The 57671-nt window shown below is 66.6% G+C and carries 40 protein-coding genes and 1 other RNA gene (1 of these 41 cut by a window edge); 12 read left to right on the top strand and 29 right to left on the bottom strand.

The genetic code is table 11. The features are described 5' to 3' along the window. Positions 1 to 240: 240 nt before the first annotated feature. Genes A7D17_RS04310 through egtB form a run of 3 tightly spaced genes read right to left on the bottom strand, consistent with a single transcriptional unit; the run spans position 241 to position 2792 of the window. Entirely contained in the window at positions 241 to 519 is a 279-nt protein-coding gene (locus A7D17_RS04310; RefSeq protein WP_275655077.1) for a DUF3253 domain-containing protein, read from the bottom strand. A 6-nt stretch (positions 520 to 525) separates the two neighbouring features. After that, on the bottom strand, positions 526 to 1512 hold the full coding sequence (gene egtD / locus A7D17_RS04315; protein ID WP_064507976.1) for an L-histidine N(alpha)-methyltransferase: 987 nt from the start codon (positions 1510 to 1512) through the stop codon (positions 526 to 528). Continuing rightward, on the bottom strand, positions 1509 to 2792 hold the full coding sequence (egtB, locus tag A7D17_RS04320; protein WP_064507977.1) for an ergothioneine biosynthesis protein EgtB: 1284 nt from the start codon (positions 2790 to 2792) through the stop codon (positions 1509 to 1511). Before egtB ends, egtD begins: the two co-directional genes overlap by 4 nt. A gap of 71 nt (positions 2793 to 2863) precedes the next feature. Here egtB and A7D17_RS04325 point away from each other — a divergent pair, with 71 nt between their 5' ends. Then, positions 2864 to 4048, top strand: coding sequence for an aminotransferase class V-fold PLP-dependent enzyme (locus tag A7D17_RS04325; protein ID WP_064507978.1), 1185 nt, complete (start codon positions 2864 to 2866; stop codon positions 4046 to 4048). 425 nt (positions 4049 to 4473) lie between these two features. Here the strand turns inward: A7D17_RS04325 and A7D17_RS04330 are convergent, their stop codons facing one another. The 4 genes from A7D17_RS04330 to A7D17_RS04345 all read right to left on the bottom strand — a co-directional run bounded on the left by A7D17_RS04330 (position 4474) and on the right by A7D17_RS04345 (position 8316). Then, positions 4474 to 5946 (bottom strand): ABC transporter permease/substrate-binding protein, encoded by a 1473-nt coding sequence (locus tag A7D17_RS04330; RefSeq protein WP_064507979.1) that lies wholly within the window; start codon positions 5944 to 5946, stop codon positions 4474 to 4476. Then, positions 5943 to 6680, bottom strand: coding sequence for an ATP-binding cassette domain-containing protein (locus A7D17_RS04335; protein WP_064507980.1), 738 nt, complete (start codon positions 6678 to 6680; stop codon positions 5943 to 5945). The genes A7D17_RS04330 and A7D17_RS04335 overlap by 4 nt, the downstream gene beginning before the upstream one ends. 48 nt (positions 6681 to 6728) lie before the next feature. Beyond that, positions 6729 to 7049: an EF-hand domain-containing protein gene (locus A7D17_RS04340; RefSeq protein WP_082861738.1), complete on the bottom strand. Its 321-nt coding sequence runs from the start codon at positions 7047 to 7049 to the stop codon at positions 6729 to 6731. 61 nt (positions 7050 to 7110) lie between these two features. Beyond that, entirely contained in the window at positions 7111 to 8316 is a 1206-nt protein-coding gene (locus tag A7D17_RS04345; protein WP_064507981.1) for a DesA family fatty acid desaturase, read from the bottom strand. Between the two features lie 145 nt (positions 8317 to 8461). On the opposite strand from A7D17_RS04345, the gene A7D17_RS04350 reads away from it, so the two are divergent. The 4 genes from A7D17_RS04350 (at position 8462) to A7D17_RS04365 (ending at position 12418) form a co-directional block, all read left to right on the top strand. Beyond that, complete coding sequence (locus tag A7D17_RS04350) at positions 8462 to 9301, top strand: ABC transporter ATP-binding protein (RefSeq protein ID WP_064507982.1); 840 nt, start codon at positions 8462 to 8464, stop codon at positions 9299 to 9301. 457 nt (positions 9302 to 9758) lie between these two features. Next, a non-coding RNA gene (locus A7D17_RS04355) (sX9 sRNA) lies at positions 9759 to 9830 on the top strand. Positions 9831 to 9875: 45 nt separating this feature from the next. Beyond that, the gene (locus tag A7D17_RS04360; protein WP_064507983.1) at positions 9876 to 10886 is read left to right on the top strand and encodes a TIGR00266 family protein; all 1011 of its coding nucleotides are present in this window, start codon (positions 9876 to 9878) and stop codon (positions 10884 to 10886) included. Positions 10887 to 11380: 494 nt separating this feature from the next. After that, positions 11381 to 12418, top strand: coding sequence for a patatin-like phospholipase family protein (locus A7D17_RS04365; RefSeq protein ID WP_064507984.1), 1038 nt, complete (start codon positions 11381 to 11383; stop codon positions 12416 to 12418). A gap of 214 nt (positions 12419 to 12632) precedes the next feature. On the opposite strand, the gene A7D17_RS04370 is transcribed toward A7D17_RS04365, so the two are convergent. Then, the gene (locus A7D17_RS04370) at positions 12633 to 14834 is read right to left on the bottom strand and encodes a TonB-dependent siderophore receptor (RefSeq protein ID WP_064507985.1); all 2202 of its coding nucleotides are present in this window, start codon (positions 14832 to 14834) and stop codon (positions 12633 to 12635) included. A gap of 246 nt (positions 14835 to 15080) precedes the next feature. After that, complete coding sequence (locus tag A7D17_RS04375) at positions 15081 to 15563, bottom strand: Lrp/AsnC family transcriptional regulator (protein WP_064507986.1); 483 nt, start codon at positions 15561 to 15563, stop codon at positions 15081 to 15083. Positions 15564 to 15692: 129 nt separating this feature from the next. Here A7D17_RS04375 and phhA point away from each other — a divergent pair, with 129 nt between their 5' ends. Beyond that, complete coding sequence (gene phhA, locus A7D17_RS04380) at positions 15693 to 16583, top strand: phenylalanine 4-monooxygenase (protein WP_064507987.1); 891 nt, start codon at positions 15693 to 15695, stop codon at positions 16581 to 16583. 325 nt (positions 16584 to 16908) lie between these two features. Then, positions 16909 to 17553 (top strand): DMP19 family protein, encoded by a 645-nt coding sequence (locus tag A7D17_RS04385; RefSeq protein ID WP_064507988.1) that lies wholly within the window; start codon positions 16909 to 16911, stop codon positions 17551 to 17553. 507 nt (positions 17554 to 18060) lie between these two features. Here the strand turns inward: A7D17_RS04385 and A7D17_RS04390 are convergent. The 10 genes from A7D17_RS04390 to A7D17_RS04435 form a co-directional block, all read right to left on the bottom strand. Next, positions 18061 to 19182, bottom strand: a complete 1122-nt coding sequence (locus A7D17_RS04390) for a GDSL-type esterase/lipase family protein (protein WP_064507989.1) — start codon at positions 19180 to 19182, stop codon at positions 18061 to 18063. A 307-nt stretch (positions 19183 to 19489) separates the two neighbouring features. After that, positions 19490 to 20149, bottom strand: coding sequence for an RpiB/LacA/LacB family sugar-phosphate isomerase (locus A7D17_RS04395; RefSeq protein WP_064507990.1), 660 nt, complete (start codon positions 20147 to 20149; stop codon positions 19490 to 19492). A 296-nt stretch (positions 20150 to 20445) separates the two neighbouring features. Next, a complete protein-coding gene (gene kduD / locus A7D17_RS04400; protein WP_064507991.1) occupies positions 20446 to 21201 on the bottom strand; it encodes a 2-dehydro-3-deoxy-D-gluconate 5-dehydrogenase KduD in 756 nt (251 codons plus the stop codon). A gap of 178 nt (positions 21202 to 21379) precedes the next feature. Continuing rightward, a complete protein-coding gene (gene kduI / locus A7D17_RS04405; RefSeq protein ID WP_064507992.1) occupies positions 21380 to 22234 on the bottom strand; it encodes a 5-dehydro-4-deoxy-D-glucuronate isomerase in 855 nt (284 codons plus the stop codon). 1080 nt (positions 22235 to 23314) lie between these two features. Continuing rightward, positions 23315 to 24373, bottom strand: a complete 1059-nt coding sequence (locus tag A7D17_RS04410) for a LacI family DNA-binding transcriptional regulator (protein WP_064507993.1) — start codon at positions 24371 to 24373, stop codon at positions 23315 to 23317. Positions 24374 to 24514: 141 nt separating this feature from the next. Continuing rightward, positions 24515 to 26098, bottom strand: a complete 1584-nt coding sequence (locus A7D17_RS04415) for a family 43 glycosylhydrolase (RefSeq protein WP_064507994.1) — start codon at positions 26096 to 26098, stop codon at positions 24515 to 24517. A 215-nt stretch (positions 26099 to 26313) separates the two neighbouring features. Then, a complete protein-coding gene (locus A7D17_RS04420; protein ID WP_064507995.1) occupies positions 26314 to 27597 on the bottom strand; it encodes a TRAP transporter large permease in 1284 nt (427 codons plus the stop codon). Further along, on the bottom strand, positions 27597 to 28118 hold the full coding sequence (locus A7D17_RS04425) for a TRAP transporter small permease (protein ID WP_064507996.1): 522 nt from the start codon (positions 28116 to 28118) through the stop codon (positions 27597 to 27599). Before A7D17_RS04425 ends, A7D17_RS04420 begins: the two co-directional genes overlap by 1 nt. A 10-nt stretch (positions 28119 to 28128) precedes the next feature. Next, positions 28129 to 29127 carry a TRAP transporter substrate-binding protein gene (locus A7D17_RS04430; protein ID WP_064507997.1) on the bottom strand — a complete coding sequence of 333 codons (999 nt, stop codon included), beginning with the start codon at positions 29125 to 29127 and terminating at the stop codon, positions 28129 to 28131. Positions 29128 to 29164: 37 nt separating this feature from the next. Next, complete coding sequence (locus tag A7D17_RS04435; RefSeq protein WP_064507998.1) at positions 29165 to 29986, bottom strand: 2-keto-4-pentenoate hydratase; 822 nt, start codon at positions 29984 to 29986, stop codon at positions 29165 to 29167. Between the two features lie 138 nt (positions 29987 to 30124). Between A7D17_RS04435 and A7D17_RS04440 the strand changes: the two genes are divergently transcribed. From A7D17_RS04440 to A7D17_RS04450, 3 genes are all read left to right on the top strand, one after another. Continuing rightward, on the top strand, positions 30125 to 31180 hold the full coding sequence (locus tag A7D17_RS04440) for an alpha/beta hydrolase (RefSeq protein WP_064507999.1): 1056 nt from the start codon (positions 30125 to 30127) through the stop codon (positions 31178 to 31180). After that, positions 31177 to 32808, top strand: a complete 1632-nt coding sequence (locus tag A7D17_RS04445) for a carboxylesterase/lipase family protein (RefSeq protein WP_064508000.1) — start codon at positions 31177 to 31179, stop codon at positions 32806 to 32808. Before A7D17_RS04440 ends, A7D17_RS04445 begins: the two co-directional genes overlap by 4 nt. 187 nt (positions 32809 to 32995) lie before the next feature. Continuing rightward, positions 32996 to 33973, top strand: a complete 978-nt coding sequence (locus A7D17_RS04450; RefSeq protein WP_095522567.1) for a GDSL-type esterase/lipase family protein — start codon at positions 32996 to 32998, stop codon at positions 33971 to 33973. Between the two features lie 298 nt (positions 33974 to 34271). Here the strand turns inward: A7D17_RS04450 and A7D17_RS04455 are convergent, their stop codons facing one another. The 10 genes from A7D17_RS04455 to A7D17_RS04500 form a co-directional block, all read right to left on the bottom strand. Further along, positions 34272 to 35420 (bottom strand): aldo/keto reductase, encoded by a 1149-nt coding sequence (locus A7D17_RS04455; protein ID WP_064508001.1) that lies wholly within the window; start codon positions 35418 to 35420, stop codon positions 34272 to 34274. A 68-nt stretch (positions 35421 to 35488) separates the two neighbouring features. Beyond that, on the bottom strand, positions 35489 to 35953 hold the full coding sequence (locus A7D17_RS04460) for a YfcE family phosphodiesterase (protein ID WP_082861742.1): 465 nt from the start codon (positions 35951 to 35953) through the stop codon (positions 35489 to 35491). 73 nt (positions 35954 to 36026) lie between these two features. Further along, a complete protein-coding gene (locus tag A7D17_RS04465) occupies positions 36027 to 36518 on the bottom strand; it encodes a DUF3916 domain-containing protein (protein ID WP_161946523.1) in 492 nt (163 codons plus the stop codon). 139 nt (positions 36519 to 36657) lie between these two features. Further along, on the bottom strand, positions 36658 to 38211 hold the full coding sequence (locus A7D17_RS04470; RefSeq protein ID WP_064508003.1) for a PepSY-associated TM helix domain-containing protein: 1554 nt from the start codon (positions 38209 to 38211) through the stop codon (positions 36658 to 36660). Further along, positions 38208 to 38480 carry a hypothetical protein gene (locus A7D17_RS04475; RefSeq protein ID WP_064508004.1) on the bottom strand — a complete coding sequence of 91 codons (273 nt, stop codon included), beginning with the start codon at positions 38478 to 38480 and terminating at the stop codon, positions 38208 to 38210. The genes A7D17_RS04470 and A7D17_RS04475 overlap by 4 nt, the downstream gene beginning before the upstream one ends. Next, positions 38470 to 38763 carry a hypothetical protein gene (locus A7D17_RS04480; RefSeq protein ID WP_064508005.1) on the bottom strand — a complete coding sequence of 98 codons (294 nt, stop codon included), beginning with the start codon at positions 38761 to 38763 and terminating at the stop codon, positions 38470 to 38472. Before A7D17_RS04480 ends, A7D17_RS04475 begins: the two co-directional genes overlap by 11 nt. A gap of 512 nt (positions 38764 to 39275) precedes the next feature. Then, entirely contained in the window at positions 39276 to 41450 is a 2175-nt protein-coding gene (gene glgB, locus A7D17_RS04485) for a 1,4-alpha-glucan branching protein GlgB (RefSeq protein WP_193395311.1), read from the bottom strand. Positions 41451 to 41470: 20 nt separating this feature from the next. After that, the gene (gene treS / locus A7D17_RS04490; RefSeq protein WP_064508007.1) at positions 41471 to 44821 is read right to left on the bottom strand and encodes a maltose alpha-D-glucosyltransferase; all 3351 of its coding nucleotides are present in this window, start codon (positions 44819 to 44821) and stop codon (positions 41471 to 41473) included. Continuing rightward, on the bottom strand, positions 44818 to 47934 hold the full coding sequence (locus A7D17_RS04495; protein WP_064508008.1) for a maltotransferase domain-containing protein: 3117 nt from the start codon (positions 47932 to 47934) through the stop codon (positions 44818 to 44820). The genes treS and A7D17_RS04495 overlap by 4 nt, the downstream gene beginning before the upstream one ends. A gap of 379 nt (positions 47935 to 48313) precedes the next feature. Next, positions 48314 to 48844: a hypothetical protein gene (locus A7D17_RS04500; protein ID WP_161946524.1), complete on the bottom strand. Its 531-nt coding sequence runs from the start codon at positions 48842 to 48844 to the stop codon at positions 48314 to 48316. 453 nt (positions 48845 to 49297) lie between these two features. On the opposite strand from A7D17_RS04500, the gene A7D17_RS04505 reads away from it, so the two are divergent. Together A7D17_RS04505 and A7D17_RS04510 are read left to right on the top strand one after the other, a co-directional pair. After that, positions 49298 to 51040, top strand: coding sequence for a ShlB/FhaC/HecB family hemolysin secretion/activation protein (locus A7D17_RS04505; protein WP_064508010.1), 1743 nt, complete (start codon positions 49298 to 49300; stop codon positions 51038 to 51040). A 22-nt stretch (positions 51041 to 51062) separates the two neighbouring features. Further along, on the top strand, positions 51063 to 57671 hold the 5' portion of the coding sequence (locus A7D17_RS04510; protein ID WP_082861733.1) for a hemagglutinin repeat-containing protein. Its footprint extends 4827 nt past the window's final position; the window shows 6609 of its 11436 coding nt (coding positions 1-6609); it begins with the start codon at positions 51063 to 51065; its stop codon lies off the right edge, out of view.

The following is a 57671-nucleotide window of genomic DNA, read 5'->3' on the forward strand; positions in this document are numbered from 1 at the left end:
GCCCGGGCGCTGCTCAGGTTCGGCGTGCCTTGCATGGATGCATGGGGCCGCCAGCGACCTGCCCGACCGAGCGCAGGAACTGCTTACCGAGCTTTCGCGGGAAGGCCTTGCGCACCCGGTCCTGAATGCCTTGGTGGGAGAAATCGCAGGCGCATGCAGCCGTCTGCGCAAGTTGTTGCCGTCGGCTTGATCAGTTCGATACCGCCATACATGGCCGATGGCGTAGCCAATTGACGGGCATCAGTCGAAACGCGGCCCACGCATCAGGCGAATCGGTCCGCGTGCGGTGGCACCGTCCACGGTTCGGCCCTGTTGGGTGATGCGCACCAGGCCCTTGCCTGCGGCATCGGCGGCAACCGCGCGCACCTGCGGCATCAAGGCCCGCCACACCGCCGCGTCATCACTCAGCGCGCGCGCAACCTCCGAAGGACAGATGGAATGCTGCGGCAGCCGCTGTGCAAGCAGCTGCCGCATGACCGCGAATATCTGCGCATCGGCCGGCCGCTGCGCGCTGACCACCCGCGCTTACAGCGGACGCAGCAGACGCAGCCCGAACCAGTCCTTGGCATCGTTCCAGCCATGGGTGACCTTGAGCCCGGCCGCAGCGGCCAGTTCGGCGAAGCGCGCGTCGGTGTACTTGTAGCTGTATTCGACCTGCATCGCTTCGCCTTCGGCGAAGGCAATGTCCTGGCCACCCACCTGCACGCACTGGTCGCGCTGGCTGATCAGGAAGGTCTCGATGCGGCCGCGTTCGCGCGCATACACCGCATGGTGACGGAAGCCGTCGAGATCGAAGTCGCTGCCGATCTCGCGGTTGAGCCGCGCCAGCAGGTTCAAGGTGAACTCGGCGGTGACGCCGGCAGCATCGTTGTAGGCCGCCTCGATCAACCTGGTGTCCTTGTCCAGATCGATGCCGATCAACGCGCAGCCGTCGCTGCCCATGGTCTGGCGCATCGCATCCATCAGCGCGATGGCTGCGGTGTCGGTGAAATTGCCCAGCGTCGAGCCGGGGAAGAACACCAGATGGCGACGCGCCGGGCGCTGCGCATCGGGTAGCCGCAGCGGCTTAGTGAAGTCGGTGCAGACCGGCAGCATCTGGATCTGCGGAAACTGCTGGGCCAGCCGTGCGGTGCTTTCCAGCAGCGCGGTGCGCGAGATTTCCAGCGGCGTATACGCCACCACATCACGCAGGCCCTGCAGCAGCAGCTCGGTCTTGCGGCCACTGCCGCTGCCGTACTCCACCACGTGCACGCCGGCACCGATGGCCTGGGCAATCGAAGCCATGCTGGCTTCCAGCAAGCCTAGTTCGGTGCCGGTGAGGTAATACTCCGGCTGCCGGGTGATGGCCTCGAACAACTGCGAACCGCGCGCGTCGTAGAAATACTTGGATGGCAGTGTCTTGGGCGTCTGCGACAGCCCGGCCAGCGCGTCGGCGGTGATGTCGTCCGGCTGTGGACGCAGGTCGGTCAGCGCGGCATGGGCGCGTTGCATGGCATGGGCGGCAGCGTTCACGGCAGATCCTTGGCAAGGCGCACACCGGCAAACTGCCAGCGCGCGTCGGAGGGGAAAAAGTTGCGGTAACTGGCGCGCATGTGGCTGGCCGGCGTGGCACAGCTGCCGCCGCGGAGCACCCATTGCGCGTTCATGAATTTGCCGTTGTATTCGCCCAGCGACCCTGGCCACGGCGCGAAGCCCGGATACGGCAGATAGGCGCTGCCGGTCCACTCCCAGACATCGCCGAATAACTGCTGTACGCCGGTATCCACCGCCTGCGCGCCGCGCGGTTGCAAGGCATCGCTGTCGACAAAGTTGCCCTGCACCGGCACGCCGGTAGCGGCCAGTTCCCACTCGGCTTCGGTCGGCAGGCGCGCGCCGGCCCAGCGCGCGAAGGCGTCGGCCTCGAACAGGCTCAGATGGCAGACCGGCGCATGCGGATCGCGCGCGCGCCATCCGTCCAGGGTGAACTCGCGCCCTTGCGCATCCCAGTACAGCGGATGCTGCCAGCCCTGCGCCTGCACCATCGACCAGCCGTCGCTGAGCCAGGCGCCGGCATTGCGGTAGCCGCCGTCGTCGATGAACTGCTGGAATTCGGCATTGCTGACCACACGGCTGGCCAGCGCATGCGCACCGACCAGTACCCGGTGACGTGGCGATTCGTTGTCATAGGCGAAGCGCTCGCTGTGCGGCCAGGCGGGCGCGCCGATCTGTGCAATCTGCTCGTCGCGCGCATGCCAGCGCACCGCACTGGCAACGGCCAGCGGCGTTGCAGGCGCCTGGCGATACGCCGGCTGCAACGGGTTGCTCCACAGTGCGTGCTTGATATCGGTCAGCAGCAACTCCTGATGTTGCTGCTCGTGCTGGATGCCCAGTTGCACGATGGTGCAAGCCTGCGCATCCAGCGTGCCCTCGCGCAGACGTTGCTGCATGTGCGTATCCACCGCCGCGCGGTAGTCGTGCACCTGCTGCAGCGACGGTCGCGACAACACGCCGCGACGCGCGCGTGCATGCATCGGGCCGACGCTCTGGTAGTAGCTGTTGAACAGGAAGTCCCAGGCCGGATCGAACACGCGGTAGGCCGGATCGGTCTGCAGCACGAACCGTTCGAAGAACCAGGTGGTATGCGCCAGATGCCATTTGCTGGGGCTGGCATCGGGCATGCTCTGCACCATGGCGTCTTCGGCGCTCAGGGGTGCGGCGAGGCGATCGCTGAGCGCGCGAGTCTGCGCGTAGCGTTCCAACAGGCTGGGCTGCTGGTGCTGGTGGTCGGCCAGCAAGGGTGAGAGTGCAGACATCGCCGTATGCTTGGGCAGCGCCCGTGAACGCGCCGTGTCGGCGCGATGGCAGGTAGCGGTAAGCTGTGAACATGTCATCGTTCTTGTTGTCCAGCCCGCTCCCCGCCCCGCTGGGTTGGGCACAACGCCAGCAGGCATTTGCGCTGCCCGGCGAAGTCGTTTATCTGGACGCCGCTTCGCGCGGACCACTGTTGCGTGCGGTGCATCAGGTGGCGCACCAGGCCGTGGATGCGCTGGCCGCGCCCTGGCAACTGTCTTTCGATGCGTGGCTGCAACAGATCGAACACCTGCGCGCACTTGCGGCTGGCCTGTTCGACCACGACGCCGATGCGTTGGCCTTGCTGCCATCGGCCGCACACGGCCTGGCCACCGCCGCGCGCAACCTGCCGCTGCAACGCGGCGATGCCGTGCTGGTCCTGGAGGGGCAATTTCCGTCCAACCTGCTGATCTGGCAGCGCCGCTGTGCGGAGGTGGGTGGACAGGTGTTGGCAGTTCCCACCAGTCCCGGCACGGTGTTGACCGATGCCGTGTTGCAGGCGATCGCCCAGACCCCGGCGCTGCGTATCGCCAGCCTGCCGCAGGCGTACTGGCTGGATGGGCGGCAACTGGATCTGGACCGCATCAGCGCCGCGCTGCAGGCACGCGGAGTGGCGCTGGTGCTGGACCTGAGCCAGAGCCTGGGCGTGTTGCCCACCGATTTGCCGCGCTGGAAGCCGGAGTTCGTGGTCAGCGTTGGCCACAAGTGGCTGCTGGGGCCGATGGGGCTAGCCTGGCTGTGGGCGGCGCCGCACTGGCGCGCACAGGGTGTGCCGATCGAAGAACACTGGATCGGCCGCGATGCCGGCAGCAGCTGGGAATTTCCGGTTGCGCACGCACCGCACTATCGAAACGGTGCGCGTCGGTTCGATGCCGGTGGGGTGGCCGACCCATTGCGCATTGCCATGGCGACGGCCGCGCTGCAGCAGGTCAGCGCATGGCAGCCGGTGCGCATCGCACAGGCGCTGGGCAGCCTGACCTCGCGGTGGGACGCCGCATTGCACGCACGTGGCCTGGGCGACTGGTGCACGCCTGGACATGCACCGCATCTCACCGCGCTGCAGCCGCCCGCCGCAGCGCTGGATGCGGTGGCAACAACGCTTGGCGCGCTCGGAGTGATCTGCACGCGACGGCACGGGCGCTTGAGGATGGCGCCGCATTTGAATGTCACCGAACACGCGCTGGACCGCGTGATCGCAGCGCTTCCGGTTGAACGCTGAGGCTGAGGGACGCGCCCCGTCACCACTCCGCCCCAGCGCGTTGGAGCGGACCTGGCCGCAACCGGGCATTACCCGAAGGCTTCGCGCTGAGCGAGGGGGACAGGGGCTGCGCCAGGGCCCCTCATCCGCCCTTCGGGCACCTTCTCCCGCAGGCGGGAGAAGGAGGTGACTGACGCTAGTGGAAAAAGACGTGATCGGTGCTGGCGGGAGGAGGAAGTAACTGACGCTGGTGGAAAAAGACGTGATCGGTGCTGGCGGGAGGAAGAAGTGACTGACGCTGGTGGAAAAAGACGTGATGGGTGTTGACGGGAGAAAGAAGTGACTGACTTTCGCGGAAAAAGGAGGTGATCGGTGTTGGCGATGGCCGGGCGGATGCAGCTGCGACAACGCTCGATGATGGCGAGCCCACGCCCGCAGGCTGCGTCTCAGCGCCGCTGGCCGAGTCGCAAACCGCGCGGCGTCACCCAGCGCTCCAGGCCTTCGAATACCGCCTGTACCAACAATGCGAGTAGCGCGGCAGGCACCGCCCCTTCCAGGATCAGGCCGATATCGTCCAGGCGGATACCGGTGAGGATGGGCTGGCCGTAACCGCCTGCACCGATCAGTGCGCCCAGTGTCGCGGTGCCCACGTTGATCACGGCGGCGGTCTGGATGCCGGCCACGATCGTGCGGCGTGCCAGTGGCAGTTCGATGCGCCACAACCGCGTCCATGCCGGCAGGCCGATCGCCTCGGCGGTCTGGCGCAACTCGCGTGGGATCGAGGTCAGCCCGGCATGCGTGTTGCGCACGATCGGCAGCAGGCTATACAGAAACAGCGCCGCAATCGCCGGCTTGGCACCGATGCCGAACAGCGGAATCATGAAGACGAACACCGCCAGTGACGGCAAGGTCTGCAGGACGCCGGTCAGCGCCAGCACCACCTGGCCCAGCCGTGGCCGTCGTGCCGCCAGCACGCCCAATGGCAGGGCGATCAGCAATGCCAATCCCAACGAGCTGCCGACCAGTGCCAGATGCTCGCCGGTGTAACGCCATAAGCGGCCGATGCGCGAGGCGGTGTCCGAGACAGGCTTCACGCCCAGCCATTGCGCGGCCACTGCAGATTCGCTCTTGCGCTCCAGCTTCACCTGCGCATTGAGTTGCTGCATGGCCGCTTCGTCGATGCGTCCCTGCAGGCCTTGCAAGGTCTGCAGCATCTTCGGCGCACGCTGTGCCAGATCCTTGCGGTACAGGAACACGGCCTGGTACTCGGGGAAGTAATGGCGGTCGTCGCGCAGCACCTGCAGTGTGTAATACGGAATCTCCGCATCGGTGCTGTACAGATCGGTGACCTCGATGGCGCCGCTGCGCAGCGCGCGATAGGCCAAATCGTGATCCAGGCCAGTGGCGGCCTGCGGCAGGGCATAGGCGGCGCGCACGCCCGGCCAGCCGTCAGCGCGCTGCATGAATTCGTTGCTCAGCCCGATCTTCAAACCCGGGTGGCGCGCCAGTTCGGACAACGTGGTGATGCCCAACGCCTGCGCGCGCTCGCGCCGCATGCCGAACGCATAGGTGTTCTGAAAGCCGAGCGACTGCGTCATCGCCAGCCCGCGCGCGTCCAGTGCGGCGCGCAGCTCGGCGTGACTGGCCTTGGGCAGCTGCAGCAGTTCCTGCGCCAGGGTGCCGGTGTATTCGGCGTAGGCATCGATCTGACCGGTTTCCAGCGCGCGCCACAGGATGCGCGTGCCGCCGAGCTGGGCGCGATGCTGCACATCCACTCCGTCCCGCTTGCCGGCGGCAGTGGCGATTTCGCCCAGGATCACTGCTTCGGTGAAGTTCTTCGAGCCCACGGTGACCTGCGCAGCGTGTGCGCCCAGGCTGCACAGCAACAGCAGCACCGCCGCCACCACACGCGCGCTCATGCGGCGTCGCCGATGCTGCGCTGGGCAGTGAGAAACCGCTGCACGAACGGGTCGGCCGGGTGCTCAAGCAGCGCGCGCGCACTGCCCTGCTGCACCACGCGGCCGGCGCGCATCAGCACCAGGGTGTCGGCCAGATACGCCGCCTCGGCGACATCGTGGGTGACCAGCACCACGGTCTTGCCGAGCTGGGCAAACAGCGCGCGCATCTGTGACTGCAGGTCGTAGCGCACGATGGGATCCAGCGCGCCCAGCGGTTCGTCCAGCAACAGCGCCGGCGGGTCGAGCATCAACGCGCGGATCAGGCCAACGCGCTGGCGCTGCCCACCCGACAGCTCGGCCGGGTAGCGCGCCAGCAACTCCGGCGGCAGCTGGCACAGCGCGCACAACGTCTCCAGGCGCGCATCGATGCGTTCGCGCGTCCAGCCCAGCGTCTGCGCCAGCAACACCACATTGCTGCGCGCATCCAGATGCGGAAACAGACCGCCCTCCTGGATCACATAGCCGATGCGCTGACGCTGCGCCTGCAGCTGCTCGCGTTGCAGTGGCGTACCGTCGAAGGCGACCGTGCCGCTGTTAGGCCATTCCAGCCCCACCAGCAGGCGCAACACGGTGGACTTGCCGGCGCCGCTGGGCCCGATCACCGCGGTGGTGACGCCGCTGGCGAACGCCAGGCTGACGTTGTCGAGCGCGAGGGACTGGCCGTAGCGCCGGCTGACCTGATCGAGTGTGAACATGCGCTCGAGCTTGCCGAAGGCGACGTCAGCCGAGCGCGAAGGCGCGCATCAACGCGGCGGCGCCAGCAATTCGCTTGCGCTCAGGTAGCCGTCGCCGTTGGCATCCTGGCGCGCGAAGCGTTCGATCAAGGTGGCGCGATGCGCGGCGCGGGTGATCGGCTTGCCGCGCCGGCCGGGCAACTCCTCGCCTTGCAGCACGCCGTCGTGATCGGTATCGCGCTGATCGAAGGCGTAGCTCATCCAGGCCAGATACTCGTCGCGGCTGACCCGGCCATCGCCATCGGTGTCCATGCGCTTGAGATACTCCTGGCTGTCCTGCACCTGGGCATGCGCACCGCCTGCGGCGCATGCCACGCAGAGCACCAGCAGAAGGCGTCCGCTCGATCGGCTCGGCGCACTGACCCACTTGGCCGCCAACGCGCCGCTGCGCTTACGCACCACTCAGCGCATACCCCTTGAGCCGCGCCGCATAGGCCTGCAGCGCGGCATTGCCGCTGGCTTCGGCTTCATGGCACCACTGCTGCAATTGCTTGAGCCGCTCGGAGGCGTCATGACTGCGCGCTTCCAGCACCGCAGTCAGACGCGCGCGATACTCCACCAACGTGCGCATGCGCGGGCGTTGCGCCACCCAGGCCTGCAACTGCGCGCGTGCATCCGGCTTCAGCCAGCGGCCATCGTCGACCAGGCCCTTGCGCAGGCGGCGCGGCAACAATTCGCGCAACTTGGCGCCTGTGGCAGCGGCTTCTTCGCGTAGTGCCGGCTTGAGCACGTTGCGCTGGTAGTCGGTCATGGCCTGGAAGCGATGCGACAGCAAGGCCTTGAGCGTGTCCGCATCGGGCACGGCGATGTTGGGGCGAATATCCAGCGACGGCGCCACCCGCAACACCTTGGCAAGACCCATCGCCTGCAGGCCGACAATGGCGATCCAGCCGATATCCAGCTCCCAACGCCGCATCGAGAAACGTGCCGAACTGGGGAAGGCATGGTGGTTGTTATGCAGTTCTTCGCCACCGATCCACAGCGCCCACGGCGTGAGGTTGGTAGAGGTGTCGGCCGATTCGAAATTGCGATAGCCCCACCAGTGGCCCAGCCCGTTGACCACGCCGGCGGCCCAGAACGGAATCCACGCCATCTGGATCGCCCACAGCGCGATGCCGGGCAACCCGAACAGCACCGTGTTGATCACGCCCAGCGCGATCGGGCCGGCATTGGCATGCGGCGTATACAGATGCCGTTCGATCCAGTCCGACGGCGCGCCCTTGCCGTATTGCTCGATGTCGGCACGCTCGGCACGTGCCTGCCGATACAACTCCACGCCGCGCCAGAACACCTGGCTGATGCCCTTGGTCTGCGGGCTGTGCGGATCTTCGTCGGTTTCGACCTTGGCGTGGTGCTTGCGATGGATCGCCACCCATTCGCGGGTGATCATCGAGGTGGTGAGCCAGGTCCAGAACCGGAAGAAGTGCGCCAGCACCGGGTGGAAATCCACACCGCGGTGCGCCTGGCTGCGATGCAGGTACAAGGTCACTGCAAAGATGGTGAGCTGGGTGAACACCAGCAGCACGGCAAGCATGCCCCAGACACCCAGGCCAGCCACGCCGGACGTCAGGAAGTCGATGATCGGGTCGGGCAGCATCGGCAAGTCCACAGCGGCGGCATCTCGTTGGTTGGTGCAGACATGATGGGGGCGATCGCGGCAAACTTCACCCTTCGCTTGCGTAGGGTGCGCCCTACATTCCTAAAGCGGTTCACACGTTTCCCCCCACGACCCGACGTTGCGTATGACTGTTGCTGTTTCTTCTCCTGCTGCTGCCGATACAAACGCCACCGCGTTGATCGAACTCGACCAGGCGAGTGTGATGCGCGGCCAGGTTCGCGTGCTGCACAGCCTGTCCTTGCGCATCGCGCTGGGGCAGCACACCGCCATCCTCGGACCCAATGGCTGCGGCAAGTCGTCCTTCATCAAGCTCATCACCCGCGAGCTGTATCCGCTGGCGCGCGGCGATGGCCAGGCGTCAGTGAAGGTACTGGGGCAGACGCGCTGGCAGGTGGACCGGTTGCGCTCGCAGCTGGGCATCGTCACCGGCGATCTGAGCGTCAACCTGGCCGACATGCCGGGGCTGGATGTGGAAAGCGCGGTGCTGTCCGGCTTCTTTGCCAGCTACGTGGTGCCGCCGCACCGCGAGATCAGCGACGACATGCGTGCCCGAGCGCGCGAAGCGCTGACCTTGGCGCGCGCCTTGCCGCTGCTGGACCGCCCGTTCGCCGAGTTGTCGGCCGGCGAAACACGCCGCGTGCTGATCGCCCGCGCGTTGGTCAACCGCCCGCAGGCGCTGTTGCTGGACGAGCCCTCCACCGGCCTGGATCTGGTCGCGCGCCAGCACCTGCTCGACACCATGCGCCACCTTGCCCAGCAAGGCATCACGCTAGTGCTGGTGACCCATCACATCGAAGAGATCGTGCCGGAGATTGCGCGGGTGATCCTGCTGCGCGCCGGCAAGGTGGTGGCCGATGGCAGCCGCGACGCGGTGCTGACCGATGCCAGCCTGTCGGCGGTCTTCGATGGCCCGGTGCGGGTCCAGCGCGATGGCGAGCGTTACTGGGCCACGGTCGGCGCGTAAACCGGCCGCACGCGCCTGGACGCGCTGCACCGTGTGCCGCCCGTTGCGGCCGCGATGGCGATGGCCTCGTCGATGCGCAGGCCGTTGGCCAGCGTCAACCGCAGGCGGGCGTCGTCCAGTTCCCGAGCGCCAGATCCGCAGATGCGTCAGGTCCATAAGCCGGCCGCAGCCAGCCGCACGCGCCTGGATGCGCTGCACCGTGTGCCGCCCGTTGCGGCCGCGATGGCGATGGCCTCGTCGATGCGCAGGCCGTTGGCCAGCGTGAACCGCAGGCGGGCATTGTCCAGTTCCCGAGCGCCGGCTCCGCAGATGCGTCGGGTTCAGTGGCGAAGGCGATATGGGTAAGCCGCCTGACCGCTGCGGGAGCGCATGACCCTGGACACGGGACGCAGCTAAGAGCAGCTACCAAACCTACTGTGCTCACCGCCAGGCGGGTGCGGCCGGTGCCCGGTGCGGCATAGACCACTCGTACACTCCAGCTCCCCGCGTCCGCACTCACCTGACGACCGCTCGCCACGTTTTGGTAGCCGCTCTAAGGCTAGACTCCGCACACACACAGACAGGAGTCGTCCCGATGGCCCAGTGGTATTTCCATGTTCCCGGACAGGCCGACCGCATCGGTCCGCTCGACGATGCCAATGCGCGCGCGCACGCCCAGCGCCAACCTGATGCCCTGGCCTGGCGCGACGGACTCGATGGCTGGACCCCGGCCCGGCAACTGGCCGAGCTGCAGAGCGGCGGCAGCGCCCCGCCGCCGCTGACCGGCGCGGCCGGCAATGCCGACGAGATCGATTACCGCATCGTCGGCAATGACATGCAGTTCGTCGAAGTGGAGCTGGATCCCGGCGAAAGCGCGATCGCCGAGGCCGGCGCCCTGATGTACAAGGATTCGGCCGTGCAGATGGACACCGTGTTCGGCGACGGCTCGCATGCCGGCCAGAGCGGCGGCGGCGGCTTGATGGGCAAACTGCTCTCGGCCGGCAAGCGCGTGGTCACCGGCGAAAGCCTGTTCACCACCGTGTTCACCCATGCCGGCAGCGGCAAGGCCAAGGTGGCATTTGCCGCACCCTACCCGGGCACGGTGCTGGCGCTGCGCCTGTCCGAACACGGTGGTCGGCTGATCTGCCAGAAAGACAGCTTCCTGGCCGGCGCCCGCGGGGTGTCGCTGGGCATCGCCTTCCAGAAGAAGATCCTCACCGGCCTGTTCGGTGGCGAGGGCTTCATCATGCAGAAGCTCGAGGGCGACGGCTGGGTATTCGTGCACGCCGGCGGCACCGTGATGGAGCGCGAGCTGGGCCCGGGCGAACGCATCGATGTCGATACCGGCTGCGTGGTTGCCTATCACGCTGGCGTGGACATGGACGTGCGCCGCGTGGCCGGCCTGAAGAGCATGTTCTTCGGTGGCGAAGGCGTGTTCCTGGCCACCCTCACCGGCCCCGGCAAGGTCTGGCTGCAGTCGCTGCCGTTCTCGCGCATGGCCGGCCGCATGCTGCAGGCCGCGCCGCAGGGCGGCGGCCAGCAACGCGGCGAAGGCTCGATGCTGGGCGGTCTGGGGCGGTTGCTGGATGGCGACAACCGGCTCTGACTGGGTGACGCGGCAGCTGGGTGCGCCGGTGATTTTGCAGTTGCACGTTGGTCCAAGCACGCGTGGTGCGGGCCGAGCGGTTGTGCAAGACCCCGGTGTCGTCCTGTCAAAGCCTCTCTCCCCAAGGGGGCGAAAAGGCGGGGCCAGCGCGCCATTGGCGCGCCTGCCTCTGAGCGCCCACGCTGCAAGGCGTGGGCCGGGGCGCGGAGCGAGGGGTTGGGGTGAGCGTACGGGGCGAAGCCTCGCTCGGAATGAGATACACGTGGCTTCGCCCGTACCCTCATCCGGCGCTGCGCGCCCCCTTCTCCCCCATGAAGCGGACAATGTCCCGAGGGGGGAGAAGGGAGGCGGACCAGGTTGTCCGCGCGATGACGGTCGCCTTGCAATGCCTTCAGCCTGTTCCGTTCTGCATCACTTCAACCCACGCAGACCACCGCAGCAGCAGTGATAGTACGCGTGTATTCTCCCTCGCCTTTCCCATCGACGTTTTCGCCATGACCGCGCTCCGCCGCCCCCGCTCGCTTGCCCTGTTATCCATGCTCGGTCTGCTCTCGGCCTGCGGTGGACAGCCGCGCCCGGCAACACCTGCGCCGGTGGTGCAAGCGCCTTCGGCCGCTGCACCCAAGCCGGTGAAGATCGGCATCGCGCTCGGTGGCGGCGCGGCCAAGGGCTTTGCGCATATCGGCGTAATCAAGATGCTGGAGGCCAACGGGTTTGCACCGGTGGTGGTGTCGGGCACCAGCGCCGGCAGCGTGGTCGGCGCGCTGTATGCCAGCGGCATGGATGCGTTCCAGATGCAGGAAAAGGCCGTTGCGCTCGACCAGACCAGCATCCGCGACGTGCGGCTGTTGTCCGGCGGCCTGGTGCAGGGGCAGAAGCTGCAGGACTACGTCAATGCGCAACTCGGCGGCAAGCCGATCGAGAAGTTGCGCAAGCCGTTCGCGGCCGTGTCCACGCGCCTGGAAGACGGCGAACGGATCGTGTTCGTGCGCGGCAATGCCGGCCAGGCAGTACGCGCGTCCAGCAGTATTCCCGGCGTGTTCGAGCCGGTAACCATCGGCAACTATCACTTCGTCGACGGCGGCGTGGTCAGCCCGGTGCCGGTGGATGCGGCACGCCAGCTTGGCGCCGAGTTCGTGGTGGCGGTGGACATTTCCAGCAAGGCCAGCGGCAAGAACCCGGGCGATCTGCTGGGAACGGTGAATCAATCGATCTCGATCATGGGCCAGCGCCTGGGCGAAGCCGAACTCAAGCGCGCCGACGTGGTGATTCGCCCCAAGGTCAGCGATATCGGCTCGGCCGATTTCAACCAGCGCGGCACCGCGATCCTGGAAGGCGAGCGCGCAGCGATGGCGGCGATGCCGCAGATCCGCGCCAAGATCGCGCAGTTGCAGGCCGCACGCAGCAGCGCGGTGCGCAATGCGGCCGAACAGGCGGCCGCCGCAAAACAACAGGCCTACCAGCGTTGCCTGGAACAGCGCACACGCTGGGACAAGCTGCGCGGCAAGGACGAGGACTGCGTGGCGCCGTAACGCGGCTGCAGGTCCGATAAGGGAGCTGGCGACCGGACTGCGCAATGGCGCGGCTGCCGCGCAGCGCTCGTTTGCGTGATCGGTACGGCGTCGCGGCCAGGGCCGCTCCTACACGAGCAGATGCATTTTTTCTGCGTGCACCTGCAACCGCCGCAAACCGCTCCGTGCAGGAGCGGCCCCGGCCGTGCAGCTCCACCGATCTCTCCGCAGGTGCTCAGTACCGCCAGCGCAGCGACATGCTGATGAAGCGCGGTTCGCCGTAGTTCTGGTAGTCCAGGTTTGCCCAATAGGTCTTGTCGAACGCATTGCGCACCGCCAGCGTGGCGGTCCATTGGTCGCTGATGCGGTAGTTGGCATTGAAGTGCACCAGCGCGTACGGATTCTGCACCACGGTGACCGGGAGGGTGGCGCCGCTGCCATCGCCGGTGGGGCGCGCGATATTGAAGCCGCGCACCGCGCTCTGCCAGCTCACGCCGCCACCGATGCTCAGCCGGTCCCACGCGCCTGGCAGGCGCCATTGGGTGGAGAGCTGCAGATAGTCTTCGGGCAGGTTGGCGTAGATTGCATCGGTGGGCGCGCGGGTGACCTTGACGTGGGTATAGCCGGCATTGACGGTCCAGCCGGGCCGTATTTCGCCGTTGAAATCCACTTCCCAGCCGCGGCTCTTGGTGCCGTCCACGCCGAGATAGGCCGAGGTGCCATCCGGCAGCGAGGCTTCCGGCTGGGTCATGTCGCGCATTGCGTAATTGTCCTGCTTGGCCTCGAACACCGCCGCGGTGGCCATCGCGCGACCACCGGGCAACTGCGCCTTGATGCCGGCCTCCAGGTTGGAGCCTTCCACCGGCGCGAGCAGGTTGTTGTCCTTGTCGCGGTAGTTCTGCGGGTTGAAGATTTCGGTGTAGCTGGCATACACCGATACATCCGGCACGATGTCGTAGACCAGGCCCACGTACGGGGTGACTTCATCGCTCACTTCGTAGCGGCCGCTGGTGCCGGTGTAGGCACCGGCCGCGTTGAAGGCCTGGGTGCGGGTCTCCCACGAGCTCAGGCGGGCGCCGGCGATCAACGACAGCGGATCGGCCAGGCGCAGGCGCGTGGAGGCATACACGCCGCGCTGGGTGGTGCGCGCCTCATTGCGCCGGCCGGTGCGTGCGTAGGTGACTTCGGAAATGTCGCCATCCCAGTTGCGGATGTTCGGGATGAAATAGCAGCGCTCGCGCACGCCGGTGGGGCTGACGCAGGTGGCCCAGTCGGCGGGATAGGTCTGTGCAGTGGGATAGGCGGTGGACTGCAGGTCCTGCCAACTGCCGCCGATGACCACGTCGTGCTGGCGGCCGAACAGCGAGAAGCCACCGGATAGATACACGTCCACGCCGTCGCGGGCATCTTCGGTTTCGCCGGCCGCGGTGCGCAGGAATACGCCGCTGCCATCGGCCGCCGGATAACCGGTGCCGTAGACGCGCATGTTCTGCACCTGGCCCTTGGTGTGCGCGTAGTTGACGCGCAGCAACCAGTCCTCGCCGAAGCGTTGTTCGAGGTTGGCGAACGCGGTGCTGGTCTCGCGCTGCCAGCGCGTCCAGGCCGGCGCCATGTTGGTGGAACGCGCCAGGTTGGCAAATGTGCCGTCGGCGGCGAAGAACGGCACCGTGCCCCAGGTCGACCCGACCGGGGTGTTGTCCTGGCGCTGGTAGCCGACGGTGAGCGTGGTGCTGTCGGTCAGGTCGCCTTCCAGTACCGCCATGCCGGACATTTTGCTGTCGTGGTAGCGGTCGTAGTAGTAATCGCGGTCCTGCCAGGCGGCCACAACGCGGCTACGAAAACGCCCGTCGCTGGTCAGCGGCGCATTGACATCGGCCTGCATGCGGCGGAAATCCCAGGTGCCGGCACTCACTGCGAACGAGGCATCGAACTCCTTGCCGGGGCGCTTGCGCAGCAGGTTCACCGTGGCCGAGGGAATGCCCGCACCGGTCAGCAGGCCATTGGCGCCGCGGATCACTTCGATGCGGTCATAGAAGACCGTGTCGTATTCCTGGTTGGTGGCGCCGCTGTAGGTGGGCAGGCCGTCGACCTGGAAGTCGGTGATCTGGAACCCGCGCGCGAAATACAGCGGGCGCTGGGTGTCGTAGAACGAGACGTTGACGCCAGTGACGTTGCGCATCACATCGTCGATGCTGAACAGCGATTGTTCTTCCAGGCGCTGCAGGCCGATCACGCTCACCGACTGCGGGGTTTCCTGCAGGGTCAGCGGCAGCCGCGTGGTGGTGGCCGGCTGCGCGCGGCTCACCGTCCCGTTGACGTTGACCTGGTCCAGGGTGGTGGCGTCGGCCAGGTCGGCGGCGTGGACGGCGGGCGCCAGGGTCAGGGCGCACAGCAGTGCGACAGACAGCGGGGTCGGTGCAGGGGTGATTGCAGGCATCGGTTTCTCGTCGAACGGGCGCGCACGCCAGGCGTGGGCGACACAAGGGGTCGGGTCGGCGTCGTGCTCAGGCGATGGACTGGCTGGCCTGGCAAGGCTGGCGGATCGACGAGAAGGACGTGGCCGGAGCGGCCAGACGTTACGCAAATGTAAATCGTTATCGTTTGCGAGGCAAGGCATGCGTGGCTCGCCCGTGTCGGCTGGCCGCCATTTCCACACTTGGAAGCGCCCTGCTGACGGCTGCCCTCACGCCAGATGCGACAGCGGCAGGCCTTCAGGCGCCTTGACCGTGCGCAGCACGAAGCTGGAATTGACGTCGGACACGCCGGTGGCGTTGAGCAGGCGGTCGAGCAGGAAGCGCGAGAAGTGCTCCAGGTCGCGTACCTGCACCTGCAACAGGTAGTCCATGTCGCCGGTCAGTGCCCAGCACGCCACTACTTCATCCCAGCCACGCACGCCATCGGCGAACAACTCGATGTCGGCCTGGCCGTGCTGTTCCAGCTGTACCCGCACGAAGGCCTGCAGCCCCAGCCCCAGCGCACGCGCGTCCAGCCGCGCGCCATAGCCGGCGATGATGCCGGCCGCCTCCAGCCGCTGGGTGCGGCGCAGGCAGGCCGAGGCGGAAAGATTCACCTGCACGGCGAGTTCGGCGTTGCTGCTGCGCCCCTGCGTCTGCAACAGGGCGAGCAACCGCAGATCGGTGCGGTCCAGGGCGATGGGTTGATCCATATGTTGCGCAGCAGCAGACTAAGACGCACGAATCTTGCGCGCTAGTTGGCTTGTTGCGCAAGATTCGCAATCCTGTTGCGCAGCGATCCGGCTAAGGTGACCTCCTGCCGCCACGGACCTCCTGCCCACATGAATACCGCCCCGCGCCGCGTCGAAAACCAGCTCACTGACAAGGGCTATGTGCCGGTCTACACCACGGCGGTAGTCAGCCAGCCGTGGGACGGCTACAGCGCCGACGACCACGCCACCTGGGGCACCTTGTACCGGCGCCAGCGCGAGTTGCTGGTCGGCCGCGCCTGCGATGAATTCCTGCAGGCGCAGGACGCCATGGGCATGGACGACACGCAGATCCCCCGCTTCGACGCACTCAACGCGGTGCTGCAGGCGGCCACCGGCTGGACCCTGGTGGGCGTGGAAGGTCTGCTGCCGGAGCTGGACTTCTTCGATCACCTGGCCAACCAGCGTTTCCCGGTGACCTGGTGGATCCGCCGCCCGGACCAGATCGACTACATCGCCGAACCGGACCTGTTCCACGACCTGTTCGGGCATGTGCCGCTGCTGATGAACCCGGTGTTTGCCGACTTCATGCAGGCCTACGGCCGCGGTGGGGTCAAGGCGCACGGCATCGGTGCGGATGCGCTGCAGAACCTGACGCGCTTGTACTGGTACACGGTGGAGTTCGGCCTGATCAACACCGCGCAGGGGTTGCGCATCTATGGCGCAGGCATCGTGTCGTCCAAGGGCGAATCGCTGTATTCGCTGGAATCGGACGCGCCCAACCGCATCGGGTTCGACCTGCAGCGCATCATGCGCACGCGCTACCGCATCGACACCTACCAGAAAACCTATTTCGTCATCGACAGCTTCGCGCAATTGATGGACGCCACCAGCCCGGACTTCACGCCCATCTATGCCGCGCTTGCGCAGCAGGCGCAGCTGCCTGCCGGCGATGTGCTGGACAGCGATCGGGTGTTCCAGCGCGGCAGCGGCGAAGGCTGGAGCCGCGACGGCGACGTGTGAGGGCATGAGGCGCCACTGGTGTCTGGCGCGGCGGCACACACTACTGGAGCTCGCGCGCCCGCAGTTGTCGGGCAAGCTGTCGCCAGCCAGGCGCATGACACCCTGCCGGCAGCATCGCCCGCGCGTTGAGGATTGCGCTCCCGGGGCAGGTCTCGGCGCTTGCGCGTTGCGGACGCCGTGCGCGGTGAGACATGCAGATTCGATCGTTTGCAGACACCGGCCCTGCCGTGTTCCAGGGGAAACTGGGCAGCGCGTGCAGGCGCAGCGGCTCGACAGCATCGCCACTGCGCACTAAGGTCGGGGTTCCCCACATCGCCTTCGCTCAATGGACCTGACGCATCTGCGGATCCGGCGCTTGGAGCTGGACGACACCCGCCTGCTGTTCACCCTGGCCAATGGCATGCGCATCGATGAGCCCATCCAGGCCCACCGCCTCTTGCAGCGGGCCGCGCCGCCCCAGCGGGCGCAATGGCAACTGACCGACGATAGCTTCGGCGTGAACTGGCCGGCGATCGCACCGCCCACGGCCGACGGCCTGCTCAACATGCCCGAGTTGCTGTGGCGCCGCCGCGCCGCGCGCGCCCAGGCCAGGCTCACCGCGCAGCGCGGACGCATGGATGCGCTGTCGCCCGGCGAGCGCGAACTCATCGCACTGGCACGGCTGGATGCGGACATGAGCGAGAGCGGCTACGCCCGCTATTTCGACCGCTGGGACGCCACCACCCGCAGCGATGCGTTGCGCGGCCTGGCGGCCATGGGCGCGGCGCAGACGCGGCAGGCCATCGAGGGCCTGGGCGCGGTGTTCGAACGCCTGGAAGAAGACCCGGACCTGCTCAGCATCGAAGACATCCTCGACGCGATGAACGAGGCCGACCGCCAGCGCGTGCAAGGCTGGGAAGAGGTGTATTACCGCTGCCTTGGCGACCTGGCGCGGCTGGGATTGGCGCACTACGGGGTGGACAAGGCTTGAGCGGCGCAGGCGCTGCGGGCAACCCAGCGTGCTTGCTCGCGTGCCTGGATCATCCGGGACAGCTTGCGCAGCGTAGGCAGACAGCGCATGACGCTGCTGGTGCAAGCGCCGGCGTGATCGCACAGACACCCGCTCCGCTTGCATGCCAACTGCCGGAAGGCACGTTCCTTGGCAGCGGCGGATACGTCGTACGCGAGGCATCGGCGGTGCGCAGCGCCACGCATTCCAACCAGCAGCGTCGTACGCATCACGCATCCTGCACGACGAACATGCTGAAGGCAGACAGCGCATGACGCCCCTGGTGCAAGCGCCACGTGTGATCGCACGCAGCCATCCGCTTCGCTGCACCAACAGTGGGTACGCTCGATGGCGGCGATGGCGGTGATGGCGGTGATGGCGGCGGCGGATACGGCCGAAGGCAAAGCATCGGCAGTGCGCAACGCCATGCACACCAACCGGCAGCGTCGTGCGCATCACGCATCCTGCGCGACCAACACCGTGCAGGGCTCAGCCCGCTGGCTTGAGCGTGTATGCCAGCAGCACGATCAGGTCCTCGTCGCCGGTCTGCTGCAGCGCATGCGTGCTTCCCGGCCGCGTGAGCAACGCATCGCCGGCAGCGACTTCGTATTGCTTGCCATCCAGCGCATACAGGCCACGGCCGCTGACGATGTAGTAGATCTCGTCCTTGTCGTGCAGGTGCAGGCCGATGCCGGCGCCCTTGTGCAGTACGCGCTTGCGCAGGACGAACTTCAGCCCGGGGGCATCGGCGAAGAACGGATACGCCGTGGTGGAGCCGGCACCGCCGTGCGGGCCCGGTTGTTCGCGGGCGAGGTCGCGCTCGTGCACCACTAACGAAGGATGTGCCTGTGCGGCGCGTTGCGCGGCAGTGTCGGCCGCGGCACCGCAATCGGCATCGCGGCGCAACTGCGGTTTGAGTGCTGGTTGCAACTGCACCCATCCATGCACCACCAGGCAGGCGACGGCGGTGGCGCCGGCGCGGCTGAAGTGAGTGCCATCGGCAAGGTTCTTTTCGGGCACGAACAGGAAATACGGTGCGGCGGCCTGCTCGCCGAGCGCGCGGATCCAGTCGCTGGAGCTCGCATTGAGATCGATCAGGCCCACGTGTTCTTCGGCAGCCAGTTGCTGCATGGCCAGGGTGTAGCGGCCGTGCGTATCGAGCAGCGCCCCGAAGTCGTAGAGCAGGCGTGCGGCCGGAGTGATCAGGATCGGGGTGGCGCCGGTGGCGCGCGCAGCGGCAATAAAGCGGCGCAGGAACTGCACATAGTCGGTGTTCGGATCGGTGTAGCGGCTGGGATCTTCGCGCTTGGCGTCGTTGTGGCCGAACTGGATCAGCAGGATGTCGCCGCGTTGCAGTTGCTTGGCGATGGCATCCAGTCGCCCTTCGGCGATGAAGCTGCGGGTGCTGCGGCCGCCCTTGGCATGGTTGTGCACCTGCCACTGCCCAGGGTCGAACCAGCCTTGCAGCATCTGTCCCCAGCCGGCCTGTGGCGCGCGCTCGGCGCCATACTCGGCAGCGGTGGAATCGCCGGCGATGAAGATGCGTTGGGGCGCCGCGTGGGCGAGGTTTGCGAAGAGCAGTAGCAACGATGCGAAGAGCAGCAGACGCATGGTGGGCTCCGGGGAAATGCTGAGTACATGACGCCGTTCCTCCTCCCATCGGGACCTTGGGTCCCCTTCATGGGGCGAAGGTGCCCGGAGGGCGGATCAGGGTGCGACTGCAGTGGACCTAGTGGACAGTGCTGCCGTTGTCCAAGCCTTCTCCGATTGGAGTGCTGTCTGCCGCCGTACCCTCACCCCAACCCCGCTCCGCACCCCTGCCCGCGCTAGCAGCGCGGGCGCTCCAAGGTACGCGCGCCAATGGCGCGCAAGCGGTCCCTTCTCGCCCCGGAGGGAGAGGGGCGTTAGCGAGTAGCGATTACGCGGCAGCAGCGGCTTCGGGCTTGCCCAGTACACCGGCGACGAAGGCGCGGATCTCGGCGTCCTGGGCATTGTCGAAGAAGCACTGCTGGAAGCGCTCGCCGCCGATGGCCTGCTTGATCAGTTCCGGATCGATGGCGCGCAGGCCGTCCAGGTACGACTTGGCGGTGGCCTGCTTGACCTGGGTCAGGATGCCGGCATTGGCGGCCTGCGATTCGCGACGCTCGGCCGGGTAGCCCAGGCCACGCTCGCCGCTGAAGGCCTTTTCGAAGATGTAACGCACGTTGATTTCCGCGCCCCAGCCGTAGCCCTTGGCAAATGCCAGCGACAGCGCGTTACCGTTGTTGACCTGGGCGAACAGGTAGGCGTCGGTCGGCTCGATGCAGTAGCCGCAGAACACGCCCGGATGCGCGTTGAGCGACATCATGGCGCCCTGGCCGGTGCCGCAGCCGGCAACCACGAAGTCCACCGCCTTGGAGTTCAGCAGCAGGCTGGCGACGATGCCCAGGTGGATGTAGGTCAGGCGGTGGTCGTTGTCGCCGTCCATGCCGACATTGAACACGTGATGGCCCTGCTCGCTGGCGACGTCATTGAGCTGCTGCAGGATCACCGGGTTCTTGGCGGCCTGGCTAAACTCGTTCATGAGTGCAATTTTCATGGGAATGCTCCGATTGGGTTGGGGAAGAGTGGTTCGGAAAAAGATGGAGGCGATGGTGCTGCCGCGAGGCAGTTTCGGTTGCGCTGCTGTCCGGGGCGTAGGCGCTGGAGTGACCAAGACGCTGCGCGCCGTTGATGGCGGTTCCGGGCGGGAGGCTGCCCTCATCCGCCCTGCGGGCACCTTCTCCCGCAGGCGGGAGAAGGACACCACATCACAGCAACGCCGCACATCGCAGCAACACCACGCACGGCGGCGGCGCGCGTTGGACGCTGCGCGCCATCGCCGTGCGATCTGGATCAGCGTGCCAGCCAGCCACCGTCGACCGGGATGATGGCACCGTTGACGTAGTCCGATGCGCTGCTGGCCAGGAACACCGCAGTGCCGCCGAGGTCGGCCGGCACACCCCAGCGCGCGGCCGGGATGCGGTCCAGGATCGATTTGTTGCGGTCCTCGTCGGCACGCAGCTGCGCGGTGTTGTCGGTGGCCATGTAGCCCGGTGCGATGGCGTTGGTGGTCACGCCCTTGCTGGCCCATTCGTTGGCCAGCAGACGGGTGATGCCGGCGATGCCGGACTTGCTGGCGGTGTAGGACGGCACACGGATGCCGCCCTGGAACGACAGCATCGAGGCGATGTTGATGATCTTGCCACGGCCCTGGCCGATGAAATGGCGGCCCGCGGCCTGCGCCATGAAGAATGCCGACTTCAGGTTGACGTTGAGCACGTCGTCCCAATCCTGCTCGCTGAAATCGACCGCATCGGTGCGGCGGATCAGGCCGGCATTGTTGACCAGGATATCCAGCCCGCCCAGGCCGGCGATGGTGGCGTCGACGATGCGCTGCACCGGCTCGATGCTGATCAGGTTGGCTTCGATGGCGAGGAAGCGACGGCCCAGCGCCTTGACCTTTTCTTCGGTCTCGGTGGGTGCCTGGATGCCGGCGGCGGCGATGTCGGCGCCGGCCTGCGCCAATGCCAATGCGATGCCCTGGCCCAGGCCGGTGTTGGCACCGGTGACCAGTGCGACCTTGCCTTCGAGACTGAACGGATTGCTCATTACCTTATCGCTCCTGCTGGGTGTATCACGGTGTGAGGGGTGAACCGCGCAGCGCGCGGCAGAGTGCGTTGATGTCGTTTGGACTGCTGCGCCAACGCCTCAGGTGGAGCGCGCCGACGCTACCGGTGCCGGCCTGGATCGCAGGCGTCACCGAAGCGAACGATGGTGCGAAACCGGGTTACTTGAGCTGGCAGATGTCCAGCACGTGCATGTCGGTGTAATCGAGGTTTTCGCCGCCCATCGCCCAGATGAAGGCGTAGTTGCTGGTGCCGGCGCCCATGTGGATGGACCACGGCGGCGACACCACCGCTTCGTTGTTCTGGATCACGATGTGGCGCTGCGCGTCGGGCTCGCCCATGAAGTGATAGACGCGGTCGTTGGCACCCAGGTCGAAATAGAAATACACCTCGCTGCGGCGGTCGTGCAGATGCGGCGGCATGGTGTTCCAGACACTGCCCGGCTTGAGCACGGTCAGGCCCAGCAGCAGCTGCGAGGACTGGCAGGTGGCCGGCACGATGTACTGGTAGATGGTGCGCTCGTTGCTGGTTTCCAGCGCGCCACGGTCCAGCGCCACCGCGTCCTTGATCGACAGCTGTTTGGTTTCAAAGCGCGCATGCGCCGGCGTGGACGCCAGGTAGAACTGCGCCGGGTTGGCGGCATCAGCCGAGGCGAAGCTGACATCGGTGCTGCCCATTGCCACGTACAGCCCGTCCTTCGGCCCCAGCGTGTAGGCGGTGCCATCCACGGTGACCGTGCCGGCGCCGGCACCCACGTTGATGACGCCTAGTTCGCGCCGCTCCAGGAACGGGTGGCCCGCTGCGGACGCGGGTTCAGTCTGCCTCGGCAGCTCCAGCGTCCTGCCGACCGGCGCGGCGCCACCGAGCACGAAGCGCTCGTAGTGGGTGTATTTGAGGGTCACCGCATCGTCCACGAACAGGCCGTCGAGCAGATAGAGCTCGCGCAGGTCGTCGTTGCTGGCGCCCTTGATGGCGTCTGGATGGGTGGCGTAATGGGTTTTGCAGTACAGGGACATGCGCCTCTCCGGTGACAAGCGGGTGGGGTCGTGGGCTTGCACCGGGCTAGTCTACCGGCTCTGGTTAACCGGTGTCATTGCGCAGTGCACGATAGTTGCGTGGCAGCGTGCCAGCGTGGGAATTCCTTCTCCCCTCGGGAGAAGCTGGCGCGTAGCGTCGGATGAGGGCACGAGGCTGCGCGCGGTGTTGGGTGCGGGGCTTGATTGGTTGGGTAGAGGCTTATGTGAGCGCCTACCTCAGCGCACGGCTGAGCTTTCAGATGGCTGTTTGCCGTCGTGCCCTCACCCCAACTCCTGCTCCGCGCCCCGGCCCACGCTTGCGGCGCGGGCGCTCCAAGGCACGCGCGCCCGTGGCACGCAAGCCGTGCCTCCTCGCCCCGCGCGCGGGACAGGGGCTTCACGGCAGCACTCGGCGGACTGGCCTTTCTCCGCGTGCGACTGTCTTCCTCCGCCTGCCACTGCCTTCCTTCGCCTGCCACTGCCTTCCCCCGCCTGCCACTGCCTTCCCCCGCCTGCGGGGGAAGGTGCCCGAAGGGCGGATGGGGGCCAGCGGTTGGCCGATCGAGCCAGCTGTTCTCACCTGACCGGCACAACGCCCTGCGGGTGAAGCGGAGTGTCGGGTGCGCAGCTTGCGCGGTGAGGCGTGTCCTGGCGCGTTTCCAGCGCATGCCTACGTGGTGCTCAGGTGGCTGTCTGCCGCCGTGCCCTCACCCCAACCCCCGCTCTGCGCCCCGGCCCACGCTTGCGGCGCGGGCGCTCCAAGGAACGCGCCCGTGGCGCGCAAGCCGTGCCTTCTCGCCCCGCGCGCGGGAGAGAGGCTTCACGGCAGCACTCGGTGGACTGGCCTTTCTCCGCTTGCGACTGTCTTCCTCCGCCTGCCACTGCCTTCCTTCGCCTGCCACTGCCTTCCCCCGCCTGCGGGGGAAGGTGCCCGAAGGGCGGATGGGGGCCAGCTGTTGGCCGATCGAGCCAGCTGTTCTCACCCTGTTGGGCACAACGCCCTGCAAGGTGGAGCGGAAGGCCGGAACCGTGGGGCGCGGCGCGCGGCCCTCAATCTTCCGGCGCGGCACGGCGTAGTACTCAATCTTCCGGCGGTTGGCAGGAGTCGCGCACGATCAGGTGCGGGCGCACGCTGGCAGTGGGGAGTTGCGGGGCGTTGTCGGGCTGGATCAGCATCGCCGCGGCAGTACGCCCGGTGTCACGGGTGTGGCGGCGCACCGAGGTCAGCGGTGGCCACAACCGTGAGGCCAGCGAGCTGTCGTCGTAGCCGATCACCGACAGCTGGCGCGGAATGCTGATACCTGCGCGCAGCGCCACCTTGTAGATACCGGCGGCCATTTCGTCGTTACCGGTGAAGATGGCGGTGGGGCGCTTCTTGCCCAGCAGCAGCTTTTCGGCCGCGGCCACGCCCGATTCGAAGGTGTAGCCGGCTTCGACGATGCGTTCGGGCGGCAGTTCGATGCCGCGCCGGGTCAGCGCGTCGGCAAAGCCGGAGGTGCGCTCGATCGAGGAGCGGTAGGCGCTGGGGCCGGTGACCAGGGCGATATCGCGGTGGCCGAGCGAGAGCAGGTAGTCGGCCGCTTCCGCTGCGCCGTCGCGGTCGTGGGTGATGACCGTCTGCGAGGTGGTGTCCAGCGCGATCGAGGCGATGCGGGTGTAGCGGCAGCCGATCTCGGCCAGCATGTCGGCCAGCGCCTGGTCCTCGGAGGCGCGCGGCACCAGGATCACCCCGTGCAGCTTCTGCGCCTGCGCAAACCGGCGCACGCCTTCGATGTAGCCGGGGCTGCGGCTGTCGCAAGGGTGCACCACCAGCTCGAAACTGGAGCCGCGCAGCGCGTCCAGCGCGCCGTACTGCATGTCCACGATGTACTGCGCAGTGGGGTTGTCGTAGACCATGCCGATCAGGAACGAGCGCCGGAACGCCAGCCCGCGCGCCAGCGGGTCGGGCGCGTAGCCGACCTCGCGCATCAGCGCTTCGACCTTCTCGCGGGTGTCCTGGCGCACCAGCGGCGAGTTGTTGATGATCCGCGACACGGTCTTCTTGGACACGCCCGACATCCGTGCGATGTCGTTGATCGTGGCGACCTTGCCCTTCGGCAGGCCGGGCATTCCCTCTTCAGGCATCTTGCGGGCGGGCATAGCGGTCAACCAGTGAAGTTGATTGGATTCTACCGGCCAGACGGCCGGCAGACCTGAGCGAAGCCTGCCGCCACCCCGGACCCGCCGCGCAAGGCACCCCGCCGCAGGTATCGCGGCAGCATGCCCGGCGATGCAGAACGGTCAGTCCAGGGCGCGGTAGCGGAAGTTGCGGAACTCCACCTGGCCATCGCCTGCGGCATACAGCGCAGGCTTCAGGGCCAGGAACTTGCCGGCCACGTTGTGGTGGTAGCCGGACACTTCCATCTGCACCGGGTACTTGGTCCACGCCTTGCCGTCGGTGCTGCTGTGGATGGTGACGATGTGGCGGTTGTTGGTGACCCGCAGCCACAGGGTGCCACCGGTGGCACTGGGGGCCAGCGTGCCGGGGCGTTCCTCGCCGTAGCGGTGCATGACGAAATTCTCGCCATTGCTGCCCACGCCGGCGTAGAGCTTGTCGCTGTAGAACAGCAGCGCCCCGCCCTGCCCACCCGGTGCCACGGTCATCTGCACCTCGAACTGGTAGGCCTGGTCGGTGGCGATCACCGTCAGCGGCGAGGCATTGCGCGGGGCGCTGCCCTTGCCCTGCAGGCGCAACACGCCATCGCCCACCTGCAGGCGCTTGGCCTCGTCGGCGGCGGGGTTGAAGAACGCCCACTGCGGGCCCAGCGTGCTGGCGCGGAAGTCGTCCGACAACGCCAGGCCGTGTTGCAGGGCCTGGCCGCTGGGCTTTTTCAGCGGTTTGCCCAGATCCCCACCCTTGGCGACGAACCAGCCGTCCGGGGTCCATTCGATCGGGTCCAGCAAGGCCTGCCGGCCCAGCGTCCAGTAGCCGTGCTCGTAGCCGTGGTAGAGCATCCACCAGCGTTTGTCGGTGCCTTCCACCAGCGTGGCGTGGCCACGCGACCACCACGGCTCGTCGGCACTCTTGGTGCGGGTGATCGGGTTGTTGGGCGCGTTCTGCCAGGGGCCGTGGATCGAACGCGAACGCGCGGTGATCACCATGTGCCCGGTCGGCGGGCCGGCGGTGCCGCCCACGGCGGTGGTCATGTAGTACCAGCCGTTGTGGCGGGTGATCTTGGGGCCTTCCTGCGCGTAGCCTTCCACGTCCCAGCTTTCCGGGTACTTCCAGCCGTCGTAGACGTGCCTGGGCGTGCCGACCACGGTCAGGCCGTCGTCGGACAGCTGCACGTAATCGCCGCCGCTCAGGAACAGGTAGCGCTTGCCGTCTTCGCCCACGGCATGGCCGGGGTCGATGTACTTGCCCAGACCGATGTCGATCGGCTTGCTCCATGGGCCCTTGATGTCATCGGCCCACACCACGTAGTTGCTGCGCTCGCCCTGGTCGCCGCGGCGGGCCGGGAAGTAGATGTAGTAGCGCGTGCCGTGCTTGATCAGGTCCGGCGCCCAGATCGCGCCGACGTTCTGGGTGATGGCGTGGCCCAGCGGCTGCCAGTTGACCACATCGCGCGAATGCCAGATCGGCAGGCCGGGATACGCGTCGAACGAGGACAGCGTGAGGTAGTAATCGTCGCCGTCCTTGAGCACCGACGGGTCGGGGTGGTCGCCGGCCAGCACCGGATTGAGGAAGGTGCCGTCGCCCTGATCGGCAATGCGCTGATGTTCGATGCCGCGCTTCCAGTCGGCCGCGCCACTCAGGCCGGCGCACAGCAACAATCCGGCGGCAACCAGCCAACGCAGCCGAGGTGGGGTGATACGCACACGCATGCTGTCTCCTAGTCCCCAACGGGTGGGGCGATGCGGTCACCGGCAGGCAATGCCACCGGTTAACCGAATGAGGCGGAAGTCTGCCGCCAGCAGCAACGTCCTGCACGCTAGGCAAGGCGTCGCACGTGCCGGGCAGGCGGGGGATCGAGCGGCATCACCTGCCGCATCGATCACGCCCGTCCACCAGGCACCCGATCGCTCAGCGCGTCATGGCCTCAGGCGCGCAGCGCGCGTGGCAGCCACAACGACAGCTCCGGGAAGAACGCCACGATCAACAGCACGCACAGTGCGGCCAGCCAGAACGGCCAGATGGTGCGCATGCTCTGGGCAACGGTGATCTGCCCGATGGAGGTGCCGATGAACAACACCGAGCCGATCGGCGGGGTGATCAAGCCGATACCGCCGGCCAGCACCATCACCAGGCCGAAGTGGATCGGGTCGATGCCATAGGCCTTGACCACCGGCAGGAAGATCGGCGTGCAGATCAGGATCTTCGGTGCCAGGTCCATGAACATGCCCAGCAACAGCAGCATCACCACGATCATCAGCAGCACGGTGTTCTTGCTGTCGGCGATGGCCTGCAGGAACTTCACCGCCGCGGCCGGCACCTGCAGGTACGCCAGCAACCAGCCGAATACCGCAGCGGTGGCGATCACGAACAGGATCACGCCGGTGGTGCGCGCAGCATGCGTCACGGCGGCGAAGAACTCGGCCCAGCGCAACTGGCGATACAGCAGCGCGGTAACGATCAAGGCGTACACCACCGCAATCGCCGCGCTCTCCACCGCAGTGAAAATACCCGCACGAATACCGATGAAGATCAACGCCACCAGGCCCAGCCCCGGCAACGCACCGAACAGGCGCAAGGCCACCGCACGCCAGCCCGGGAAGGGCTCGGTGCCGTAACCGCGGTGGCGCGCCACCGCATAGCCGGTGACCATCATCGCGGCGGTCATCAGCAGCGCCGGCACGATGCCGGCCGCGAACAGATCGGCAATCGACAGGCCGCCACCGGCCGCTGCAGAGAACAGGATCAGGTTGTGCGAGGGTGGTACCAGCAACGCCACCAGCGCAGCGGTCATGCTCACGTTCACCGCGTAGTCGCGGTCGTAGCCGCGCTTGATCATCTGCGGAATCATGGTGCCGCCGACTGCCGAGACGTCGGCAATCGCCGAGCCGGACACGCCACCGAAGAACAACGACGACAGCACGCTGACCTGACCCAGGCCGCCGCGCACGCGCCCCACCAGCGACGACGCCAGCGCGATCAAACGTTCGGAAATGCCACCGCGCAACATCAGCTCGCCGGCAAAGATAAACAGCGGAATCGCAATCAGCGACGCCGAGCCGCTACCGGCGGAAATCTGCTGCACCAGCACCACCGTGGGCAGGTCCAGATACAGCAAGGTGGCCAGTGCGGCCGCGCCCAAGGCGTAGGCCACCGGCACGCCGATCAGCAGCAGCACCACGAAGGTTCCCAACAACATCGCGATGCCCATCAGCGCACTCCTCCGGCTTGGATCGGGCGCAGCACACGCCACAACTTGTACAAGGCAAACAGCACCATCAGCGCACCGCCGATGGACAACGGCAGGTAGTTGATGCTCTGCGGCATCTGCGCGCCGGCCATCTTGATGTCCAGGCCATCGATCAGCAGCGCCGCGCTCCACCGCGCCAACACCGCGCCGATGGCGATGATCATCAGCGGGCGAATCAGTTCGAACAGCTTGCGCACCAATGGCGGCACGTGTTCGCCCAGCAGATAGAAACCGAAGTGGCGGTTGGTGTGCACACCGGCGGCGGCGCCCAGGCTCAGCGCGGTGCTCAGCAGCAGCAGCGTCACCGGTTCGGTCCAGCTGGGCGAGTCGTTGAGCACGTAGCGGGTGAACACCTGCCAGCCCTGCACGACCACCAGGCCCAGCAGCGCCAGCGATGCAACGCCAATGGCAATATCGGAAACGCGGTCCAGCGCGCGCTGCATCGGCGCGACCGGGACGGCGACGGTCTCGGGTTCGGTCATCGGGATACCTCTATGCGAAATCGCGGATGCGGCGGTACAGCGCTTCGATCTCCGGCTGCTGGCGGTACTCGGCCAGCAGCGGGGCGGCGGCGGCGCGGAACGCCGGCATGTCGACCTGGTTGAGCTTCACGCCGTAGTCAATCACCTGCTTGCGCGCGACCGTTTCCGACGCATCCCACAACTGGCGCATCACCGGCACCGACGCACGCGCCAGTTCCACCACCAGGCCACGATCGGCCGGGCTCAGCGATTCGAAGCTCTTGCGCGACATCACCAGAATATCCGGCGCGTAGGAATGCTCGCTCTGCGACCAGTAGTGCGCGGCCTCGAAATGACGGCTGGACTGGAAGCTGCGCATATTGTTTTCCGCACCGTCGATCATGTGCGTTTCCATCGCCGAGAACGTCTCGCCCAGCGACATCGGCGTGGGATTGGCGCCCAGCATGCGCATCAGCTTGAGAAAGATGTCCGACGAGGCCACGCGCAATTTCAGGCCCTTGAGATCTTCCGGGCGGTGCAGCGGGTGCTTGGTGTTGTAGAAGCAGCGCGCGCCCGAATCGTAGATCGCCAGGCCCACCAGATCGCGCTGTTCGAAGCTGCGCAGGATGCTGTCGCCGACATGCCCGTCGATGACGCGGCGCAGATGCGGCACCGAGTCGAACACGTACGGCAGGCACAGCGCCTGGGTGAGCGGAAAGGTGTTGTTCAACGCACCCGAATACACGCGGGTGATGTCGATGGCGCCGAAGCGCGCCATGTCGATCGCCTCCGACTCGCGACCCAGCTGGCCGGAGTGGTACTGGCGCAGTTTGAGCCGGCCGTTGGTGCGCGCTTCGAGCTGTTTGCCGAACCACCGCACCGCCTCCACGGTGGGGTAGTCGCCGACGTGCACATCGGTGGCGGTGAGCAACTGCCCGCCGGGGATCGGCGTGGTGGCGCCGGCATCCAACCAGGGGCCGGCGGCGGCGGCGCCGAGCCCGGCACCGAGGAAATGTCTGCGTGTGATCATTGGCGCCCTCCCAAGCGTCTGGTCACCGAGTCCGCGCTTAGCTGGCGGACACGGCCGTACAGGAAATGTCGCCGATGCCGGCGAAGCGAATCAGGGCATGCTGTCCCACTTCGATGTCATGGATACCGGTGGCATTGCCCGTGGCAATGAGATCACCGCGCTTGAGTGGACGCCCGCGCTGAGCCGAACGGCTGAGTGCAAATGCGTAGGCCGCACGCAATCCGCCCGGCAGCGTGGTGGCGCCACCGGTGCCCACCACCTGGTCGTCGATCAGCGTTTCGGCGGTCAGCGCGGTTTCCTCGCGGCCCAGCCAATCGGTGACTTCCGGCCCCAGGATCAGCCCGTTGTTGTTGCCGAAATCCGAAATCACCACCCGTGGACCCAGTTTGTTGATGGTGGCCAGCGGGCTGCTGGCGATCTCCACGCCAATGAACAGCGTTGCCGGCAGCGCAGCGGCCTCGTCCGGGGTGTAGTGGGTCTTGTCGGTGGGGGCATCGGCCTCCAGGCGCAGCACGTACTCGGCTTCCACCGCACCGAAGCCGCCGACATAGATCGGAAATTCGGTTGTTCCACCGGTAGCATTCCAGAGCTTCTGAGAGAAGATCGGGCCGAGCAGACGTTCGTCGCCAGAGGCATCGCGGCGCTCGGCGGCGATGTAGCCCACCTTCCAGCCGACCACCTGGTCGTGCCACTGGCTGATGGCGATGTCCTGCACCTGGTAGGCGGTCACCAGATCGGCGGGAATTTGCCCGGGAAAATCGGGTAGCGAAGCCCCGGCACGGCGTGCCTCCACAAAGCGCTGGGCGATGTCGGACAGCGCGGATGTGGACGTTGGCGGGGTGGCGGCGTCGTTGCTCAAGGGTGTCTCCCTGATAGGTGTTTTGTTGCACTGCCAATCGACAGCGGCACGGTGTGCTGTATATGGTAAACCGGTGTCATTGGCAATGTGCAGTGCGACATTGTGACCGCGATACCGAAGTGGCCCTGGGAGGGGTAGATGCAGCAGACACGCCAGAAACACCTTGGAAACCAGGCAGTGCGGGCCCTGCGCCGCTGCCTGGGCGCGACCCTGGCGGTGCTGGCAATGGCCAGCGTGCCGGCCTGGTCGGCAGAGCGCGCCAGCGCCGATACCGCCGCCGAGCAGGCCAGCCGGATCGCGCTGTGGCCGCGGGCGATGGCACCGGGGGACACCCCATTGCCGCAGCCGCAGCGCATCGTGGACCGCAGCAGCGATGACGCCCTGCCCGACCGCTACATCCAGAACATCAGCCAACCCTACCTGGTGGTCTACCGCCCCAGGCGGCCCAACGGCACCGCGTTGCTGGTCACGCCCGGCGGCGGCTACCAGCGCATCGTGCTGGACAACGAAGGCAGCGCCCTGATGCCGGGCTTCGTCGGCCAGGCCGGCATCACCTTGTTCGTGCTGCGCTACCGGCTACCCGGCGAAGGCCACCCGAACGGCGCCGACGTGCCGCTGGCCGATGCGCAGCGCGCGCTGCGGCTGATCCGCGCCAATGCGGCGCGTTATGGCATCGATGCGCACCGGGTCGGGGTGATGGGGTTTTCGGCCGGTGGTCATGTCGCCGCCAGCCTGGCCACGCGCTATGCCGCGCAGGTGTATCCGGCACAGGATGCCGCCGATACGCTGAGCGCCCGGCCGGACTTCGCGCTGTTGATCTACCCGGTGATCGACATGGACAGCGCCAACGCGCATCCGGGCTCGCGCGAGCGCCTGCTCGGTAACACGCCCAGCGCAGCGCAGGTGAGTGCGTATTCGCCGCAACTGCATGTGGATGCGCGCACCCCGCCCACGTTTTTGCTGCACGCCCAGGACGACACCGTGGTGCCGGTACGCAACAGCCTGCTGATGCACGACGCACTGCTGCGTGCCGGTGTGCCCAGCGAGCTGCATGTGTTTCCGCAGGGCGGCCATGGCTTCGGCACCGACCGCATCGCCGGGCTGACCCTGGCCGCCTGGCCGCAACTGGCGCAGGCCTGGATTGCCCATCTCACCACGCCACCGGCATCGGCGAAGAAGGATGCCGGGCGATGAGCGCACCCCGCGCGCCCGACCCGCGCCGCCGCACGCTGCTGCAGGGTGGCCTGCTTGCGACCGCCGTGGCTGCCTTGCCCGGCGTTGCCGCAGCCGCCACAGCGCCAATACCAGCGCCGCCACGCGACGACAGCGCACCGCTGGCACACCTGCGCAGCGGCACCGTGCGCGGCCTGCGCGATGCAGGCGTCTGCGTGTTCAAGGGCATCCCGTACGGCAGCGACACCGGCGCGCGGCGCTTCCAGGCCCCGCTGCCGGAAGCGCCCTGGCAGGGCGTGCGCGATGCCAGTGGATTCGGCGCCGCCGCCCCGCAACCCAAGGCCAGCGAACCGACCAGCGAAGACTGCCTGTTCCTCAATGTGTGGACCCCGGCCCTGCGCGATGGCGGCAGGCGGCCGATCCTGTTCTACATCCACGGTGGCGGCTACACCACCGGCTCCGGCAGCGACCCGCTCTACGACGGCGTGCGCCTGTGCAAACGCGGCGACGTGGTGGTGATCACCGTCAATCACCGGCTCAACCTGTTCGGTTACCTGTCACTGGCGCAACTGGGCGACGCCAGCTTTGCCGATTCGGGCAATGCCGGCCAGCTGGACCTGATCCAGGCGCTGCACTGGGTGCGCCGGCATGCGGCTGAATTCGGTGGCGACGCCGGCAATGTCACCGTATTCGGCCAGTCCGGCGGCGGCGCCAAGATCGCCACGCTGATGGCGATGCCGGCCGCACGTGGGTTGTTCCATCGCGCCTGGACCATGAGCGGGCAGCAGGTCACCGCGGCAGGGCCTCGCGCCGCCACCCAGCGCGCGCAGCTGCTGCTGGATGCATTGAAGATTGCGCCGGCCGATCTGGCGCGCCTGCGCAGCGTGCCGGTGGCGCAGCTGCTGGCTGCTGCGCAAGTACGCGACCCCTCGCGGGTGGAAAACAGTGCGTTGTATTTTGGCCCGGTGCTGGATGCGCGCAACCTGCCGGTGCATCCGTTCTGGCCCACCGCACCGCTGCAGTCGGCCGCCATTCCGATGGTGATCGGCAACACCCGCGATGAAACGCGCGCGTTTCTCGGCAACGATGCGAAAAACTTCGCACTCAGCTGGGACGAGTTACCGGCCAAGCTGGAAGCCCAACAGTACGTGGACCTGTTGCCGCAGGTGGTGATTGCCGAATACCGCCGGCTGTATCCGCACTCTTCGCCGTCGGAGGTGTTCTTTGCCGCCACCACGGCCGGGCGCTCCTGGCGCGGCGCGGTCGAAGAGGCCGAAGCGCGCGCACGCCAGGGCGCACCGACCTGGGTGTACCAGCTGGATTGGGGATCGCCACTGGATGGCGGCAAGTTCGGCGCCTTCCACACGCTGGATATTCCGCTGGTGTTCGACACGATTGCCCAGCCCGGCTCGCGCACCGGCGACAGCGCCGATGCGCAGCGCATGGCCGACCAGATGAGCGCTGCCTTGCTCGCGTTCGTGCGCCACGGCGATCCCAATCAACGCGGCCTGCCGCGCTGGAAGCCGTATTCGCTGGAGCGTCGCGAAACGCTGTTGTTCGATGTACCGAGCCGGCTGGCCAACGACCCGCGCGGCGGCGAACGACGGCTCTACCAACAGGCCCCCTTCATCCAGCGCGGGACGTTTTGACCAGGTACCGGTTTGGAAAAACCAACAGACGTGCCAGATGGTCATCACTCGCACGAGGACGTTTGTGCGGTGAAACGCCAGGGAGCCCCTGATACATGCCAGTTCAGCACCGGCCGCGCCCTGACTGCGCTATGCAACCGCGTTTATCCGATCTTGCAGCAGTATTGATTCGATCTTGAGGTGATCCATGCGTCATGACTCCGTTGTTTTATCGCTGCTGCTGCTGACTGCGCTGGCAGCTGCAGGCCTTCCGTTCGCTGATGCAACTGCCGCCGTGGTCGAAACCCCGCTCGCCACGGCGTCCGCCACCGACAGTTCAAGCAGCAACGCACCTGCCGCAACAGCTACGTTCGCCGCCAGCAAGATTGTGCTGGTGGGCGATTCCACCACCGCCGTGCAGGGAGGTTGGGGGCCGAGTTTCTGCGCGCAGCATGTGACCTCGTTCCTGAGCTGCGTGAACCTGGCCCGCGGCGGTCGCAGCACCTCCAACTACCGTGCCGAAGGCTCGTGGGACATTGCGCTCAAGGAGTTGCGCGGCGGCGGTTACCAGCAGGTGGTGGTGCTGATCCAGTTCGGCCACAACGACCAGCCCGGCAAGCCGGGGCGTTCGACCGACCTGGCAACCGAATTTCCCGCCAACCTGCGCCGCTACGTTGCCGAGGCGCGTGCTGCCGGCGCCGTGCCGGTGCTGGTGACGCCGTTGACGCGCAGGCAGTTCGACCGCGGCCAGTTGCTGGATGACCTGGGCCCCTGGGCCCATGCCACGCGTGCGGTGGCGCGCGAACTGCAGGTGCCGCTGATCGATCTGCACGCGCGCAGCCGCGCGCTGGTGCAGGGCATGGGCCCGGTGCTGGCAATGCGCCTGGCGCAGCGCCCGGCAGATCCGCAGCAGGTCATCGCTGCGCAGTCGGGCACCACCATCGGCAAGACGCCGGCGCAGACGCTGCCGTCGTCATCGTCAAAAATGCCTGAAGGCGCCAGCGCGGCTGCGGCTAGCGTGGCTGCCACTGCAAAGGACAACGCACGGGCAGAACCCATGGGCCAGGCCAAACTTGCATTCGACTACACGCATCTTGGCCCCGAGGGCGCCGATGTCTTTGCGGCGATCGTTGCCGACGAGTTGGCAACACAGGTGCCTGCCTTGCGACCGCTGTTGATCCTGTGATGCGTGCAGGCTAGCTGCGCTTGGCATGATCAGAAACGTGACGCGCAATGACGCTGAGGTCGTCCCCAGGCGTGCAGAGTGGGATTGCCGCAATCCACCGCCCATCGGGGACGTGCACGCTTGTTGCGTCCCCTCATCCGCCCCTTCGGGGCACCTTCTCCCCCCATGAAGGAGGGACACTGTCCCGGTGGGAGAAGGAAATGCAGCGTGGCTGCGCTTTGGTGGACGCAGCGCACGAGCACCGACCGCGCCCGCCTCGGCCGCCGCGCAGAGGTCAGGCGCTCCACGCATCATGCCTTCAACGCGCAACAGGCACCGGTGCATCCGCCTCGATCACCTTCTCGCGCTTGAGCTCTTCCCACAGCGCCGCCGGAATTGCCACGCGCATCGATGCTGCATTGGCGCTGGCCTGCTCGGCCGTGCGGGCACCCGGAATCACCGCCGACACCACCTTCGGTGCAGCCGCGAACTGCAGCGCCACGGTGCGCAGATCCACGCCGTGCCGCTCGCAGATCGCCATGGCCTTCTGTCGTGTGGCCGGCGCCCATTCCGGCACGGTGCCGTCGTAGAGATAGCGCTCGCGCCCGGCCAGGTAGCCGGCCAGCAGTGGCGCGCCCACCACCACCGAGGCGCCATGCCTGGCGATCTTCGGAAAGGTGTCGTGCAAGGCCTGCGCGTGGTCGAGCAACGAGTATTGGCAGGCCAGCAGGAAGATATCCGGGTCGGCCTCTTCGATCGCGCGCAACGCAGGCTCGGGGCGATTGACGCCGAAACCCCAGGCCTTGATCAGGCCCTCCTTGCGCATCCTGGTCAGCTCCGGCATCGCACCCTTGGCCGCTTCGGCGAAGCGTTGCTCCCACGGCATGCCCAGGTCTTTTTCGTTATCCGGCGACAGGTCGTGGATGTAGACGATATCGATCTGCGACACGCCCAGGCGCTGCAGGCTGTCTTCGATCGAACGCCGCACGCCGGCGGCACTGTAGTCGTAGCGGTAGTCGAATGGCGAGGGCTGCACCCACATCGTCTTGGGCAGCTTGCTGGTGGCGGTCAGCAACCGACCGACCTTGGTGGAGAGCACATAGTCCTCGGCACGGCGGGTGTGCAGATGGTGGCCCATGCGCCGCTCCGACAGACCCAGCCCGTACCATGGCGAGGTATCGAAATGACGCACGCCCGATTCCCACACCGCCGCCAGGGTCTGCTCGCTCTGCGCATCGCTGGTGGGCGCAAAGCCGTTGCCGATCGCCACACCGCCAAAGCCAAGGCGCGTGCCCGGCCGATAGCGCACGGTCTTGTCTGGCGGATTGGTCGGCAAGGGCGCGGTAGAGGCCTTGCCGCGTGTGGGCATCACGCTGCCGGGTGCAGATGGGTTCGCCATCAGCGGAGCGGCGGCCAGGGCCGCGGTGCCGGCAGCGGCGGCGGAGAGAAATTGGCGACGGGTGTTCATGGAAACTCCTGGCAACAACGCAAGGCCGCAGGATGGCCCCGCCAGCGTGCATGCCAGGTCAGCGATCCCTAGCGCAGCTCCAGCAACTGCAACTGCGCACGCGGCGCGCCATCGCCCACCCACAGCTGCGCCACGCTGACAGGCAGGCTGAAGCGGCGCGGACCTGCACTGCCCGGATTGAGGTACAGCACGCCTTCGCGCGTGTGGATCGCCGGTTTGTGCGAATGACCGCTGACAATCACATCCGCCTGCACCTGCGGTGCCAGTGTCTTCAGATCGTGCAGCACATGGATACGCACACCTGCGATCTGCAGATCCAGCGTCTGTGGCAGGCCAACCGCCCAGGGCTGGTCATCGACATTGCCCGCAATGACGTGCAGCGGCGCCAGGGCCTGCAGCGCCTCGAGCACCTGCGGCTTGCCGACATCGCCGGCGTGGATGATCTGCGCGCAGCCGCTGAGCGCGGCGAGTGCCTCGGGCCGCAACAGCCCGTGGGTGTCGGAGATCACACCGATGCGTAGCGATGCAGACATGGCAACCTCGCGCATCCAGCGCTTTGATGGCGGCTATCCCGGCGTCTGGCGTGGAAGGATCGCAGAACGCGCATTACGCCACCTCACCGTAAAACCAATGCTCACTCACGTAGCGGGTCCAGGGATCGTTGGATGCACTGTAGTTCAGTTGCGTGCCGCGCTCCGTCATGCCGGGGCCCAGCGATAACCCCCATTCGGCTGCCAGGCTGCGTCCGGGGATAGGCGCTTGGTCGCCGTACTCACTCGTACAGGCATCGACCTGGCTGCGGTAGTACGCCTGATCCAGATAGATGCAGAGCTCACTGGTAAACATCTCCGGAAGTGCAATCAGGCACGTCACCCGGTACTCGGCTGCCCACATCGGCTTGGCCGCAATCAGCGCGGCGCATGCGGTGATCAGTCCTTGCGCGCACTGACGTTGCACCTCCAGACGCGCGTGATCGCCTTCGATCAGGTCGGCGTCGAGCGCGATCTTGTCGTTGAAGTAATGCGGATTGCCGCTCAGTGTTCGCCGGCTCGGAAGCCTCCCCGAAAAGCCATCGACCCAGCGACGAAACTCCCACAACGCGGCGACACGGGAGGGAACGTACCGACGGTGTCGTTGAACGCTTACCGGCTGCACAGGGGCAACGTCCGGGTGGAACGCGTGGTTGAGCAATGCAAAACGATCGGCATGGAGATGGAGTCATACGATGGCATGCCCCCTATCGTCTCCGGGAACTTTGCCACGCCCATACGCTATTGGGATCGCCATGAATGCTGCGGCGCCATGCCGCACGTGCCATCCGCCAGTAGACACCGGCCGCTACAAGCGCGATCAGATCGACGCTCAGCAGGAGCGGATCGGTCCACGGCATGACCACACCCTGCGGCGAACGCAGACCCGCGATCGGAATGAGCGCCGTCAACACGGCGCAGGCCAGCAGCACCTCATACGCGCCACGCGCGGTCGGGCGCAGCAAGGCCCACAGCACGGCGGCGCCGAATACAGCGTAATAGACAAGGCGCTCCTGTCCCGTCGGCAACAACCGCGCCGCGATGAACAACGCGGAGATGCCGGCCACGCTGCCCAGGCAGACACCGACCGTGAGCCGCGCCATCGCATGTGTGCGGCGTGGCTGCGCGGGTTGGCGTCGCTTGCGCCGGGTTTCGATCCACAGCAGGTTGCCGCTGTAGAACAGGAAGGCACCGCCCAGGCCAAGCAGGAAGTACAGCCACTGCACCGCCACATGCCCGAAGTTGCCGAAATGCAGCGCCTGCAGGCCGCGCAGTGCAGCGGTGCCGGGCGACATCGTGGCCGGCTGCAGCACGCGCAGCACCTGGCCTGTGGTGGCATCCAGCGCCACCCCGCCCAGGCTGTTGAGCCGGCGCTGATCGTGATGGCCATAGACCTCCACCCGCGCATTGGCATCGCCGGCGTCGTGGTAGGCCAGGCTCTCCGGCACAAACCCCGGGCTGGCCGCGCGCGCGGTGTCCAGCAGTGTTGCGATGGGCAGTACCGGTGCGGCACGCCTGGCTGGCGCGACATGTGGCGCCAGTTCGAAATCCGGCTCCAGGATCTGCATCAGCTTGCCGTCGAAGACCAGGAACTGGAACGGCGCCAGCAGCAGCACACCCAGGCACAGCACCGCGCCGGACCAGGCGAAGATCACATGGGATGGCAACGACAGCATGCCCACCAGATTGTGCGCGTCCTGCCACAGCCGCTTGACGTTGGCGCCGATGCGCAGCGCGAACAGGTCCTTGAACAACACCGGCGCATACAGCACCACGCCGCTGACCAGCGCCAGCCCGTACAGCACGCTCACCACGCCAAACAGATAGGTGCCGAACACGCGCGGCAGGCCGGCGGTGAAATGCAGGTCGTAGAGGAAATCGGCGAAGCCGGTGCGTTGCGGCAGTTCCAGCAAGCCGCCGTCGGGGCCAAGTTGGTACTGGCGCATGCCGCCACTGGCTTCGGCCTGCGGGCCGTACCAGTACAGCCGCGCCAGCGGCCCATGCTCGCCCGGCAGCAGCACCAGGAACGAATCGGCCACCTGTGGATGCGCAGCGATGACGCGATCGAGCAAGGATTGCGCCGCGGCCACCGGTTCGGCCGGCGATGACGACAAAGAGCGCGGCGCCACTTGCCAGCTGCTCAACTCGTGGGTGAACACGGTGAGGGCACCGGCATAGAAGGCGATGAACAGGGCCATGCCGGCCAACAGCCCCATCCAGCTGTGCACGGACAGGAACGCGCGCAAGGTGACGGCCTTCATGCGGGCAGCTCCGTCCAGCCCAGCGCCTTGATGAGCGCCAGTGCGAGGTAGCACAGCAGGGTCAGCCCACCCAGCCACCACCAGGCGCGCGCCGCGCTGCGGAACACGAACGGCCAGGCCATCGCGCCGATCCAGACCGGGAACATCAGCAGCAGCCACGCCAGCGTGTAGGACTGGCGCGGCCCCGGCAGCAGCAGCGCACACAATCCCACCAGCGCTACGGCCAACGGCAAGCCCAGCACCACCGATGCCAACCATCTAGCCCACATGCCGCACCTGCCTGCGCTGCACGCGCGCCTGATGCCAGAGATCCACACACGGCAGCACGATGGCTGCCAGCATCACTGCAGTCATCGCTGCGAAGATGCCGGCCCAGATGCCCAGCGCAGCGCTGCTGCAGGCCAGCGACAGCGCAAACAGCGCAACGCCGCCCGCTCGCAGCGGCCGCACCCAACGCGGAGTGCGCTGCCACAGGCGCTGATGCAGGGTGGACAGATAGAACAACGTTGCCGCCGCGGCGGCCGCCAGCAGGTACACACAGGTCAGCAGCATTGGGAGGCACCGGTGCGTGCGATTGCAGGCATGCATGTGCTGCATGCAGCGAGACAGCCATGCGCGTGCACGCGCTGGCATGGGTGCACAGGCCGCTGCACGCCGGCGTTCGGGGCCAGCCAACTGCGATGTCTAGGCCACACTTCGGGCGCTGCGCATGAGGCAGGCCCGGTTTCGCTTACACACTTCACCACACGCACGCGCAGCGCTCCCGCAAGGACGGTCGACGGAAGGCATGGCGGCGGCTGTGCCTTGCCGCCCTCCCCGGGCGGCATGAGGCGCGAATCTAGCAGGTGTCCCACCGCCGGGCCAAGCGCCCGGCGGTGGGACACCGTTTCGCCCAGGAGCAACTCATCAGGCAAGCGCAGCGACCAAACCGACTGCGCCGCTGCCAGGCGGGCACGGCCGGTAGCCGGGCTCGGCAGGGTTCACTCAAACCCTGCGCGCCCTGCGCGCCCTGCGTACAAGCCTGCCAATTGCGCGCTCCGCTCGGTGAGGTGCTCCGCGTGGCATCAGCCCTGCGGGGTCAGCACGATGGCGCCCAGCGGCGGCAGCAGCAACGGCAACGATTGCGCGTGCCCGTGCATGGATTGCTGCTCGGCCGTCACGCGGCCGCCGTTGCCCAGGTTGCTGCCGCCGTAGAGGCCGGCGTCGCTGTTGAACACTTCGCGCCACTGGCCGCCCTGCGGCACACCGATGCGGTAGCCGTGCTGCACCACGGGGGTGAAGTTGATCACCACCAGCACCGGCGCATCGCCGCGTTTTCCCTTGCGCAGGAAGGCGACCACGCTGTTGGCGGCATCGTCGCCCACCAGCCAGGAGAAACCGGACGGATCATCGTCTTGCGTGTGCAGCGCGGGGTATTCGACGTACAGACGGTTCAGGTCGCGTACCAGCGTCTGCACGCCACGGTGGCGCGCTTCATCGAGCAAGTGCCACGGCAGGCCCGCGTCGTGGTTCCACTCGGTGGGTTGGCCGAATTCGCAGCCCATGAACAGCAACTTGCGCCCCGGGTGGGTGAACATGAAGCCCAGGTAGGCACGCAGGTTGGCGAACCGCTGCCAGTCGTCACCGGGCATGCGGCCCAGCAGCGAGCCCTTGCCGTGCACCACTTCGTCATGCGAGATCGGCAGCACGAAACGCTCCGAATACGCGTAGACCATGCTGAAGGTCAGCTCGCCATGATGGTAGCGGCGATAGATCGGGTCCAGCCCGGCGTAATGCAGGGTGTCGTGCATCCAGCCCATGTTCCACTTGTAGTGGAAGCCCAGGCCGCCATGCGCCACGTCGGCGGTCACCCCGGGAAATGCCGTGGATTCCTCGGCAATCATCACCGCGCCCGGGGTGTGCTCGCGCACCACCGAATTGAGCCGGCGCAGGAACGCAATGGTTTCGTAGTTTTCGCGCCCGCCGTGGATGTTGGGTACCCATTCACCTGCGTTGCGGCTGTAGTCGCGATACAGCATCGAGGCCACCGCATCCACGCGCAGGCCGTCCACGTGGTAGCGCTGCAGGAACTCCAGCGCGCTGGCGATCAGAAACCCGGACACCTCGCGGCGGCCGTGGTTGTAGATCAGCGTATTCCAGTCGCGATGGAAGCCCTCGCGCGGGTCGGCGTGTTCGTACAGCGCGGTGCCATCGAAGTGCGCCAGGCCGTGCGCGTCGGTAGGAAAGTGCGCCGGCACCCAATCCACCAGCACGCCGATGCCCTCGCGGTGGCAGCGGTCGACAAAGCGGGCAAAGCCGTCCGGCGAGCCGAAGCGCGCGGTGGGCGCGAACAGGCCCAGCGGCTGGTAGCCCCACGAGCCGCCGAATGGATGCTCGGTGACCGGCATCAGTTCCACATGGGTAAAGCCCATGTCGGCCACATACGGGATCAACCGGTCGGCCAGGCCGTCCCAGTCCAGGTCCACGCCTTCTTCGCGCAGCCAGGAACCAGCATGGATCTCGTAGATGCTCATCGGTGCGTCGTGCGCCTGGCGGCGCGCGCGCGTGGCCATCCAACCGTCGTCGCTCCACTGGAACGGCGTGGGGTCGGCCACGATCGAGGCGGTACCCGGCGCCAGTTCCGCGCGCCGCGCCACCGGGTCGGCCTTGGCCGGCAACTCGTGGCCATGCGGGCCACGCAGCTGGTATTTGTAATGTGCTCCGGGGCCGACATCGGGCACGAACAGCTCCCATACGCCGGACTGGTGGCGCAGCCGCATCGGGTGGCGTCGCGCATCCCAGCTGTTGAAGTCGCCCACCACGGCCACGCGCGAGGCGTTGGGCGCCCACACCGCAAAGCGTGTGCCACGCACGCCGTCCACCTCCACCACGTTGGCACCCAAGGCATCGGCCAGCTGCAGGTGGTGGCCTTCGCTGATCAGGTGCAGGTCGAAGTCGCTGAGCTGCGGCCCGAACGCATACGGGTCGGCGGTGTCCTGCTCGCCGCCGGGCCAGCCGATCCGCAGGCGGTAGCCGCCCTGCGCCGGGAGGTCGCCGGCAAACAGGCCCGGCTCCGGGCCGGCCTCCAGCGCGATTGCCTGGCCGTCGTCCAGCACCGCGCTGACGCGCTCGGCGCCGGGCAGATAGGTGCGCAACACGCGCCCGCTGTCGCTCGGATGCGCACCCAGCACGGCGAACGCATCGCCGTGGCGGGCGTCGGCCAGGGCGCGGATGACGCCGGGATCCCATCGATTACTCACTGCTGTCATTACTCCACTCATCATGTGTCTCCTGCACCGGCGCGTGCGCGTTGCAGGATGCGTCGCAACCCTTCGATCGGCACCATCAACCAGCCGGGGCGGTTGGCGGCTTCATAGCGCACTTCGTAGCAGGCCTTCTCCACCAGGAACAGCAAGGTGGCGGCATTGAACGCCGCCGGCGCGATCCACGGATGGGCGCTGGCGTCGAGCACGGCATGGTAAGCGTCCAGGAAGGCCTGTGTGGAGCGGCGGCGGAATTGCACCAGGAATTCGTCCAGATGCGTGTCCACGCCCACCCCGGCGCGCGCGGCCGTGCCCTCCTCGCCACGCGCCGACACTTCGCTGGCGTAATCAAGCGAGCGCAGGAAGCCGGCCACATCGCGCAATGGGCTGGCCTTGGCACGCCGCTCGGCCAGTGGCTTGGCCGGCTCGCCTTCGAAGTCGATCAGCACCACGTCGTCGAAGGCCACCAGGATCTGGCCCAGGTGAAAGTCGCCATGCACGCGGGTCAGCAGCGAATCGGCCAGCACGCTCGGCGCCTGGGAAAGCAGCGCGTCCAACTGGGGACGTTGCGCCAGAATGGCGTCCAGCGCTTCGCGTTCGGCCGGCTCCTCGCTGGCAGCCAGGCGGGCGTTGACGGTCTCCCACATCTCTTCCACCTGCCGCGCCACGCCTGCCACCACATCGTTGGCGGTGGGCAGGTCGATGCGCTGCGGGGCGAAGTCGGCATCGTCGGTGGCGCGCGATAGCGCCTCATGCAACTCGGCCAGGCGCTTGCCCACCACCGCGGCGAACGCGTCATACCCGGCAATGGCTTCAGCGCGGGCCTCATCGGTCTGCGCGGTGGCGTATTCGTCGAAGCTGCGCGCCAGATGATCCAGCGTCCAGCGCCAGGCATCGCCCTGGTTGCGGATGAAGCCCTGCAACAGCGCGATGGTGGTGACGGTGCCCTGGCCATCGATGCGGCTCACGCTGCCCAGCAAGGGCGCAGCGTTGGCATAGCCCATTTCTGTGAGCCGGCGGCCGATCTCGATCTCCGGGTTGGCACCGGTGGCCACATGCCGCAGCAGCTTGAACACCGCCTTGTCGGCGACCACCAGCGAGCTGTTGCTCTGTTCGGCCGACAGCCAGCGGATGTCCGGGTCGTCCGGGATCTCCAGGCTGGCCAGCGCCGGCGTCGCTTCGAATCGCACCTGGCCTTGCTGCGAAGGATCGTCGCCATCGCAGAAGTCCAGCGTCGCATTGGTGCGCAAGGCATCGATCACCCCGCGCACCATCGGCTTGAGCGCAAACGCATCGGTGAGATAGCCCACCTCGCGGCCCTGGCGCACGCGCGCCAATGCCAGCTGCTCGGCCAGCGTGCTGGGATGCTCGCGCTCCCACACGATGCCCACCGGCAGCATGTAGCACTCGTGGTGGCCGTCTTCCAGCTCCACGTCCAGTTCCAGCAGGCTCATCGGCTCATCGCCCGGCAGCGGCGTGCGGCGCGAAATGCGCACGTGCGTGAGTGCCTGGTCCTTGGCCGAGAACCAACGCCGCGCCGACAACCAGGCCGGCAGGATCTCGCTTTCCAGCGTGGCCAGATGCGGCAGCAAGGCGTTGCTTTCGTCGGTATCGCTGCGCAACACCAGCGTGCGGTAATCCGGCAGCGGCACCGGGCTGGGCACGTGCCAATCCGGCAAGGTGCCTTCGCTGACCAGCTGAAAGGCATAGAAGCCAAACGGCGGCACGGTGAGCAAATAGGTCAGCCGGCCGACCGGCGGGAAGCTGCCGCCGCCGATGATGTCCACCGGCACGCGGCCTTCGAACTCGGACAGATCCAGCTCCACCGCCTGCAGCGTATGCGACAGGTTGGCCACGCACAGCACCGTCTCGTCCTGGTAGCAGCGCAGGTAGGCCAGCATGCGGCGGTTGCCCGGGTACAGGAAACGCAGCGTGCCGCGGCCGAAAGCCTGGTAGCGCTTGCGCACGCTGAGCACGCGGCGGGTCCAGGTGAGCAACGAATGCTGGTCGCGGATCTGCGCTTCCACATTCACCGCCTGGAAGCCGTATAGCGGGTCCATCACCGGCGGCAGCACCAGCTGCGCCGGGTCGGCGCGCGAGAAGCCGCCATTGCGATCGATCGACCACTGCATCGGCGTGCGCACGCCATCGCGGTCGCCCAGATGGATGTTGTCACCCATGCCGATCTCATCGCCGTAATACAGCACCGGCGTGCCGGGCATGGTCAGCAACAGGGAGGTCATCAGCTCGATGCGGCGGCGGTCGCGCTCCAGCAGCGGCGCCAACCGGCGCCGGATGCCGAGATTGATGCGTGCGCGGCGGTCGGCGGCATAGGTCTGCCACAGATAATCGCGTTCCGAGTCGGTGACCATCTCCAGCGTCAACTCGTCGTGGTTGCGCAGGAAGATCGCCCACTGGCAGCTCTCCGGAATCTCCGGGGTCTGGCGCATGATGTCGGTGATCGGGAAGCGGTCTTCGCGCGCGATCGCCATGTACATGCGCGGCATCAGCGGGAAGTGGAACGCCATATGGCATTCGTCGGCGTTCTGGCCGAAGTATTGCTGCGTATCTTCCGGCCACATGTTGGCTTCGGCCAGCAGCATGCGGTCCGGGTATTCGGCATCTAGCGTGGCGCGGATCTTGCGCAAAATCGCGTGCGTTTCCGGCAGGTTCTCGTTGGAGGTGCCGGAGCGCTCGATCAGGTACGGCACCGCGTCCAGGCGCAGGCCATCCACACCGCGGTCCAGCCAGAAGCGCATCACCTCCAGCACCGCCTCCAGCACGGCCGGGTTGTCGAAATTCAGGTCCGGCTGATGCGAATAGAACCGATGCCAGAAGTATTGGCCGGCCACCGGATCCCAGGTCCAGTTGGATTTTTCGGTATCGCAGAAGATGATGCGTGTGCCTTCGTATTCCTGGTCGGTGTCCGACCACACGTAGAAATCGCGCTCCGGCGAGCCGGCCGGCGCGTTGCGGGCGCGCTGGAACCAGGGGTGCTGGTCGGAGGTGTGATTGATCACCAGCTCGGTCACGATGCGAATACCGCGGGCATGCGCCTGCGCCACCAGCTGCTCGAAATCTTCGATGCTGCCGTAGTCCGGATGCACCGCCATGTATTCGGCGATGTCGTAGCCGTCATCGCGGCGCGGGCTGGGGTAGAACGGCAGCAGCCAGATGGTGTCCACGCCGAGCTCGGCAATGTAGTCCAGCTTGGAGATCAATCCCGGAAAGTCGCCGATGCCATCATCGTTGGAGTCGAAGAACGACTTGACGTGCACCTGGTAGATGATGGCGTCCTTGTACCACAGCTGGTCGGCGACCACCGCCGACTGTTCTGCGTCGGCCTGTAAAGCGGGAACTGCATTCATGCGACCTCTCCTGCGCGGATGCGCCATAACGCGAACGGCCGCGTCGCCTCTAACCGGATGTGCTGGTGTTTGCCATGCCACGCGAAGCGATGGCCGTCCCACAGGTCTTCCACTGCCACGCTGGCGTGGTCGGGCAGGCCCAACTCCCATAGCGGGATTTCGATATCCGCGTCCTGCCCCGCGTGCGGATCCAGATTGATTGCCACCAGCACCATCGTGCGGCTACGTGACAGGTACCCGGCACCCAGGAACTTGCCGAAGTACAGCACCTGCTCGTTATGTGCCTGGTAGAAGCGTGTGCCCAGATGCGACTGCAGCTCAGGATGCATGCGGCGCAGCTGGTTGAAGCGGGTGATCTCCTCGACGATATCGCCGGGCGCACGCTCGGGCCAGGCGCGCAGCTGGAATTTTTCCGAATCCAGATACTCTTCCTTGCCCGGTGCCAGGGGCGTGGCCTCGCACAGTTCGAAACCCTGGTACATGCCCCACAGCCCCGACAAGGTGGTCGCCAGCGCCGCCCGGATCAGATGCCCGTTGCGCCCGCTGGTCTGCAGGAAAAACGGGTTGATGTCCGGCGTATTGACGAAAAAGTGCGGGCGGAAGCATTCGCTCGGCACGCCTTCGTTCAACTCCTGCACATACTCTTGCAACTCGTGCTTGTGGTTGCGCCAGGTGAAATAGGTGTACGACTGCGAGAAGCCGCATTTGGCCAGGCGATACATCATCTTCGGCCGGGTAAAGGCCTCCGACAGGAACACCACATCTGGGCGACGCCCACGCACATCGGCAATCAACCACTCCCAGAACGGGAACGGTTTGGTGTGCGGGTTGTCCACGCGAAACAGGGTGACGCCCTCGTTGACCCAGAACAGCACCGCATCGCGCAGCGTGTTCCACAACTCCGGCACCGCACCGCTGGCATAGAAATCGACGTTGACGATGTCCTGGTATTTCTTCGGCGGATTTTCCGCATACGGGATGGAGCCGTCCGCACGCCAGGTGAACCAGTCCTTGTGCTCCTTCAGCCATGGATGGTCGGGTGCGCACTGGATCGCAAAATCCAGCGCCACTTCCAGACCCTGCGCACGCGCGGCCTGGATCAGGCGACGAAAACCGTCCAGCCCACCGAGTTCGGCATGCACCTCGGTGTGGCCGCCATCGGTGGCACCGATCGCATACGGGCTGCCCGGTTCGCCATCGACGGCGGTGACCGCGTTGTTGCGGCCCTTGCGGTTCTTCGCGCCGATCGGGTGGATCGGCGGCATGTACAGCACATCGAAGTGCATGGCGCGGATGTGCGGCAGCCGCTGGATGACGTCATCAAACGTGCCATGCCGGTTGACATCGCCGCTCTGCGAGCGCGGAAACAATTCGTACCAGCTGGCGAAATGCGCCGCACGGCGCTCCGATTCCACCCGGAAGGTGACCGGATACTCGGAGCGGAACGGCTTGTCGTCGGCCAGCGCCATTGCCTGCGCGGTCTCCGGCTCCAGCACGATGGCCAGCTGCTGCAACGGCTCGCTCTGCGCGCCGATGCGGGTGAGGATGTCCTGCAGCTGCGCTGCCAGGCCGCCTTCGCTGCGCGCATGCGCCGCCCTGACCACCGCAATGGCTTCCTGCACGTCCACCGGCAGCACCGTATCGGCAGCGCGCTTCTTCTCCAGATCCGCATGCAGCGTGGCGAAGACATCGCGCCAGCCTTCCACACGGAATTCGTAGGTGCCGATGCGCTCCAGCGGGAACTCCGCGCGCCAGCGGTCGTTGCCCAGTGCGCGCATCGGTGCGCTGGCCCAGCGCTTGGCATCGGCGGCACGCCACAGGACTGCCACCGCAATGCGGTCATGCCCGTCGCAGAAGGCATCGGCTTCCACACAGATACGGTCGCCGACCGTGCGCTTGACCGGGAAGCGGCCGTTATCCACCGACGGCGTGACCGACTCGATGCAGACCCGCGGCCAAGCGGCGGCAGTTTGCGCACGCGGACGCATGCGCGGCACCGCCAGCACATGCCGTGCCGGCACGCTGCGATACACCCGCACCTCGCCCGGCTCCAGCGCGTCCAGCGTGGTGCCGGACAGGGTGCGCCCATCTTCGGCTACCAACGCTTCGGCATCGCCCAGCAGCCGCAACAGGTCGAAGGCCGACACCGGCACCACATGCCGCGTATCGCCATTGATCAATAACAAGGAGGGCAGGCCGTCCAGAGGCTCCACCGCCACCGCGGTCAGCCCGGTCGCCTCGCGCAGCAGCGGACGCAGCCGCAGGCCGACATTGCTGCCCGGCAGCCGGTCGCCGCTGCGCAGGGACTGCGGCAAGGCGTGAAGCTGCGTCTCGTCCAGCAGCCAGGCACCACCCAACGCCTGGGCCAGCTGCCAGTGCTGCTCCGGCGCTGCGGCACGCTTGCCGTCGGGCGCATCCAGCACCGCCACGACCTGCGCTGCCAGTGCGCGCAATGCCATGTCTTCTTCAAAGAACCAACTGCCGCGCCCATCCCACCAGGCCAGCGAAGAGAACGCCGCGTCGAAGCCGGCGCCGGACAGCTGCTGCAAGGCCTCCAGCCCCAGACCCGGCGTCCACGCGGCGAACACCACCTCCGGCGCCTGCGCGTGCACCCGCGCAATCAACTCGCGCCAGCGCTGTGCCGGCACCTGCTGCGGCTGCAACAAGCGGAAACCACCCACGCCCTGCCCGGCCCACTCCAGCAGCCGGGCGCTCCACCATTCCACCAGGGCCGCACCCTCCTGCGCATAGCTGAAGCGTGCCTCGGCCACCTCGGGCGTCGCCCGTGGCTGGCGCGGGTCCGGCACCGCGGTACTCCGCGCCCGGAACCACTGCGGGTTGTCGCGCACCACGGTGCTGGCACCGCCAACCTCGTCCAGCCGCACATCGATCAATAGCGTCACGCCGGCCTGCTGCGCGGCCTGCACGGCCTGGCGCAGACGCCCGGCGTGCGCGTCGTCTCCGCCGGTAGGCTCCATCAACCGGCCTTCCGCATCGCGCGCGAACGGCGCTGCCATTACCACGTAGTCGCAGCCGGCATCGTGCGCAGCCGCGCAGCGTTGCTCCAGCCCGCTGGACGCCACAGTTGCGTCATTGAGAACACAGATCCGCATGGCGCCCCCTAGCCGGCAACGGCGCGCGAACGCGCCGTGATGAAAGACCCCATGCGCTGTACGCAGCGCTGTAATGTCGTTGGCGCAGCCTTACGGCGCACCAGTCCAACCCTTGCCCGGATCGCCCCCGCCCCGCGCGACACCGGGACGATCCTGCCTACCGTGACTGCACTCATGCGCAACTCCGCAACGATTCTTGACCCATGCAGTCAAACACCCCCGTTGCGAATTTCATGTGTCGGTGGAATTGACGAAAACCCAACAAGCCACTGCGTTGCTGTGATGGCACGCGCTATCCCGACACGTTGCCCAGCGGCTAACGAGCGCCACCTTGGCCGAGGACGTAGAGTTCTACCAAGGTGCGATGCCCCCTAACGCCTCACACTGTCAGCATGCAATGACTGCAGTGCACCGCACGCTGCTGCTCACTCCGCATCGGAATGAGCACCAAGCGATCGATACAGGGCACGCGCGATGGCGATCTGAATGGTAGCGACGCGATGATCTCGATCGGAAACATTGCAATGAAACCGGCTCCCTCCTCGGCAGCGGCCTTCGCAGTTGGCAGCAGCCAGGACAGGTACAAACCGATAAGGGGCACACGCCTGGCACGCGCCTTCGAATCCGTCGTGCCTGGTTGTAATGCCAGCAACAGCAGGTACGCCACGCTAGGTATGCCCAGGGCCGCCGAAACGATCCATACGGCTTGGTGGCCTGCAACGCACAATCCTTTCAAGCCCCAGAAGACCACCATGAACATCGGTGCTGCGCCATGCCCGCCGACGATCAACGCAATCACGTAGCCGCCCAGCACGACGGGGATCGCGCCGATCGTCTCTTTCAGCGTGGCTATCGCAACTCGCAAGTCAAGCCGGTGACACTGTAAAGCCAGCCCGGCCTGTCCAGGCACGGAGCGTGGGGGGCACGCCACCCGCGGACAGGCGCGAACACGCAGATACCTGTTGCAGTCATCAGCGCTGCGCCAGCACGCGATCAGCAGTCCGCGGATGCTGGTGGCGGAGCGATTTGCGCAGATCAGCTCGCGTTGCGTTGGGCTGCAGGGAAGGCAATCGATAAACCAAGGTACGGGTTATTCGAAGAAATGCACAAGGGAATTTCAATAAATAAAACGAACCAATTCAATAAAATTTGTTCAGAGAATATGGATATATTAAATATTTAATTGATTGTCAGTCATTTTTCCGGGACTCCAGTCCAGACGTTTCCACAAGCTCGTATCACCCCTCGCAATAGCAGGTCAGGATTTTTCCTACAGGCAAGCTCTGCCGTGTGCATTAAAATATCGTTAGGGGCGGCGCAGGCGCGTCGATCGAAGTGCATCACGTAGGGCGGTCATTCGGACATGGATTCAGGCAGAAGAGGACAGGTGCGCATGCGCGCCTCGTGGTGCATTGCGTGTCTTGCGGCCTTGGCGGCCCAGGTCTCTGCACAGCAAATCGTCGATCCCGCTGCGCAGGAATTGTTGCGGCAGCAAGAACGTGAGCGCGCGCTGCGCGAACAACAGGAGGCGCGGCCGGATGTGCGTCTGGAGCGCGCACCTGCAGACGGCGTTGCGCGCCTGCCAGCCAATGAGTCACCCTGCTTCAGGATCAAGCGCATCGTGCTCGATGGCCCGGCCGCAGAGAGATTTCGCTGGGCCGTGAAGGCCGCCGATCCCGCTCAGGACCCGGCAACTGGTCGTTGCCTGGGTACCGACGGCATCAACCTGGTGATGAAGCGGATGCAGAACGCGGTGATCGCGCGTGGCTATGTGACCACACGCGTGCTGGCCGCCCCACAGGATCTCACCAGCGGCACGTTGACCCTGTCCCTGGTTCCCGGCCGTGTGAACGCTGCCCGCTTTAGCGAACCCGCTTCCGCGCATGCAGCCATCGCCAATGCCGTGCCCGCACGCAGTGGTGACCTGCTCAATCTGCGGGACATCGAACAAGGCCTGGAGAATTTGCAGCGCGTGCCCACCGTCACCGCCGATATCCAGATTGCACCGGCACAAGGCCAGGGCGCGGGCCCCGGCGATAGCGACCTGGTCGTTGCCTGGCAGCAACGCACGCGCGTTCGCGTCAATCTGAGCCTGGACGACGCAGGCAGCGAGGCCACCGGCAGACTCCAGGCCAACGGCACGCTGTCGCTCGACAATCCCCTCGGCCTCAACGAGTTGTTCTACGTCAGCCTGGGCAAGGGGGTGTTCAACGGTGCCGGCAAGGACACCGACAGCTGGACCGTACACTACGACATTCCCTACGGCTACTGGCTTTTCGGCGCGACTGCCAGTTCCTACGACTATAGCCAGGCAGTCGCCGGCGCGATCGAGACCTACGATTACAGCGGGCGCAGTCGCAATGCCGAAGCGCGCATCGATCGCCTGCTGTTTCGCAATGCCACGCTCAAGCTCGGGGCATATGGGCGTGGCTGGTGGCGGCAGTCCACCAGCGCCATCGACGACACCGAGATCCAGGTGCAACGGCGGCGCACCGCCGGCTGGGAGTTGGGCCTGAACCACCGCCAGTTCCTCGGCAAGGTCACCCTGGATGCGAGCGTCGCCTATCGGCGCGGTACCGGTGCGTTCGATGCATTGCGCGCGCCGGAAGAACTCGCCAACGCCTTCGATCCGTCGATTCCGCTCGAAGGCACCTCGCGCATGAAACTCATCGTTGCCGATGCCCAGCTGGCGGTGCCGTTCCAGCTTGGTGGGCAACGTCTGCGCTACAGCGCCTCCTGGCGCGCGCAGTGGAACCGCACCCCACTGGCGCCGCAGGACCGCTTTGCGATCGGTGGGCGCTTTACCGTGCGCGGGTTCGATGGCGAGTTGACGCTCAGCGGCGACCGTGGCTGGTCGCTGCGCAATGACCTCAGCCTGGCGCTCGGCGGCGGGCTCGAAACGTATCTGGGCGCCGATTACGGGCACATCGGCGGGCAGTCCGCGCGCTTTCAGAGCGGCGACCATCTGGCCGGCATGAGCCTGGGCCTGCGCGGAGGATGGCAACACCTCTCCCTGGACGGGTTTGTCGGCTCAGCGCTGGAAAAACCCGCGAATTTCCCGACCGACTACACCACCTTCGGCTTCAGCCTGTCCTGGCGCTACTGAATATTCCACAAGGATTAGTGACATGAATCGCGTCTATCGTCTGGTCTTCAACCGCGCCCTGCGCGTGTGGCAAGTGGCATCCGAAGTGGTACGTGCCCCCGGTGGCAGCGCCGGCGGCGCCACTGCGCGCGCGCACAGGCTCACCATGGAGCCGCTGCAGTTTGCGCTGTGGTGCGCCCTTGGCCTGGTGAGTGTGGTCGACGTCGCTCAGGCGCAGTCGGCTGGCCGTATCGTGGCCGATCCGGCTGCGCCAGGCGGCGAACGCCCGACGGTATTGACCGCCCCCAATGGCGTGCCGATGGTCAACATCACCACGCCGTCGGCAGCGGGCGTCTCGCGTAACCGCTACTCGCAGTTCGACGTCGGCCGCGAAGGCGCCATCCTCAACAATGCGCGTGGACAGACCCAGACCCAACTGGGCGGCTGGGTACAGGGCAACCCGTGGTTGGCCACCGGCAGCGCCAGGGTGATTCTCAATGAGGTCAACGGGCCGGCGAGCCGGCTCAACGGGTACGTGGAAGTCGCCGGACCCCGCGCAGAAGTGATCATTGCCAATCCGTCCGGCATCCAGATCGACGGCGGCGGGTTCCTCAACGCCAGCCGGGTGACGCTGACCACCGGCACGCCCATCCTCTCCGGCGGGGCGCTGGAAGGCTACCGCGTGACCGGCGGCGCCATCCAGGTGGGCGGCGCTGGCCTGGATACCAGCGGCGCGGATTACACCGACCTGATCACCCGCTCGCTGCAGGTCAATGCCGGCATCTGGGCCAATCAGTTGCAGGCCAGCCTGGGCAACAATGTGGTCAGCGCCGATCAAGTGCGTGTCGCGCCGCAGGCCGCCACCGGTCAGGCGCCAACCTTCGCATTGGACGTCGGCGCGCTGGGCGGCATGTTTGCCAACAAGATCTGGCTGGTGGGCAATGAGCAAGGCGTCGGTGTGCGCAATGCCGGCAACATCGGCGCGCAGGCCGGCGAACTGGTCGTCACGGTAGACGGCCGGCTGGAAAACACCGGTGCATTGCAATCGCGGCAAGACACCCGCATCACCGCCACTGGCGGTATCGCCAATGCAGGCACGTTGAGCGCCACGCGCGAATTGCGCGTCGCTACAACGGCCGACCTGGACAACAGCGGCGGCGTACTCAATGCGCAACGGCTGCAGATCGATGCAGCGGCATTGCGCAACCAGAACGGCACGATCGAGCAGACCGGCGTGCAGGCACTGGCATTGAATGCCGGTAGTGTGCGTAACCGTGCCGATGGCAGCATCGGCGCAATCGCCGCGGTCGCGCCAAGCGACGGCGCAACGCCCGGCACCGGTGGCGGCAACGGCGGCAACGGCGGCAACGGCGGCAACGGCAATCAGAACACCGGCGGCACCGATGGTGGAAATGGCGGCACGACGCCTCCGGTCAGCGGGCCGGCGCCCGGCATCGCGCCGCTCGCCGCAGGCGCGCTGACTGTCTCGGGTCTGATGGACAACGATGGTGGCCGCATCAATGGCGGTGGCTCGGTGTCGCTGTCTGCCGCAAATGGGCTGGACAACAGTGGCGGGCGGTTGGGCGTGTCCGCACTCAGCGCGCGCGGCGATCTGAGCAACCGCGCCGGCACGCTCGCCGTCTATGGGGATGCGGATCTGCAGCTTGGCGCGCTGGTCAATGACCAGGGCCGCCTCACGGTGGCCAATACGCTGGGCCTGGATGCACAGTCGCTGAGCAACCGCGGCGGTGAGCTGCGTCATGCCGGTAGTGGTGCGGCAGCCTGGCAGGTGCGCGGGCTGCTGGATAACCAGGGCGGCGTGATCTCCAGCAATGCCGCAGCGCTGCAACTCAGCGCGCAGGCAGTGGTCAATGCGCAGGGCCGCATCGAACATGCCGGAACGCAAGGTCTGACGTTGTCGGCGCAGGACTGGTCCGGTGCCGGCGGCAGCATCGCCACACCGGGCGCGCTCACCTGGCGCGCAGGCGCGGTGGACCATCGCAATGCCACGGTGAGCACCACACAGCTCGACTTGCAGGCGACCAGCGTCGATAACCGCGGCGGCGCGCTGCTCTCGACCGGCAACCAGCGGGCGACCTTGCAGGTGCGCGACCGGCTGGACAACGGCGATGACGGCACAATCGCCAGCAATGGCGATCTAGGCATTCGCGCTGGCACGCTAGGCAATGCGGGCGGCCAGATTCAGCAGGCCGGCAATGGCATGCTGGCCATCGATACCACTGCACTGGAGGGTCGCGCAGGGCGCCTGATCAGCAATGGTGCGCTGGCAATCGATGGCGGGCGCATCGATCTTGCGCAGGGCGTCACGTCCGCCCAGCAGATCGGCATCGATGCGGACGCACTCAGTACTGCGGGCGGCCGTGTGACATCGCTGGGCGACCAGGCGCTACGCCTGACCGTGCGCGACACCCTGGACAACCGCGATGGCAATCTTGCCAGCAATGCAGGCATCGACATCGCTGCAGGTGCTGTCGAAAACCAGCGTGGCGCGCTCCTGGCGGCAGGCAGCGAAGCCGTCACGCTGGTCGTGGGTGGCGCATTGGACAACAGCGCCGGAACCATTTCCGGCAATGGCGCGGTGCAGCTGCAAGCCGGCAGCGTGATCAATCGCGGCGGCACGGTCGTTGCCGCCAATGGCGCTGCATTGCAGGTCAATGCAAGCAACCTGCTGGACAACAGCCAGGGCGGCCGCCTCGCCGCCAGCGGCAACCTCACCGCACATGCGGCCACGCTGGATAACCGTGCCGGCGCCATCGAACATGCCGGTACCGGCACCTTGAACGTTGACGCCGATACGCTCCAGGGCGCAGGCGGCAAGTTGCTCAGCCTGGGAACGCTGCAGCTGGACGGCGGTGACATCGATCTGGGTACCGGCAGCAGCACCCAGGCCGAGCGCATCGTTGTCGATGCCGACAACCTCGGCACCGCAGGCGGGCAGCTGAGTGCGACCGGCACCGATGCGTTGCGCGTGACCCTCACCGGTGCGCTCAACAACGATGGCGGCACCATCGCCGGCAATGGCGCATTCGCCGTGCAGGCCGCGTCCCTGTCCAACCGCGGCGGAACCCTGGTCGCCGCGGGCAGCGCCGGTGGCCGTGTGGACATCAACGGGCAACTGGACAATGCAAACGGCCGCATTGCCAGCAACGGCAGCACCTTGCACCTGGGTGCAGACCGGCTGATCAATCAGGACGGAACGCTCAGCCACTCGGGCAGCGGTGGACTGGAGATCGCCGTCACACGCCTGGACGGCAGCAAGGGCACCATCGTGACCGGCGGCGCGCTGTCGGTGGCAGCAACCACGATCGATCACCGTGACGCGGCCATCGGCGCAGACAGCGTGCAGCTGCAGGCACAAACGCTGGACAACCGCGGCGGACGCATCGTCGCCAGTGGCAGCACTGCGAGCGCCCTCCACGCCACTGTACTGAACAATGCCGGCGGCACCGTTGCAGGCAATGGCGACCTGTCGCTGACCAGCGATCTGCTGGACAACACGCAAGGCACGATCCAGCACGCAGGCACCGGCCAACTGCAGATCGATGCACAGACACTCGCCGGCAACGCGGGCAAGCTGATCAGTAACGGCACCTTGCACGTCACCGGCCAGAGCACCGATCTGCGCAATGCCACCACTGCTGCACGCACCATTGCGGTGGATACTGGCAACCTCACCACCGCAGGCGGCCAACTGTCGGCGAGCGGCGACCAGCAGCTGCGGCTGAGCGTTGGCAACACGCTGGACAACACCGGCGGCACGATCGGCGGCAACGGTGTGCTGGCGCTTGGCGCACAGACGCTCATCAATACGCAGGGGACACTGCAGGCGGCAGGTACGGGGCAGTCCACGCTGAACATCGACCAGGCCGTGCACAACCAGCGGGGCAAGATCCTGCTGGCTGGTGACGGGCACGTCGCCGCTGCAAGCATCGATAACCAAGCCGGTACCGTGCACGCGGCAGGCGGCCTGTTGCAGGTGGACGTCGATGGTCTGCTCGACAATCGCACGCAGGGCGTGCTGTCCAGCGCAGGGGCGCTCGCCGTGGATGCCGCCACCCTCGACAACACGGCCGGCAACGTCATCGCCGGCACCGACCTCACGCTCGTCACCGCCAACGCCATCGGCAACAACGGCGGAGCCATCCAGGCGACCAACGCACTGCACCTGGAATCGGCCGGTCTTTCCAACCGCGCCGGCAACATCATTGGCGGCAGCGCGCTGGTCGACACGCGGGCGCAACTGCTGGACAACGCCGGTGGCACCATCGGCAGCCAGATCGGCATGCTGGATATCCGCAGCGGCGCGCTCAACAACGCCGGCGGGCGACTGCAGTCGCAGGCAGCCTTGTTGCTGCAGACCAATGGCCAAACGATTACCAACACCGGCTCTGGCAGCAATGGCGGCATTCTCGCCAGCGGCCGCCTGCAGGTGGATGGCGGTGCATTGGATAACCGCGGCGGTGCGGTGTTTGCGCAAGGCGATGCACGCCTGACGGTCGCCAACGTCGATAACAGCGCCGCCGGCGCCTTGAGCGGCGCAGGCAATTTCGCGCTCAACGGCACCACCATGAATAACGTTGGCGGCCGACTGCAGGCGGGGCAGAACGTCGACCTGACCTTGAGCGGTGCGCTCGACAACCAATCGGGTCTGGTCGCTGCAGGCGGCGCGCTGACCTTGAATGCGTCGACCGTGGATAACCGCAACACACGCAGCGGGGCCACACTGGGTCTGCAGGCCGGACAGTTGCAGCTGCAGGCGCAATCGCTGGACAACCGCCAAGGGCAAGTCATCACCGACGCAGCAGGCAACCTGCAACTGACGTCATCGCTCAACAATGCAGGCGGCCAGGTTTCTTCTGGCGGCAGCCTGGACATGCGGGCCGATGCAGTCGCCAACAGCGCAGGCCTGCTGCGGTCCGACGGCAACCAGAGCGTGACCGCACGCAACCTCGGCGGCGATGGCCAGGTGCAGTCGCAGAGCAATCTCACCCTCACCTTGCGCGAGGGCCTGACCAACACCGGCGAGATGATCGCCAACGGCACCCTGGCCATCCACACCGAGGGCGACCTTTCCAACCAGGGCATCCTGCGTGCCGGCAACCTGGACCTGACCGCGCGCAATGTAGACAACGCCGTCAACGGGCAGATCACCAGCCAGGGCATCACCCACATCGCCACCGGCGGCCAGCTGGTCAACCGCGGCCTGATCGACGGCGCGGTCACCCATCTGCAGGCGGCAACGCTGGACAACGTCGGTACCGGACGCGTGTATGGCGATCACGTCGCGATCGCCGCAGGCGCCTTGCAGAACCGAGCCGAGACCATTGCCGGCGTCACCCGGGTGGCCACCGTGGCCGCACGCGAGCGCCTGGACCTGGGTGTCGGTCAACTGACCAATACCGATCGCAGCCTGATCTACAGCGATGGCGATGCCGCCATTGGCGGTGGACTGGATGGCAATCGACTGGCCACCGGCGTCGCACGCCAGATCGACAACCTGGGCTCGGTCATCGACGTGGCCGGCGATCTCGATCTGCAAGCGACCACCATCAACAATATCCGCCAGAACGTAGTGGTCACTCAAACCACCACCACCCTGGCTCCGGTGCGCCTGGATCAGCCGACCTGGCGCAACAACGGTGAAAACGATACTTCCAATATCCGCTCCACCAGCAACTACGCCGCCTCCGAGGTGTACTACCTCAATCCCCAGGACATCCTGGAGGACACTCCCTACATCACCCCGGATGGCTACCAGGTGCGGCGCGCGGTCATCCGCGTCACGCCACAGACCAGCGCCTATTTCTTCGCACGCGGCGGCATGTATCAAGCCACGGGCGAGCGATCACGCCTGAATTCGCAATCGGGCACGCTGACCATCTACTACACCGGCCGCCAGGACAACCAGGTCAACCCGGATCAGGTCGCCTCCGGTGCGGACGACCCTTTCCGCGAGCTGTCGCAGATCCAGCCCGGCTCCCCCGCGTTCCGTTACGCAAGCGACACGTTGAGTTACTCCAATGCGTACGGCACCTGCACCACCGACTGCGTGCAGCTATGGGCGCAGTTCGCCTATACAGATCCCGATCACATCCTGATGAATCCACAGGGCACCGGTGGCGGCAGGCTCAACGACAACGAGCGCTATCGCATGGCGACCCGCACCGTGGTCGAAGATGTCCTGCAGCCGGGTGCCGGACCAGAGGCGGTCATCCAGGCCGGCGGTGCGATGCGCATCGGCACCGATGCGTTGCGCAACGAGTACGCACGTATTGCCGCTCGCGGCGATCTGGCAATCACCGGGCTGACGCGTACAGCCAGTATCACCAATCTCGCCTACACCCTGTTCCGCACGCATAGCTTCAACAACGTCACTACCGCCTACAACGGCACCACCCGGAGCTGGAGCAATCCATCCATCTCCGAGCAGATCGGCCAGATCGGGAGCCAGCTCACCAGCGGCGGCACGCTGAGCATCGATGTCGGCGATGTGAGCAACCTCAACCAGGGGCGCGACGCACCAAACGTGCGCGATGGCGCTGCGGTTGCCAACCTCGACATCCGCGGGTCGCAAACAGCGCCCACCGGCACCGGCATGGGCGGCATCGCCGGCCCGGGTGGCGTGGCGACC

Origin of the sequence: Xanthomonas floridensis (genome assembly GCF_001642575.1) — a bacterium.
Taxonomy (GTDB): domain Bacteria; phylum Pseudomonadota; class Gammaproteobacteria; order Xanthomonadales; family Xanthomonadaceae; genus Xanthomonas; species Xanthomonas floridensis.

Coding starts and splice junctions, on each gene's coding strand:
- egtB (WP_064507977.1), bottom strand. CDS start 2,792: ATGTCTGCACTCTCACCCTTGCTGGCCGACCACCAGCACCAGCAGCCC.
- A7D17_RS04325 (WP_064507978.1), top strand. CDS start 2,864: ATGTCATCGTTCTTGTTGTCCAGCCCGCTCCCCGCCCCGCTGGGTTGG.
- A7D17_RS04330 (WP_064507979.1), bottom strand. CDS start 5,946: ATGAGCGCGCGTGTGGTGGCGGCGGTGCTGCTGTTGCTGTGCAGCCTG.
- A7D17_RS04335 (WP_064507980.1), bottom strand. CDS start 6,680: ATGTTCACACTCGATCAGGTCAGCCGGCGCTACGGCCAGTCCCTCGCG.
- A7D17_RS04345 (WP_064507981.1), bottom strand. CDS start 8,316: ATGCTGCCCGACCCGATCATCGACTTCCTGACGTCCGGCGTGGCTGGC.
- A7D17_RS04350 (WP_064507982.1), top strand. CDS start 8,462: ATGACTGTTGCTGTTTCTTCTCCTGCTGCTGCCGATACAAACGCCACC.
- A7D17_RS04360 (WP_064507983.1), top strand. CDS start 9,876: ATGGCCCAGTGGTATTTCCATGTTCCCGGACAGGCCGACCGCATCGGT.
- A7D17_RS04365 (WP_064507984.1), top strand. CDS start 11,381: ATGACCGCGCTCCGCCGCCCCCGCTCGCTTGCCCTGTTATCCATGCTC.
- A7D17_RS04370 (WP_064507985.1), bottom strand. CDS start 14,834: ATGCCTGCAATCACCCCTGCACCGACCCCGCTGTCTGTCGCACTGCTG.
- A7D17_RS04375 (WP_064507986.1), bottom strand. CDS start 15,563: ATGGATCAACCCATCGCCCTGGACCGCACCGATCTGCGGTTGCTCGCC.
- phhA (WP_064507987.1), top strand. CDS start 15,693: ATGAATACCGCCCCGCGCCGCGTCGAAAACCAGCTCACTGACAAGGGC.
- A7D17_RS04385 (WP_064507988.1), top strand. CDS start 16,909: ATGGACCTGACGCATCTGCGGATCCGGCGCTTGGAGCTGGACGACACC.
- A7D17_RS04390 (WP_064507989.1), bottom strand. CDS start 19,182: ATGCGTCTGCTGCTCTTCGCATCGTTGCTACTGCTCTTCGCAAACCTC.
- A7D17_RS04395 (WP_064507990.1), bottom strand. CDS start 20,149: ATGAAAATTGCACTCATGAACGAGTTTAGCCAGGCCGCCAAGAACCCG.
- kduD (WP_064507991.1), bottom strand. CDS start 21,201: ATGAGCAATCCGTTCAGTCTCGAAGGCAAGGTCGCACTGGTCACCGGT.
- kduI (WP_064507992.1), bottom strand. CDS start 22,234: ATGTCCCTGTACTGCAAAACCCATTACGCCACCCATCCAGACGCCATC.
- A7D17_RS04410 (WP_064507993.1), bottom strand. CDS start 24,373: ATGCCCGCCCGCAAGATGCCTGAAGAGGGAATGCCCGGCCTGCCGAAG.
- A7D17_RS04415 (WP_064507994.1), bottom strand. CDS start 26,098: ATGCGTGTGCGTATCACCCCACCTCGGCTGCGTTGGCTGGTTGCCGCC.
- A7D17_RS04420 (WP_064507995.1), bottom strand. CDS start 27,597: ATGGGCATCGCGATGTTGTTGGGAACCTTCGTGGTGCTGCTGCTGATC.
- A7D17_RS04425 (WP_064507996.1), bottom strand. CDS start 28,118: ATGACCGAACCCGAGACCGTCGCCGTCCCGGTCGCGCCGATGCAGCGC.
- A7D17_RS04430 (WP_064507997.1), bottom strand. CDS start 29,127: ATGATCACACGCAGACATTTCCTCGGTGCCGGGCTCGGCGCCGCCGCC.
- A7D17_RS04440 (WP_064507999.1), top strand. CDS start 30,125: ATGCAGCAGACACGCCAGAAACACCTTGGAAACCAGGCAGTGCGGGCC.
- A7D17_RS04445 (WP_064508000.1), top strand. CDS start 31,177: ATGAGCGCACCCCGCGCGCCCGACCCGCGCCGCCGCACGCTGCTGCAG.
- A7D17_RS04450 (WP_095522567.1), top strand. CDS start 32,996: ATGCGTCATGACTCCGTTGTTTTATCGCTGCTGCTGCTGACTGCGCTG.
- A7D17_RS04455 (WP_064508001.1), bottom strand. CDS start 35,420: ATGAACACCCGTCGCCAATTTCTCTCCGCCGCCGCTGCCGGCACCGCG.
- A7D17_RS04460 (WP_082861742.1), bottom strand. CDS start 35,953: ATGTCTGCATCGCTACGCATCGGTGTGATCTCCGACACCCACGGGCTG.
- A7D17_RS04470 (WP_064508003.1), bottom strand. CDS start 38,211: ATGAAGGCCGTCACCTTGCGCGCGTTCCTGTCCGTGCACAGCTGGATG.
- A7D17_RS04475 (WP_064508004.1), bottom strand. CDS start 38,480: ATGTGGGCTAGATGGTTGGCATCGGTGGTGCTGGGCTTGCCGTTGGCC.
- A7D17_RS04480 (WP_064508005.1), bottom strand. CDS start 38,763: ATGCTGCTGACCTGTGTGTACCTGCTGGCGGCCGCCGCGGCGGCAACG.
- treS (WP_064508007.1), bottom strand. CDS start 44,821: ATGAATGCAGTTCCCGCTTTACAGGCCGACGCAGAACAGTCGGCGGTG.
- A7D17_RS04495 (WP_064508008.1), bottom strand. CDS start 47,934: ATGCGGATCTGTGTTCTCAATGACGCAACTGTGGCGTCCAGCGGGCTG.
- A7D17_RS04505 (WP_064508010.1), top strand. CDS start 49,298: ATGGATTCAGGCAGAAGAGGACAGGTGCGCATGCGCGCCTCGTGGTGC.